The organism is Nocardiopsis sp. iso_237 (genome assembly GCF_056173345.1).
In genome coordinates this window covers 684207-741377 of sequence record NZ_CM149669.1, presented here as the reverse complement: position 1 = coordinate 741377, position 57171 = coordinate 684207, and the positions used below count along the sequence as shown (strand labels likewise).

Below are 57171 nucleotides of genomic sequence, written 5' to 3'. Positions count from 1 at the left end.
GAAGACGAACGAGCCGTCGGTGACGCCGACGCACTGGTCCCCCTTCCGTGTGATGCCCCTGGGCTGCCAGACCCCGTCCTGGACGCACGGGTTGCTGGCCTGCGCCAACGAGGGCAGGAAGACCACGCCGAACAGCACCAGCACGGCGGTGGCCCCGGCCACCCCGGAGGTCCACAGTCCGGCGAGGACCGGCCCGCTGAGGACCCACTCCGGTGCGCCGCGCCGCGTGAGCTCGCCACCGCCTTCGGGCAGCGGGGCGATGTGCCTGGTGATGACGCGTTCCACACCGAGCACCCCGGCCAGGTAGCGGCGACGCGTCCACGTCCGTACCGGTTCGAGCGCCCGCTTCTCCTCCTCCTCGCTCTCCTCCCCGCCCTCGATGAACTCGGGCATCGCCTCGTTGCGGGTGGAGTCGACGGTGCCCTCCACCAGGGGCCCGACCCCGGAGTCGCGCACCTGGACCAGCAGCAGGGGGTCGGGGAAGGCACGGCGCAGGCGCTCCTGCTCGATCAGCCACACGAAGTACCGGCCCACCCGGTCCAGACGCCGCTGGTCGTAGACGAGCACCGGCCTCGCTCCACCGCCGCGCCGCATGCGGTGGCGGCCCGCCCCGAAGTCCCGGTGGAGGTCGTCCAGGAGCGCGTTGACCGCGATCTGGTGGGTGCCCGGAGGGCGGATCGCACCGTTGATCCGGGCCCGGTCCATGGCGAGGTTGTTGAGCTGGTTGAGCAGGTGGACGCCGTGCGCGCGGTGACGGCCCCGGCCGCCCGGGGTCACGCCCTGCTCGGGGCCGTGCCCGTCCAGGTCCATGACGTAACGGTGCCGGTGGAGCCACAGGTAGGGGCGCCACGGGATCAGGAAGAAGAACACCGTGAGCACGTAGACGGTGGCCAGAAGCGCGCCGACCAGCAGGGAGACGAGTTCGTTGGCCTGCTGCGCGAGCAGGCCGAAGTAGGCGACGCCGAAGGGGGTCGCGGCGAGTACCAGCGAGACGACGAAGGACAGCGGTGTGAGGACCTTCTCGTCCGCGGCACCGAAGGTGATCACCCTGGAGGCCGCGTTGACGAACCGGGAGAACCCGGCCGCGCCCCGGGCGAGACCGCGCCAGTAGACCGTGCACCGGCTGCGCAGCAGTTCCCCACGGCTGGGAGGCGTCACGGCGCCCGGTTCCTCGGCCGCCCCCTCCGCGCGAGCGAGGAGTTCGTCCCGGCGCCTGCGGGCGCTGTCGAGCCGCGTCTCCCGCAGTGCCCTGATCACCTCGACCTGGATGGCGCTGGTGTTGAGCAGGGTGCCGTGCTCGGACACCCCCGTGCCCTCGGAGAACTTGCCCCTGATGACCTGGAAGTTGCAGCGCCGCAGCCACAGCAGGGACCGGACCTGGGCGAAGCGGGGAGGGGGAGGCGGCTTACGGCCGCGCGGCGGCGCGGGCGGATCGTCCTCCCAGGCGAACCCCCCGTCCACCAGGCGCTCCAGGAGTTCGTAGAGCTCCTGGGTGGTGACGTCGGTGTCCGCGTCCTCGGGACCGGGGGGCACGCCCTCGCTCGGTTCGCGGACGGGTTCGGCACCCGGGGGCGGGGCGTCGGAGTCCCCGGGCCACGGCCAGCGGCGGCTCCAACCGTTGGTGCGCCGCTGCCCCCGGGTGTCCGACGGCCGGGAGGCGTCCTCGACCTTCCGGTCCGCGGTCCGCGGGGCCTCTCGGCGGTCCTTGTCGGGAAGCCCTTCGGGGAGCAGCCACACGGTGCCGACCCCGCTCGCCCGCACCAGGGCCCGCAGGACGGCGGCACGGTCCTCGGGCCGATCGGTCACCAGGTCCAGAACGGGGGGCGGTTCGGCGATGTCACCGCGCTGGCGCCTGCCACGTCGTGCCGGGCGGCGCCGGGCCACCGAGTGCTCCAGGTTCCGGACGACGAAGTGTTCGGAGCGCGAGGGGCGTCGGCGCAGGCTCTCGAAGACCCGGATGAAGGGGGGTTTGCTCGGTGTGTCGTCCTGGGTGTCGGGTGTCTGATCGGACACTCGAAGTATCCCTCCGCGGTCGTGTCTGTGCAGTTCGGCCCCCGGCAGCTGCCTCATTAGACAGCAAAAGGCAGCTGGCCGACATCCCTTTTCTCCGAATTGGGACTGGCCCATACCGGCCAGTAGCTCCGACCTGTGATGATTCGTTGCACCTGTCACGTGATTTCACGACACCAATTGCCGACCTGACCGGCGCTCCCGCGACGTCCACCACTACGCTGGTCGGCGTGACCGAGATTCAGATTCCCGCGAACCTGCTGCCCGCCGACGGCCGTTTCGGAAGCGGCCCCTCCAAAGTCCGCGCCGCCCAGCTCGACGCCCTCGCCGCCTCCGGCTCCCGCTACCTGGGGACCTCCCACCGGCAGAAGCCGGTCAAGTCCCTGGTCGGCCGTGTCCGCGCCGGTGTGAGCGAGCTCCTGTCCCTGCCCGACGGCTACGAGGTGGTTCTCGGCAACGGCGGGACCACCGCCTTCTGGGACATCGCCGCCCACGGCCTGGTGCGCTCCAAGTCGCAGCACCTGGCGTTCGGTGAGTTCTCCAGCAAGTTCGCGAAGGTCGTCGGGGGCGCCCCCTGGCTGGACGACCCGACGGTCATCACCACCGACCCCGGCACCCACGGCGAGGCCGTCGCGGAGGCCGGTGTGGACGTGTACGCGCTCACCCACAACGAGACCTCCACCGGCGTGGCCGCGCCGATCCGCCGGGTCGCCGGGGCCGACGAGGACGCGCTCGTCCTGGTCGACGCCACCAGCGGCGCGGGCGGTCTGCACGTCGACATCACCGAGACCGACGTCTACTACTTCGCCCCGCAGAAGAGCTTCGCCGCCGACGGCGGCCTGTGGATCGCGGTCATGTCGCCCAAGGCGCTCGCCCGGGTCGAGGAGATCGCCGCGAGCGGTCGCTACGTCCCCGAGTTCTTCTCGCTGACCACGGCGGTCGCCAACTCCGCCAAGGACCAGACGTACAACACCCCGGCGGTGGCCACCCTCCTGCTCCTCGCCGAGCAGCTGGAGTGGATCAACGGCCAGGGCGGCCTCAAGTGGGCCGTGGCCCGCACGCACGAGTCCAGCTCGATCCTCTACAACTGGGCGGACCGCTCCCCCGTCGCGACGCCGTTCGTCACCGACCCGGCCCAGCGCTCCCAGGTGGTCGGCACCATCGACTTCTCCGACGAGGTCGACGCCGCCCGGATCGCCCAGGTGCTGCGCGCCAACGGCGTCGTGGACACCGAGCCCTACCGCAAGCTGGGCCGCAACCAGCTGCGGGTGGCGATGTTCCCGGCCGTGGAGCCCAGCGACGTGAACGCGCTCACCGAGTGCGTCGACCACGTCCTGACGCGCCTGTCCTGACGGGGATCACCAGGGGACCGTCCTGAATCGGTCCGCCGACACTGGAGAATGGAGGCCGACCCGCCGCGCGTGGGTCGGCCTCCTTCTCCTACTTCCGCTCATCGTTTCCCAGGACGGTCCCACTGTGCGCAGGAACAAGAAGACTGAACTCCCCATCAAGATCATCTCCCACCGGGGGGCCTCCGGTCACCGGCCCGAGCACACGCTGGCCTCGTACGAACTGGGTGCCCGGCACGGCGGCGACTTCATCGAGATGGACCTGGTCGCCACCAAGGACGGCCAGCTGATCTGCCGCCACGAGCAGGAGATCGGTGAGACCACCGATGTGGCCGACCGCCCCGAGTTCGCGGACCGGCGCACCAAGCGGACCATCGACGGCCGCACCGTCGAGGGGTTCTACGCTCAGGACTTCACCCTGGCCGAGATCAGGACGCTCCGGGCCCGCGAGCGCATGGCCGAGGTCCGCCCGGACAACGCGGTGATGGACGGGACCTACGGGATCCCGACCCTCCAGGAGGTCATCGAGCTCGCCCTCTCCCTGACCAAGGAACTGGGCCGCCCGATCGGCATCTACCCGGAGACCAAGCACCCCGCCCACCACGTGGAGCAGGGCCTGGACCTCGAACCGCCGCTGATCGCCGCCCTCCGCGAGGCCGAGCTGGTCGGTGAGGAGCCGAGGGTCCCGGTGTTCCTCCAGTCCTTCGAGGCCGAGAGCCTGCGCAAGCTCTCCGAAACGGGACTGCCGCTCGTGTACCTGATGGGTACCGAGGAGCACTGGACGCACTACACGACCCCGGACGGCCTGGCCGAGGTGGCGGCGTTCGCGCACGCCATCGGCCCGCACAAGAGCCTGGTGATCCCCACCAACGAGGACGGTTCCCTGGGCGAGCCCACCGACCTGGTGAAGGACGCCCACGAGGCCGGGCTGGTCGTGCACCCCTTCACGTTCCGCAGCGAGAACCACTTCCTCCCCACCGACCTGCGTTCCGACGGCGACCCGAAGGACTACGGCGGCTTCGCCGCCGAGTACGAGGCCTTCTTCGACGCGGGTGTGGACGGCGTGTTCACCGACTTCTCCCGGCACGCCTTCCTGTGCCGCGAGCACTACCTGGACCCGCAGCCCGAGAAGTAGGGGTCACCGGACCTCCGGGGCGAACACAGGTCGGGTGGACGCGGGAACCGGCGCCCTCAGGTGCGGCGGACCAGGAGGACGATGCCGCCGATCAGGACCACGGCCACGACGGCTCCGCCGAGGATGAGCGGGAGCGCGCCTCCGGCACCCGACTCCCGGGTCTCCTCGCCCTCGCCCTCGTCGGCGGCCGGGGAGGCCTCGACCTCGGCCTCGGCTTCGGCCACCGCGTCGGGCAGCAGCTCCCCTGACAGCGGGACACGCCAGACCGGGGAGTTCGCGCCCTCGGTCCCCGCCATCAGCGCGGTGCCGTCCGGGGTGAAGGCCACCGACTCGCCCTGCTCCATCTCGGGCAGGTCGAAGGAGCCCACCGACCTGCCCGGCACGCCGTCGGTCCCGTCGTAGACGCTCACCCCCCAGTAGGTGCGGATGGCGTAGCGGGTCCCGTCCGGGCTGAACGCGGCGTCGGTGGCGAAGAGCGGCGCGGAGTCCACCCTGGTCAGAACGTTCTCCCCGAAGGGGTCCAGGTTCTCCGGCGCGGCGTAGACGCTGCCCGCGAACTCCTTGGACACCACGTAGAGGCGGCCGTCCCGGGGGTCGATCATCATCCCCTCGGCGTCGCGCCCGCCGTCCTCGTAGGTGAAGGTGAACACCGACGGGTCCAGGACGGAGTCACCCAGGACCTCGGGTTCGGTGAAGTGGTAGACCCGGATGTTCGGCCAGCCGCCGCCGAAGTTGTCACCGATGTCGCCCACGAAGACCGTGGGCACCCCTTCGGGCCCCTGGGCGACGCTGATCGCCTCCCAGTCACGGCGCTCGATGTCGAGGGTGACGGTCGCGAGCGTCTCACCGTCCTCATTGACCGCGTAGACCTCGGAGGGGTGGTCGCCGCTGTCGTTGTGCGTCCACCACACACCCTCGTGCAGCAGGGAGGGGGCCAGCCCGCTGGACTCGGAGATGCGGTCGTCCTGGAACTCGAAGGCGATCTCCGAACCCTCGGGGCCCTCGCCCCCGCGCGGGTAGTCGACCCCGCCCGTCCCGTCCTCGGGGTCCACGGGGGCTGCCGCGGCGGAGGCCGTCGGGGCCAACGCGAACAGGGCAGCCGCGACGAGGGTCAGGGATCTTCTCATGCCCGCCATCCTGCCAGGGCGGACGGCCGGGGGCTTGCACCCGGGTGCGAGCGGGAACATTCGGCATAGAGAGCGCCGCAAGGAGAGACCTCATGAGGATCGTCGCCTGTCTCAACGGTGACCGCCGTCCGGGTGCGCACCCGGCGCTGCCCGTCTCCGTCGACCAGCTCGTCACCGACGCGCACGCCGTGGTGGCGGCGGGCGCCACCGCCGTCCACATCCACCCGCGCGACCCCCGAGGGGCGGAGTCGCTGGATCCGCAGGTGGTGGCGGACCTGATGGAGCGGATGCGCGCGGACGGACCCGACGTCCCGGTGTCGCTCACCACCGCGCTGTCGGCGGAGTCCGACCCCTGGCGCCGCTACGACCTGGTGCACCGCTGGGCCTCACCGGCGCTGCCCGACTCGGTCTCGGTGAACCTGCACGAGGCGGGTTCGGTGGACCTGATCCAGCTCCTGGGCGACCGACGGGTCGCCGTGGAGGCCGGTGTGTGGACGGTGGACGCGGCCCGCATCCTGGTCGCGACCGGGGTGGAGGTGGCGGCGGTGCTGGTGGAGCCGACCCAGGTGGCGGTGGAGGACGCCCGGCGCAACACGGAGGCGATCACCCGTGTGCTGGACCGCGGCCGGGTGCGCGTGCCCCGCCTGCTGCACGGCGTGGACGCGACGGCCTGGCCGGTCCTGGAACAGGCCGTGGAGGAGGGCCTGGACATCCGGATCGGCCTGGAGGACACGATGCGGCTCCCGAACGGCACGGAGGCCCACGACAACGCCGCCCTGGTGTCCCACGCGATCTCCCTCACCGCAGCCGCGACCTAGGTGAGACTCCTGGCACGGCCGTAGCTCCGGTTCACCGGGTCGGTCCGTCGTCCTTGCCTGAGGTGTCGCGTGTCCGCCGGGTGGGAATGGACAGCTGTCTGCTCCTGGTCTCCTTCTGCGACGCCGCGCCCTCCCTGGCCATGGACCGCAGCTGTGAACCAGGACCCCGCCCGGGACTCGCCTGCGATTCCTTTCTGGCTTTCAGACCCGTGGTGTGGAGCTTCTGTTCGTTCCTCTCCTTCTTCAGGGTCGCCATCGTCGGCCCCACCGACACCCCCAGATCCCGAGTGCCGACAGCAGGAAGAATCACCGCACCCGGCCCCTGCTTGCCGTGTTGACCGGGGAGAGCGTGCGCACCGTGAATGATGGCCTCGGCCAGGTGCCCCTCCGTGAACTTCCCGTCCAGGAGCCGGTCCCGGACCCCTCTGCTCAGGCTCAGGTACTGCGGGTACTCGTCCATCATCTTGCCCATGGACGCGCCCCAGCGCTTCTGTCGGCGCTTCTCGACCTGCCGGGGATCACCCTCCTTGTTGATGAGCGCACGGCAGAGATCCTCGTCTCGGACGACGAACCGTTCTCGCAGTTTCGGGGGCATGCGATCGGGATCCGAAAGAAACATGCCTGCGCCCGAACTCTCGGTCACGAGCACAGGGACACCCTCACTGAAGGACTCGCTGGCGACCAGCCCGAACCCTTCGCCCAACGAAGGCATGAGCACAACATCGCACCGGTCACGTTGTTCTTGGATTACCCGGTCGTCATCGGTGTAGGGCAGACACTCCACCACTCCCGGCCCGAGCAGACGATCCGCGGCAGCCTGTTCGTCAGAGAGCTCGTCGGGGGGTATTCCGAGTAGGGTGAGCCGAGCGTTCCGACGGCCCTGCTTGTGGATACTTTCCATCGCCCCCAGAGCGATTGACTTCCCCTTGGCCGAGTCACCCAGTCGCCCATACAGCAAAAACCTGACCGGCTTGTCCGGATCACGCATCCGCTCCGCAGCATGCTGGGCACGCTGGGCGTCTCCGTGCTTGGAGGTCATGGTCGGCGGAGCGGCCTCCAACACATGGGGCGTCCCCACCCGCAACAGGTCGGCGGACAGAGCTGGGCCCACCCCCACTCCCAGGTCGGTGCGCTGCATCGTGCTGGCGAACCCGCTCTGGTAATGGCGCTCGAACCATTTACCGTCCGCCATCGGATGCTCCGTGTAATAGGACAGATTGTGGTTCACCTGAACCAGACGCGCCTCAGGGAGAATGTCCTTCATCTGAGGACCGATGTGCCGGAACTTCCCGTTGATGACGATCATGGTGGGGTCCTGGTGATCGTTCTGCTTCCGGTATCTGTCGATCGCCGGTGTCATGTGCGACCACAGATGCCCCTCCAACTCAGAAAGGGTCTTTCCTTCGGGAGGGGCGTCGGGAAATCCCAGTTCCGTGACACCCTCGATCGCTTCGTACCCACCTACAGACAAAGCCGTGACCTGGTGCCCCCGGTCCAGGCATCCACTGATGAACGACCGGTTGAACCTGCTGATCCCGTCGTCGAGTTTGGTGGGGCCAAGAACCAGCAACCGTTCGCGGCCCTTTCTCCGCCCGCTCACAGCACCTCGATCCGAGATTCGAGGCGCCGCAGGAAGACGCACAGCGGGAACGCGTCGAACTGCATCTGCCCCACGCTCAGGCCAGGGGCGATCCGTGCCGCAAACTCGTCCAACACCTCCGCGATCACCAGCGCGTAGGTGGGGGTCAGCACGATGCGACGATCTCTCTTGACCGGCCACGAGGAGTACTGGTAGTCCTCCAGGGACTCCTTCTCGTCCGGCCCCGTGGGAGCGTCCTTCCTGGTGAACCTGTCACGGAAGGATCTACCGTCCTCTTCCAAGGACACGACCATGGCGGCTTCACGCACGCTGTCCACAGAGGGGTCTACCCCCTCCGTGGGTTCCACCCACGCGGGCTCCTGGCTTCCCTCCAGGATCCGCGACACCCTCCGAGCCGCGTCGACCACCGGCACCGAGACTCCGCTCTCCCAGTTGCCGATGACCTCCTCTCTGGAGGGAACCGCCTCGGCTGCCGCCTTGGCCAGAGCGCACAACCTCCCGTAGTCGGCTTCGGACACCTCCCTCTCCCGTACCGGGAAGCCGCCCCGCACGGGCTCGACGCGCGCCGGTACCTCAGGCACATCCCGCAAGGGGGCACGCAACTGGTCGGCGAGATCGCGATACACCTCGGCCAGCTCCCGACTCTGGGGACCGAAGGTCACCGCCGGTCGCCCGGGCGCCACCCGGGCGTCGAGCTCCCCTGCGAACAGGTAACTCAGCGAACTGTGCCACCCGGTCGAGAGGATCACCGCGCTGCCCGGGGCCAACCCCGCGTACCCCATCGGGCGCGGCTCCGGGGTGAGCTTCGGTCCGTTGACGATGCGTTCGTGCCAGTCCTCCGCCGCCTCCGTCAACGTGATCGGCTGTCCTCCTGGCCCCCGACGCGACAGTACGTGGTGCGCGGGATCGAAACCCTCCAGGGCCTCGACGTCCTCCCGCGCCAGCCGCGTCAACTCCGCCTCCAGCGCAGTCCACGCCGCACTGAGGTGCGGAGGCCATTCCTCACCCAACCAGGGATAGATATCGTCCTGAGTCCACATCATCTGCGAGGCAGCGGTACGGACACGGCGGAAATGCTCCGCGCGGCGCTCGTTCACGAAAGGCCCTTCAGAGGGGAGTCAAAGGATGGTCCCGCTATCCTAATCACGCCGAACAACAGCGACCAGTTCACCGGAACACGGTCGAATCAGGGGGATCGACCTTCGCGTAACGAGAAGCGCCTCGACCTCGGAATTCGTGGATCCACGATCCTGATTCGGCGACGGAACGATCTCCGCATTCACCCTCGCCAAGGGACGGGCCTAGGTCCCGGTCTCCTCCGAGAGCTGGCGTTCGATGCGGTGCCGGGTGGCGGTGAGTGCCTCGATGCGTTCCCTGACCGCCCGGAGCCGGTGCTCGTAGAGGGCCACGGCCTCGGCGCAGGCGGGTTCCCGGACCAGGTCCAGTTCCAGGCAGTCCTGGAGTTCCTGGACGTCCTCCGAGGTCAGCCCGGATTCGAGGAGGAGGCGGATGTTGCGCACCCGGTCCACGGCCTCGGGGCCGTACTCGCGGTAGCCGTTGGCCGTCCGCTCCGAGGCGAGCAGTCCGCGCTGCTCGTAGTACCGCAGGGAGCGCGGGCTGGCGCCCGTGCGTTCGGCGAGCTCTCCGATGCGCATGCCGTCTCCGACCTGGTGGGGCCGCGCGGGTGCGCGGCCCCACCAGCCTACGAAACCCGTGCGGTCGGCCTGCTGGCGGGGAACCAGCGGACGGAGAGCGCCATGAACCCGAGCGCGGCCAGGCCCACGGCGGTGGCGGCCACCGGGACACCCGCTCCCCCGTGTCCGGCGACGACCGCACCGCCCAGGGCCCCGGCCACCGCCGTGCCCACGTACAGCCCGCCGGTGTTGAGCGCCAGGGCCTCGGTGCCCGCGTTCCCGGCCAGGAACAGGAGCCGGGCGCTCATCGGTGCCGCGAACCCCCAGGCCGCGAAGCCCCACAGGCCGAGGACGCAGGCCAGGGCCCAGACCGGGACGCTGGCGGGGAGCCCGAGCACGGCCAGGAGCAGGCTGGTCCCGACCATCCCGGCGAAGGTGCCGAGCAGGACCCGGTCCGCCCCCCAGCGGTCGGTGGCCCGCCCGCACAGGAAGGTGCCGACCGCCCCGGCGACGCCCACCACCGCGATCAGCGGGGCGAGGGCCGCGCCGCCCGTTCCGGTGAGGTCACGGGTGAGCGGAGCGACGTAGGTGTAGGTCATGAACCCGCAGGTGGCACCGGCGACGGTCCCGGCCACGCAGGTCAGGATCGCGGGACGGCCCAGGTGGCGCAGCTGATCGCGGAGCCCCGCCTCGGGCGCCCCCGGGAGCGGGGGCAGGTACCGGAGGGAGGCGAGCAGGACCGCGACGGTGAGCAGGGCGACGGCGACGAAGGCCCAGCGCCAGCCGAACACGGAGCCCAGCAGCGCGCCGATCGGCACCCCCAGGAAGAGGGCGACCGTCAGCCCGGCGGCGACCGCGCCCACCGCGCGTCCGGTGTGCCCAGGCGGGGCGAGCCGGGCCGCCGTGGAGAAGGCCGCCGGGGTGAGGGCGGCGGCCACGAGGGCGGCGAGCACCCGCAGGGCCAGGAGGGCGGTGTACGTGGGCGCGAGGGCGGTGACCAGGTTGACGAGGGCGAACACCGCGAGTCCGCCGAGGAGGAGGGTACGGCGGGGCATCCGGGCGGTGGCCACCGCCAGCGGCGGCGCGGCCACGGCGTAGGTGAGGGAGAAGACGGTCACGAGCTGCCCCGCGGCGGCGACGCCGACGTCGAGGTCCAGGGCGATGACCGGCAGGAGTCCGGCGATGACGAGGTCGTCGGTCCCGACCGCGAAGGCGGTCAGGGCCAGGCACGCCAGCCAGCCGGAACGGAGCGTGGGAGTGGACATGGCCGCACGCTAGGACCCTGACACCTGTGTCAGGGTCAAGCCCGCTCAGCCGAAGAGGGCTCCCAGGACCACGATGAGCATGATCGAACCGAGCACCACTGGCAGGAGCCAGCGCTGCTTGCGGTTGTTGGTGAGCATGCTCATGACGTGCCCCGCTCCGGTGCTCGTTGGGATTCGCTACCCCAGGGTAGTCCCCAGCTCCGGACGGTCCGGTAGCGGTCCGGCCCTGACGGGCTGCTCTCGACCCGCGTCCGTGAAGTCGCCAACAACCGCAAGAGAGCGGGACTTCATGGCATCCCTGGAATCGCTGATTGCCGATTATCTCGACAGTCTGTCCCTGCGCGACGTGAGCGAACACACGGTACGCGCGTACCGGCAAACACTCCGGAAGCTCTCCCGCTTCATCGGGGACACGGACGCTTCCGAACTCACCCACAGGCACATGTCACGCTTCCTCGCGGCCGAACGCGCGGCCGGAGCGGCGTTGTCCAGCGTGCAGCGGCGGTACGTCGATCTCGGCTCGTTCTGTAAGTGGCTACTCGCGGAAGAAGAGATCACGTGCAACCCCATGGACAAGGTGGACCGTCCCCGCGCCGAAGAGACGCCGGTCCCCCTGATCGACCACGCGACCATTCGCGGGCTTCTGCGTCACGAGTGGACCACCCGATTCCTGACGACGCGAAACCGCGCGATGATCACGGTTCTTCTGGACACGGGGGTTCGCGTGTCCGAGCTTCTCGGCATGAACCTGGCTGACTTCTCCCCCACGCACAACCGCATCACGGTTCGCGGTGCGAAGCGCTCCGGGGAACGGGTGGTGTCGTTGGGCAAGCACGCAAGCGCGGCTCTACGCCGGTACCTGCGTGCACGGGTCCGGTACCCGCAGGCAGAGAACCCCGCATTGTGGCTCGGCTCCAACGGACGCTTGTCAGCGCAGGCGGTCCGGCTGATGCTCTCCGAAGCATGCAAGCGTGTTGGGGTCCCCCACGTGTTCCCCCATCAGCTGCGCCACCAGTTCGCCCATGAGTTCCGCTACGCGGGCGGCAACGACGGAGACCTTATGTACCTCGCTGGCTGGACTTCTACCGCCATGCTTCGGCGGTACGGCGCGTCCGGTGCGGCTGTACGGGCCGCACAGGCTCACGCGAAGTACTCCCCTGGGGACCAACTCCTCTAGCCCCTACAGGCAGCGCAAGGGCCCGGAACCTATCCCCAAGGTTCCGGGCCCTACTGCGTTCCGCTACCGCGTCGCATGTGAGGAAGGACTACGCGGTCATGCCGACATCTCCGCACGGTTGGCGGTAGCGATCTCGCGGAGTACGGCGACCCCCAGACGCGAAGTGTCCGCGCGACGAAGGGCTTCCTGCCGCTCGTGAGCCACATAGTGCCCCCGGACGAGAGCCGCCGGAGGGTGAACAGCGCTCACTTCGACAACAGGCACGTAGTCCACCGGGACCGGCCGAAAGGTCACGGGCGGGGCAGCGGAGGCGTACCCGGGACCCGTCGGACGGGCGGGAAGCGGATTCGCGTACGGGCGAACACGGTTCGCGCGGCGTGTCCGTGCTTCGGCTTGGAGTGCGCGGAGGTAGTCCCCGGGTCCCGCGTGGAGTCCCCGGGACGGGCGGAGCAACCGGATAAGGGTTGCGAGCATGGCAAGTAGGGTGTTCATGTCGTCCTGCTTCCATCAGGTCGGCCGGGCCCCGGACGTTCGCCGCGTCGCGGGGTCACTTCAATACGGGAGAGACAATATCCCAGCTCAGCTGTAGCACGCTAGGTGTACCAGACTTGCTTGCTGTGCGAGGTAGCCCTAGCGTCCCCGGAATGGAGTGGCAAGAAGGTGTACCCCGTTGGGTTCAGATCACGGATGACCTGGAACGACGCATACGAGGGGGCGAGTTCCGCCCTGGTGACCGTGTGCCCTCTGTCCTAGGCATCACGGAGACGTACGGCGTAGCCTCTGCCACCGCTCAAAAGGCGTTGGCGGGACTACGTGACCGGGGGTTGACGCGCACAGACCCCGGTATCGGTTCCACGGTCCGTCATTCGTGAGAACGACCCCCGGAGTACGCTCCCGGGGGTCTCTTCCTGCGCGATTGGGGAAGTGCGCAGGAGTCTGTGTCAGTTGCAACCCTTCGGGCAGCTTCCTGAACGGTCAAGCAGCCTCTTACATTCAGTGCACATACGGTCGGCTTTCTAAGGTGATGGGCTGATGCTGTCCGGTTCGTCCTTCTAGGGCACCCGTTGGATCGCTCCGCAGTTTTTGCATTGCTGCACACGTGATCCAGGCGGACGCGACCAGTCATGCGGCGGACACGTACGAGCGACCGTGTATGCCTGCCCCCGACGAGGGAGCGGGGGGCGTTCCGCGAGACGCGGCGTGGGAATCGTCGGGCGACGCGGACGGGTCAGCCGCGCAAGGTCCGCGAGCGTGCGGACGGGCGGCTTCACATCGACCCCAGAAGTTGGCCCACCAGGAACCGGGCAAGGAATTCTTCTTCGCCCTGGCGAGCGATCACCGTGTTCCTGCCCGTGCCAGGAACGGGGATCAGCCATTCCGCGTCCACGTAGCGCACGACGTACTGTCGTCCGTCATGTGTCGCGCGAACCTCGCCCGTCTGGTCTCCGTCCATCGCGGCCACACCACGCCTACGGATGGCGGAGTGAAGCGCGAGGACGGCCGCGTCTACCGCGCCGTCTGCGGGGGTTTGAGTGGTCATGACGCTATCCGTCCGTGGTGCGGGTGGACGCTTCGCGGGAAGTTGTGCCCCTTGGAGCCTTAGAGGAGAAACTACGGTCTGCCGCATTTCAACTCGTTCCCCGTCCACATTGCTCATGGCATAGATCATGAGAGCGTTAGTCCAGGTAGCACAGGGTTCAGCAAAAGGTGCAGAGGAAGTTTCAGGGCAAGAGAAGGTCTGGGAATCTGTTTCACTGCGAGACAGGATGTGGTGTGCTAGGGAGCATGGACAATCCCCCCTTGGGAACGCCTCTGGAGGCGTTCGGGCATGAGGTGCGCAAGCAGCGCGTGAACTCCGGGTTCACTCTCGAAAGGCTCGCTGGCCTGGTAGACAGCAACAAGAGCCAGCTATCCAGGCTGGAGCGGGGCCAGCACATGCCTTCCTCTGAGCTGCGGGAAGCCTTGGACACAAAGCTGAACGCATGCGGTGAGCTGAACCAGGCATGGGCGCAAGCCATGGGAGATGGGCGACCAGACTGGTTAGGAGAAGTCACCACGGCGACGCGTGATGCTCGGAGCGTCTACGACTTCCAGGCGCTGGCATTCCCTAGCTACCTCCAGGTGCAGCCCTACGCTTCCGCTCTCATTCGAGCCGCACACCCCGGTATCCCAGAGGCGGAGCTTGAGGAGCGGGTACGGGAACGCGCGGAACGCGCTGAGAGCATGCGGGTAGCCCGTAGGCCACTGCTGTACCTGGTTCTTGACGCCAGTGTGCTACGTAGGCGCTACGGTGGAACCGAGGCTACAGCGGCGCAGCTGGACTACGTTGTGAGCCTTGCCGACGCGGGGCGGATCACGGTTCAGGTTGTCCCAGAGACCTTGTGCAACCACCCGGGGAATTCTGGTTCGTTCCGTGTGTTGGCCATGCCGGACGGGCGGGACTTCGCCTATGTGGAGTCAGCGGAGCAAGGGCAACTACTCACCCGACCACACCGAGTCGCGCGTCATCGCGAGCTGTACTCTCAGCTTCAAGCCGTTGCGAGCGCTCCAGAGGACTCAGTAGCGGTGCTACGGGCCGAGCTAGATAAGGTGCGAGTATGAAGAATCTTGCTGCTGACCAGATAATTACAGACTTCCGAAAGTCCACTCACTCCGGGGGCGCGAACGACTGCGTGGAGGTACAGACACGCACCAATAGCGTGCTCGTGCGCGACACGCAGAACCGCGCGCTTGGACACTTGGGGTTTTCCCACGCACAGTTTGCTGAAATGCTGGCTGTAGGTGACCAGCTGCTCTAGCGGTCTGCGTGCCAACACCACGAGCCCCGGGGCCCCGTCCTCCCGGGGCTTTTGCGTGCCTAGTCCCTGTCAAGGTCACTAGACGGGCCGAGCACCGGGGATGTCGCTTGCCCCCCGTTTGATCAGCGCTGCACAAGTAGCAGACACAAAAACAGCCCGGCCACCGGAGACAGGGACCGGTGACCGGGCGTTGGGCGGAGAGCAACCGACCCAGCTCGTACGCGGCCGGTACTCGCGGTCGCGGAAGCTCATCACGGCCACCTCGTTAACCGGGCCGTCGCCGTCAACGACAGTGGCCACGGTGTACGGGTAGCCCGAACGAGGCAGACACGTGCACGCTCGCGGGAAGTGCTCGCCGGAGCACTCCCCAACGGCCGTCTCACACGCGAACACGTGCACCGTCACCGTTGGCGAGTCGGCAAGCTCTCCCAGCTCCGGGAACATGGGGCCGCGTGCGCTGCCCTCTGCGAAGCCGGAGAACGCACGGCGTGACCGGAATCGGCTTGACCCATGCTCGCCGCCCTGCGCGTCGCAGCCCGGGGCACGCCCCCGAACGCAGAAAGACCCCGGTCGCGGAGAGCGACCGGGGTCTGTGCGTTGCAAGGGGGTCATACCTACGGCGCTAGCGCGTGCCCACGGTTGTACCGGGAGCGACACGTGCGATAGACGAGGGACAGAGATTCGCGGCTCTCGTAGAGAATCCCGCTGTCGACACGGGCAGCTTCCCCCAGCAATTCGAGTGGGGCTGCGAGCCCCTGCGGGCCAACCGCTGCTGTGTCGGCAGGGTCGCCCACGAACTCCAGGGGGATACCGGCCTCGCCCGCGACGCGTGCGATCCGTTCGCCCGCCGTCTCGCCCGCGTACCCCGCGAGGGCGGAAAGCATGTCCGCCGGAGGCGGAGCGGTCGCACCGTCCCACACGACCACGTGCCCCAGGGCGACCGTGGTCGCCAGCTGGTCATCTGGAACCCAGTAGTCGTAGCCCCACCTGACCGGGCCTCGCGGAGGTAGGGCGAGCGTGCCGATGCCTATCTCGCGACCGTCCATGATCACGCGCCACCGCGCGGTTGAGGCGCTCACCCTATCGACCGCGAGGCGGAACATGTGGGGTTCGTCGGTGTACGCGGCTGGCAGCGCGAAAGGCCCACCCAATATCACGGTGGAGCCTGTTTCTGCTGTGATCGTCTTTAACGAAACGATCAGGTCCTTTTGGGTGTGATCGAAACCCAGGTACAGGAAGCGGTCCGGATCGGTTCCTGCGGCTTCCAATTCGATGCCGAACGAATCGAAACCTCCCATCCCTGCGCGCAGGAAATCCACTGCGAAAGACGTAGGCTTGTTGTTGCCTCGCACGTACCCGCGAAGGAACCCCCGCGTCACATTTTCCGGGGTTTGAGCTATCGGCTCCATGTGTGCGGCGAGGTCGAAAGACGCCCATTGTGGTTGGGCGTTCGAGTCGCCTTCAAGCACTGTGGCGTACACGATGTTGCCCCCAACTTCGGAACGTGCGTTCTGAGTCTGTGGTCCATCGGTCAGCGGCCAGTACGCACGCGGAGCGGACGCCATGATGCGCCTGTGCAGGGCAGACGTCTGTGGCGTACTCGCGGCACGCCAGCGGCGAAGCGGACCGAAAGCCTTGATGGGTGCCCACTGCATATTCTGTGAGAGGTCCCAGCGGGACGGCCACGCGGACACCTCGCCATGAAAACGCCATAGCGTGGCGGAGCCGTAGCGGACACCCACGCGAATCGGGGTGTTCCTGGTAAGACGACCGAAGTATTCACTTCGCGGATTGCGGGGCGAGAAGCGCCCGCCCCGGTTATCCAGGATGAACCCGCATTCCCCGGGGTCGACGTCCGATGCCCAATCGGCGCGACCCCGGGAAATGGTGATGTCTTCCTCAGTCAGTACGTAGCCGGTGATGTCTTCCCATTCGCCTGACAAATGAATTTCGACGCGGAGTGCGAGCGGGGACGCGGGAAAAGACATCGGATTGGCTTTCTAGGCGTAAATCAGGAGGGAATCGGGAGACCGGAACGCGGGTGCGAGTTCCTCGCCGCACGCCGCGCACACTCCGGCGACCGCGAGGGCTGACACGCGGGCAACGGCGGGGCGGAGTACCGCGCGGTGACCCTGGCCTCTGTGGTCGTGGTGCACCTCGCGGAAGACGGGCGGAGCGTGCAGCATGAGAACCCGCTCCGCGCACTCGCGGTCGCACGCGGGAAACCTCGCAGCGAGCGGCAGAGGCCCCGGGCGCGACACGTTGACGGCGAACGGGCCGGAGCGCGGCGTGTGTCGCCACGGGTCAACCATCACGGCCGGACCAGGTGCGGGCACAGGGGCGACGTTGACCGGTTCGGAGGACGCGAGCGGAGCGGCTTCGCGGGCAGTGCGCAAACGCGGCACCGCGCGATTCTGTGCGTGCGCCATACACGCCCTGCACGTCTTCCGGAGACCGTCCGCAGCGGGACGGTACCGGCCGTACACGGCGAGGGGTTTCGCGGTCTGGCAGCGGGCGCAGGTGCGGAGTGTCTCGGACATGGGTCTCTCTCCTGTGGAACGACAGTCGGCAACGGCAGAGCGGCTCAGCGGCGGCACGCTCCGGCAGAGCAGCAAACGGCTTGCCGGAGAACGGCAGAGAGCGGCAGGACGGGCGGCACATCTGCCGGGAAACGGCATACTCCAGCGGCACAGCGGCACGGATGTTCGGCAGGCAGCGGCACTCCGCTGGTCAGAGGCCTGCCGCTAACGGCACGGTCTCCGCCTGGTAGACCGCGACCCATCCATCGCGGACCGTCGCCACGACTCGCGGCCAACCGTCCGGACACGAACACTCGCCGGGGTCCGCGTCAATCGCCCGCGCGACCGGACACCCGGCGGCGTGCTCAACAACGGTCGGGGTGTCGGGCGAGTCGCCCAGCTCGGGGAACATGGCGCGGTACAGCGCAAGCGGGGTCGCTACCGCGACCGGCGGGGCGACTTCCAGCCGGACAACCCGTTTCCGTCGACCGCTCCGGCGACCCATCACGCAGCCCCGGAACGGGCACGAGCACGGTCCCAGCGAGCGAGTGCGGCACGCTGCTTCGCAGGATCTTTCTGATTCGTCGATGCAGCGGCCACCGCGTCGTCACCCGCATCGTCTGGCATAACCTCGCGAATGATGGCGAACGCAGCCACCCGCGAGTGGCGGGCCTCCGACAGCGCAGGATTTGAAACCCAGGTTCCGCGCGTCCCTTCGATCAACGGCCCGTGTTCGTCCACGACCGCGTCACACACGGCCGCACGGTCAAGGTGCTGCCCTGCGAGACGGAGGGTCTCCTCCAGTAGCGGGTCTGGTTCGTAGACCTCGCGAAAGACGGCAACCAATCGGTCGCCGTGATCGGTTTTCATATGCACCCTTATGCACAATCGGGGGCGCGCACGAAAACGCACCCGTAATGACGTGGGAAAACGCACGGGAATGTGCACGCGAGCCGTTTCGGCTTTATGCAGAGCCGGTTAGAGTCGCTATAACCCCCCGCTGGTCTCCCCCTGGTCGCGGGGGGCATCCCCCACCCCCTCGCAGTCAGAGCGAGCCGCGCGGGTGCGGTTCGGGGTCGCGAGCACGGCGGACGCGGCGCGTGACCGAACACGCAACGATCACAAGCGACCTCGCAGCGACCAACCACACGCGAGGCCACGCAGCGCGAGACGCGCAGGCGGAGCACAGACCCGCCAGCCGAGAGGCGACGCCCACGCGAGCGACACTCGCGCCCTGGTCACGAACATGATTGAGCACCAGGCCGTGAACCATCCTCGCGAGCAGCGGACACGCACCCACAACGCACACGTGAGGGTGCACCCACCCACCACCCCCGGGGGGCGAGGCGGTAGCTAGGGGGGTACCCGTGAAAAGGGGGGTACCGCTTTCGCAGCACCCCCACCAGAACTCCGGGGTTACTCCGCCAAGGGGCGGGGCCGGAACGGACGGGCGCTCGTGCCGCGCTCGCGCTCTTCGCGCTCCCGCCACTCCCTGCGGTCGCGGGCAATGGCAGCGTCCGCCGCGTCCGCTGTGTCGTTCTCCACTGCATACCGGACCGCAGCGCCTAGGGCAGAACCCAAGTCGATAGGCGACATGGCACCTCGGAAATCCAGCCGATCGCGGAAGCCGCGCAGTTCCAGAAGAGCGCCCTCGAACGTGTTTCCCCCGCTACCCCGCCTGCGAGACACGTAGTCAAAGTGGGGGTCACTGGCGAGCACGGCAAGCTCACGGTCCCCCGCTTCCTTCGCGAGGGCACGCACTCCCAGTACCCGGCTCACGACGCCGGACAGCTTCCGTTCAGCGTCCGTGACCGCCGCTAGAGCTTCCTCGCGGGCAGTGGCCAGAGCACGCAGGCTCTCGCGCAGCGTCTCCGGAGCGGCTTCCCTGTGCAGCGCGTCAAGGCGACGTTTCCCCTTCGCGGCCTCGCTCCCTGCGAGGTTGGCCGTGTCGCGGAAGTAGCGCGCGAAGCGCTCCGCGTCGTCCTGCACGGCTGTCAGAGCCTCGCTCGCGGCCTGTTCCGCTTCCTGCGGGTCCTCGCCCTTCCGGATGGCCACCCGCGCGGCAGTGTCCCGCTCACGGCGTCGCAGCACCACGGCCGCACGGGCGTTCTCTTCCTGGATTTCGTAATCATCCGCGCGTTCCACGAGAGGTTCCACGGCGTCCGCGAACGCGGCAAGCTCGGGCCACTTGCCGGACGCACCCCGGAACGCCTGCGCGAGTCCGCGCGCGATTTCAACCTGTCCCTCTGCGCGTTCCATGACGGTTTCGGGAACAGCGTCCATGTTGGCGAGGTCGCCGGGGCGGATAGCCTGCCCGATAGCGTTGTAGTGCACCATTTCCATATCAGGCCCCCGTATGCATCTGCTCGCGGATGACCACGGCCAGCTTGGCTGGGTCGATCTTCATGTTTCGCGGAGCATCGTTCGGAACGGGGCGAATCATGTCGCGCAGCTTCACCGCGTTAGACCGAACCTCTTCATAACTGCTCCCCCGAATGTGGGGAATCGCTTCCTTTCCTACGCCGGAGACGCTCGCGATAGCCGATACTTCCGCGCTGGTGAGTTCAAATGGTGTGTTGTCAGATTTCGGGGCGGAATTTACGGTCATGCAGGGTTTCCTCTCGGGGTGTGGATACGAAAAAAAGCCCCATGGGGCGTTACCGGTCCCGCAACCGATAACGCCCCATGGGGCTAAAGGATGCCGCGCGCCCTTAAGAGATATGCGCGGCGTAAAGTCTGTGTGCGACCGTGCGGGCAGTCGCGGCAAGGGGGCTTGTGGCTCTGGCCGGGTCTGGCCGGAGTCACCGCCACACCCCTTAGGAGAAGGTTGCCTTCTCCCTTCGGTTATCCGGAAAGGTGCTCGCGCACCCCATACCATCACCCCGGACACTAAGCGCCTCTAGAATCCTCACAGGACCACGCGGGGGGCGAATTCAGCCACTCCCTAGGGCAAGTCCATTTAGGCCCCACAGGGGGCACTACGGCGCTTCTCGGGTGGGCATGGCTGGGGTGCCCTGCGTCGCGGTTCGCGGACGGGCAGCGCTTGGCCTCGCGGAGCGGATCCGGCAGGGCGGGCGAGTGTAGAAGTGTCGATTTGAAGGAGACTTCTGTTTTCCCTTAGAAGTTTCTATAGGATTACGAGATCCTCATGCAAAACTACACTTCTACACTGTTCCAGCATCATCCCAGTTCAGAGAGTCGCCCGCTCCGCCGCGTGGGGCTCACATGACTGCGACCCCCACGAACCACGTGCCATCCTTCCGCCTGCGCTGCGCGACCCCGGGAGCCATCCGGGCGATGCGATAGAAGTCATTGCGCCCAACGGGCGGTGGAGTCCCTGCGGGCTGCGCGGCGACGTATGCGACCCAGAGGCAACCCCGCCTTGTGCGGTATGTGGGGTCGCGAGGGAGGGTGGCCAGGAACGCAAGGGGTTCAATGGGGGATACGGGGGTGTCGCAGTGAAAGCACATGGTGGTTTCTCCGGAGAGTGATGTCTCAGAAGAGACTTTCACCCGCGAGGCATTCACGGGTGAAGGTTCTTCTTGTTCTTGCACTCTGGTTATCCGGATCGGTGCTCGCAGCATCTAAAGAGACACCCCCACCAGACGTGATGGTGTGCCTTTAGGGGAAGGTTGCGCCCGTCGTATTTGAAGCAGCTAACACTTTCGGACTAGATGCACCCTCAGATACTGCCAACCTGAGCGGCTCCGTCCACCAGGTGCGAACGTCGGCCCGCTACATAGAGGCCGAAACGGGAGCCAACAGAGTCCACGTGCGCAGCGAAACCGTTGGGCGGTAAGCTTGGCTTGATAATCGCGACTTGGGACCGGCCGATGCGGTCCCGGACGCGCACTAGAGAGCCGTTATCCCAGGTCAGAGCACCACTGGCAGGAGCCAGCGCTGCTTGCGGTTGTTGGTGAGCATGCTCATGACGTGCCCCGCTCCGGTGCTCGTTGGGATTCGCTACCCCAGGGTAGTCCCCAGCTCCGGACGGTCCGGTAGCGGTCCGGCCCTGACGGGCGGCTCTCCACGAGGGCGATCCGGTCGGCCCGCCAGCCGGTGTCCGGCGCCGGGCCCAGGGCACGCAGGGTCCGGGTGACGTCGCGGGGCCTCCGGGCGCGGGCGAGGGTGACGTGCGGCACGAAGGGGCGTGACGAGACGGGCACGCCCGCGCCTCGGGCCGCCTCGGCCAGGGCCCCGGCGAGCTCCGGGAGTCCGTCGCCCCGCACCCCGGCCCATACGACGGACGCGTGGTGTCCCGGCCCGCCCGCCCTGGGGAAGACGCCCCAGCCGTCGAGGAACAGGTCCGGGGGCGGGTGCCCCTCCAGGGCGCGTTCCAGCGCCGCGGAGAGTTCGGGGACGCGCACGGCGAGCTCCCCCAGGAAGACCAGGGTGAGGTGCCATCGCTCCGGCGGGGTCCAGCGCAGCTCCGGCGCGGTGGGCCGGGCGGCGCGCACCGCCCGTTCCAGACGCTTCCGGACCTGGTCGGGCGGCCACAGCGCGACGAACAGGGTCATGACATCATCATCCCTTCGACACCCGCCGCCCGCCACCTCGTCCTGTGAGCCGCCCCCGTGTACGTCCTCGCCTGTGTGTTCGTGGTCCTGACACTGGCCGCCCTGATCCGCATCACCGCGGGCTTCGGGTTCGCCTTGGCCGCCGTGCCGCCGCTGGCCCTGCTCCTGGACCCGGTCACGGCGGTGGTGGTCTCCGCGACCCTGGCGGTACCGCTGAACCTGTGGGTCGCGCTGCGGGACCGGGCCCACGTGGACCGGCGGGCCGCCCTGCTGCTGCTCGTGTGCGCCCTGGCGGGGGTGCCGTTCGGGCTGTGGGCGCTCAACGTGCTCTCCGAGCAGGTCCTGCTGGTGCTGATCGCGGCGACGGTCGTCCTCGGCACCGTCCTGGTGTGGCGCCGGGTACGCATCCCGGGCGGTATGGGGGCGGTGGCCGGGATGAGCGCGCTCTCGGGCGCCGCGTTCGCCTCCACGGCGATCGACGGCCCCCTCATGGTGGCCGGGCTCCAGGGCTCGCGGCTGGCCGAACTGGAGCCCCGGGTCCAGCGGGCCACACTCGCCGTGACGTTCTCCGCGACGAGCGTGGCGACGCTGGTGGGCTTCGGGTTCGGCGGCCAGCTAACTCCGCAGGTCAGCAGCCTGCTGCTGGTCGGTGCCCCCGCGCTGCTGATCGGTACCCTCGCGGGTGAGCGGCTCTTCCGCAGGCTGGACGCCGAGCTCTTCCGCCGCACCGTGCTGGTGCTGCTCGCGGTCAGCTCCGTCTCCATGGTCACCCGGGTGGTCACCGCCTGAGCCCACGGGTTCCGGTCCGCGCCACCTCCGGGGCAGCAGGTCGCGGACGGCCACGCCCCTGGTGCGCATCAGCAGCACGGTGAGCACGCCGACCACGACTGTGGTCACCGCGCCGCCGGTGAGCAGGCTGGCCTGCGGGCCGAAGGCGTCCGCGATCAGGCCCACCACGGGCGCGCCGATCGGGGCCACACCCATGAACACCAGCAGGAACATACTCATGACCCGGCCGCGCATCTGGGGGTCGACGCTCAGTTGGAAGGTGGCGTTGAGCGTGGTCACGAAGGTCATGAAGAGCACGCCCATCGGGACCAGGACCAGCACGAAGGCCACGTAGCCGGGCATCAGGCCCGCCACGAGCTGGGTGGCGCCGAACCCCATCGCGCCGATCAGCACCAGCTTCAGGCGCGGGTGCTCGCGGCGCGCGGCCAGCAGGGCCCCGGCCAGCGCGCCCACCGCGAGCGCGGCGGCGGCCACACCGAAGGCGGTCGCGCCGGTCTCGAACACGTTGTTGACCATGAGGGCGATCTGGTTCTGCGCGTTGGCGCCGAAGAACTGCACGGAGCCGGCGAGGACCAGCAGAAGGACCAGGTCGCGTCTGCCGCCGATGTAGCGCAGACCCTCGCGGATCTGCCCCTTGCCGCGCGGGACGCGTTCGGTGGGGTTGAGGTCGGCGGTGCGGATCAGCAGCAGCGCCACGATCGTGAAGGCGAACGAGAGCCCGTTGACCATGAACACCGGACCGCTGCCGACCAGGCCGATCAGCACACCGGCGACGGCGGGGCCGGTGACGCGGCCGAGCTGGAAGCTGGCGCTGTTCAGGGCGATCGCGTTGGGCAGCAGCTCCCGGTCGACCATCTCCGGGACGAAGGCCTGACGCCCCGGGTTGTCGAGCACGGTGATCAAGCCGAGGCCGAAGGCGAACAGGTAGACGTGCCAGACCTCGGCCGCGCCGAGCGTGGCCAGGACGCCCAGGCCGACGGCGAGGACGCCCATGCTGGCCTGGGTGATGATCAGGAGCTTGCGCTTGTCGAAGCGGTCGACCATCGCGCCGCCCCAGAGCCCGAGGAAGAGCATCGGCAGGAACTGGAGCGCGGTGGTCATCCCCAGCGCGATCCCGCTGCCTCCGCTGAGTTGGAGGACCAGCCAGTCCTGGGCGATGCGCTGCATCCAGGTGCCGGGGTTGGAGACCAGCTGGCCGAGCGCGTAGATGCGGTAGTTGCGCACGGCCAGGGAACGGAACATCGCGATGCGGCGCATCAGTCCCTCCCCGTCGGACACCGGGGAGGGACGGACGCGACCACCGGAACGTGGTTTCGGGGGCAGAGAAGTAAACGGCGTTGACTCATCAATGGACGCAACGCCGTCCACCCCGCCGCGCATTCCCCGCCCCTGGTACACGGCGCGGGCCGACGCCCCCGCCAGGGGACGTCGGCCCGGGTCCGACACGGCTCAGTGGATCAGGAGGTCACCCGATCAGCGCGTAGATCGGCGCCTCCGCGAAGTGGATCAGGAAGACCACGGAGATCAGCCACAGGAGCGGGTGCACCCGGCGGCCGCGGCCCGTGACCAGCATGACGAACGCGTAGGCGAGCAGGCCGAACCCGATCCCGTTGGCGATCGAGTAGGTGAACGGCATCATGATGATCGCCAGGAAGGAACCGATGCCGATGGCCGGGTCCTTGAAGTCGATGTTGGTCACCTGGGTCATCATCATGAAGCCGACGATCACCAGGACCGGGGTGGCCGCCTCGAAGGGCACCAGGGTGACCAGCGGCGTGAACAGGGTCGCGACCAGGAACATCGCGCCGGTGACGATCGGGGCGATACCCGTCCGGGCGCCCTCACCGACTCCCGCCGCGGACTCCGCGTAGAGCGTGGCGACCGACGCGGAGCCGACGCCTCCCAGGATCGTGCCGAGGGAGTCCGCGACCAGCACCTCACGGGTGCCCTCGATGTTGCCGTCCTCGTCGGCCATGCCGCCCTGGTGGGCGACGCCGACCATGGTCCCCATGGTGTCGAAGAAGTCGGCCAGCAGCAGGGTGAAGACCAGCATGACGACGGTGGCCACGCCGATGTCGGAGAAGCGGCCGGACAGACCACCGTCGAGGAACATGCCCAGGAGGGAGACGTCCGGAAGCGCGACCAGGTCGCCCGGGCTGGTGGGCAGGCTCGGCACGGTCAGGCCCCACCCGAGGGCGTCGGCGCCGTCACCGAACAGCGTCTCCACCGCGATGGCGACGAACGTGGTGGCCACGATGCCGATGAGCAGCGCGCCGCGCACGTTGCGCACGTAGAGGGCGATGCTCAGGAGCAGGCCGATGACGAAGATGAGGATCGGCCAGCCGTTGAGGCCGCCGTCTCCGAGCTGGACCGGGGTGCCCTCGCCCGCCTGCACGAAACCGGCGTTGACCAGGCCGATGAGCGCCAGGAAGAGGCCCACGCCGACCGCGATGGCCACCTTGAGACCGGGCGGGATCGCGGCGAAGACCGCGGTGCGGAAGCCGGTCAGCACGAGGATGAGCAGGACGACGCCCTCGATGATGATCAGCAGGAAGACGTCGGCCCAGGTCATGAGCGGCGCGATGCCGTAGGCGACCACGGCGTTCAGGCCCATGCCCGCCGCGATGGCGAAGGGGTAGCGGCTGACCACGCCCATCAGCACGCAGGAGAGGGCGGCGACCAGGGCCGTCATCGCGGCGACGCCGGGGATGCCCAGGGTGTCGCCGTTGACGTCCTCGGCGGTGCCGATGATCAGCGGGTTGAGGACGACGATGTACGCCATGGCGAAGAAGGTCGCCATGCCACCGCGGATCTCGGTGCCGATGGTGGAGCCGCGTTCGGACACGCGGAAGTAGCGGTCCACCGCGCCTTTGGGCCGTCGGTGCTCGTCAGTGGAGGAGGGAGTCGGTGCGTTCACGTCGTCAGCCTGACCTGGTCGTGTTACTGGACAACAAGGATTCTGCGCCAGATTAGTTGCATCTTCGTACAACACCAGACACCCGTTTCACATCAATTTCAGAGAAATCGCCATATGAAGGGGAGATCGGATCATCGGGTGTGACCAAGGCATCTCCCCGTCGACCTCGACCCGTCGCACCGCTACCGCACCCGCCGGACACCAGCGGATAGCCTGGATCCGTGCCCAAACCTCGTCAGCCCGACCCCGAAGTCCACGAGAGCGACTACCGCGTCCCGGCCGCCATCGGCACGGTCGCGTGGACCATCGCCCTCGTGGTGCTCCTCGCCATGGGAGACGGCCTGCCGTCCTCCGAGAAGTGGTGGATCGGCGTCTGTGTGACCGGGATCGCCCTGGGAGTCTTCGGGTTCCTCTACATCCCGCGCCTGTTCCGCAAACGCGACGAGGCGGCGGATCGGGTGGCCGAACGGCTGACGGAGGAGGACCCGAGCGCACCCGGAACCCCCTGAACGGCACCGCCAGCGCACCGGGGCACCTCGTCACCTGACCGATAATGGGCGGGTGTCTGAGACAGAATTCCCGCGAGGACTCGCCGACCGGCTCCGTGGCACCCTGATCGACGCCGACTACACGGTGTCCGGGGTCCGCGACCGCCTCGGTGACGCCGCCGCCAAGGCCCTGGCCCGCGAGCAGCTCGTGCCCGCACTCCGCGCCACGGGCGGGGAGGAACGCCTCGGACTGCTCCTGCGCCTGTGGTGGCTCCAGTCCCCCATCCCGGCGCGCGCGGCCCGTGCCATCCTCCCCGTCGACGAGCTCGCTGACGCGGGACTGGTCACCGTCGAGGAGGGGGCCGACGGCGCGGCCGTCCGCGCCCTCGTCCACCTGGGCCCCTGGGAGCTGGAGGACGGCAGACCCGGCTTCGTCGTGTCCGACCCCAAGGTCCGCCCGGGCAGCGGGCAGGTGCCGGGCGCCGACCACGTGGTCGGCGCGGGCGGCGCGTCCGCCAACCTCTCCCGCCTGATCGTCGACGGCCCCTACGACCGCGCCCTCGACCTGGGCACCGGCTGCGGCGTGCAGGCCCTCCACCTGGCCTCCCGCGCCCGCGAGGTGGTGGCCACCGACCTCAACCCGCGCGCGGTGCGCCTGGCCGGGATCAGCCTCGCCCTGTCCGGGATCACGGGCGCCCGCCTGGCCCAGGGTTCGCTCTTCGAACCGGTCCGGGACGAGCGCTTCGACCTCATCGTGTCCAACCCGCCGTTCGTGATCACCCCCGAGGCGGCCCGGTACACCTACCGCGAGTCCGACCTGCCCGGCGACACCGTCTGCGCCGAACTGGTCCGGCAGGCCCCCGCGCACCTCACCGAGGGCGGTTGGGGGCAGTTCCTCGCCAACTGGACGCACACCGACTCCGACGACTGGCAGGACCGGGTGGGCGGCTGGATCACCGGCACCGGATGCTCGGGCTGGGTCGTGCAGCGCGACGTCCAGGACCCCGCCGAGTACGTGGAGCTGTGGCTGCGCGACTCCTGCGAGCACGGCACCCCCGAGTACACGCGCCGCTACGACGCCTGGCTGGACTACTTCGACCGCGAGGGCATCAAGGGGATCGGCTTCGGCTGGATCAGCCTGCGCAACGACGTCGCCCAGGACGCCACCGTGCGGGTGGAGGAACTGCGGCACGACGTCCAGCAGCCGGTGGGCCCCTACCTTCCGGACGTGGTGGACGGCGCGATGACCGCCCACCGCCTGACCGACGCCGCCCTCCTGGCCGCGCACGTGGCACTGGCCCCGAACGTGGTCGAGGAGCGCGTGGCCGTGCCGGGTGCTCCCGACCCGGAGAAGATCCTGCTGCGCCAGCGCGACGGGCTGCGCCGTGTGGCGCGGATCGGCACGGTGGAGGCGGCGCTGGCCAGTGTCTGCGACGGCACCATGCCGGTCGGTCCGCTGCTGGACGCCATCGCGGACCTCATGGGCGAGGACCCGGTGATGATCCGGGAACGCACCCCGGAGGCGCTGCGCACGCTGATCTCCGAGGGGTTCTTCCGCGTCGCCCGCTGACGGACCGCCGGGGGGGCGGTCCCCCACGACCGCTGACGAACCGCCGGGGCGGGCCCCGTCGATAGGAGACAGGGAACGGCCCCCGGCGGGGGCCGGAGACGTCCCGTCACCCACGCCCCGAGGACCCCACCATGACCACGCGCAGCACCGACAGCGACCAGTCCCCTCCCGAAACCGAGGCGCGGCCCGCGCCCGCCCGGGACCGGTCTCCGTGGTTCTCCCTGGCGGTCGCCGTCGGAGCGGGGCTGCTGGTGGGGGTCCTCACCTCGTACGCGCAGGGAATGCTCCCTGAGGTCCTGTCGCCTCTGGCCAACTCGTCGGGGTCCTGGAGCGTGGCCGCCTTCCTCCTCGCGTACCCGTCCCGTCGGCGGGGGTTCGCGATCGCGACCGGCGTGCTCACCCTGTTCGCCATGGTCGCCGGGTACGACCTGGCCTCGGTCCTGAGGGGCTTCTCCCCCTCCCTGGGCTCGTCACTCTTCTGGTGCACGACCGCGGTCGTCGTCGGCCCCTTCCTCGGGTGGGGCGCCCACGCCCTCAGGACGCGCTCCCGGTACACGCCCCTCGCGGTGGGCGCGGTGAGCGGCCTTCTCGTCGGAGAGGGCCTGTACGGCCTCACGGTCATCGCCGCCACCACGCCCGCCGCGTACTGGTGGGGGTCGATCACGGTCGGCGCGGCCCTGCTCGTCTGGGCCGTGGTCCGCCGCTTCCCCCGCCTTCTCCCCGCACTGGGCGCGGTGGCGGTCGCCGCCCTGGTCTCCGCCGTCTTCCCGCTGGTCTACTCCGTCGACCTGAGCTTGCTGTTCACCTCGCCCCTCCCCTTCTGACCGGAGGCCCGGCCAGCGGTCTCGCCGTTCCAGCCGCGCTTGTGGAAGAAGGCGAACGCGGCGGAGGCGAGCAGGACGACGGCGGCGATGACCAGGGTGACCAGGAAGCCGTTGTCGAAGGCCCGGGCGGCCGCGGACACCAGCTCGGCGGCGTTCGCGGCGTCCAGGTCCCGGGCCGCGGCGAGGGCCTCGTCCATGCCCTCGGCCGCCGAGGCGGGTGCCCCGTCGGGCAGGCTGACGGTCCGCGCGAACACGGCGGCCATCATGCTGCCCAGGATCGCGACCCCGGTCAGGCTGCCCAGCTCGTAGGAGACCTCCTCCACGGAGGCGGCCATGCCCGCCCGGTGCGCGGGGGCGTTGCCGACGATCGCGGCGGACGCGGCGGTCATCGCGGCACCGGTGCCCGCGCCGAGCACCAGCAGTCCGGCGACGGTCCAGGGCAGCGGAGCGGAGGCCGACAGCAGCACCACCACGGTTCCCACCGCGGAGGTCAGCAGCCCGGCGACGATCATCGGCCGGGTGCCCACCCGGTACAGCAGGGCTCCGACGGCCACGCCCACGGGCAGGGCGCCGAGCGCCATGGCGGCGACGGTCGTGCCCGCCTGCAACGGACTGAACCCCAGCACCAGCTGGAGGCGCTGGGTGAGGACCAGCTGCACCCCGGCCAGCGCGAACATCGCCATCCCGGCCGCGAGCACACCGACGAGGATGCGCGGGTCGCGGAAGAGCGCGAAGTCGATCAGCGGGTAGGTCTGGCCGCGCTGGCGGCGTACGAAGCTCCAGAACCCCGCCACGGCGGCGCCCAGCGCCACCACCACCGCCAGGAGCGACGGCTCGGGCCCGGTGAGCTCCTTGATCGTGTAGACCAGGCCCACCAGGCCCACCATGACCTGTACGGACGCCAGCAGGTCCCAGGGGCGGTCGGAGCTGCCCGAACCGCCCGGCGCGACCACGGCGGCCAGAACCAGCGCCACCAGCACGATCGGCACGTTCACCAGGAAGACCGAGCCCCACCAGAAGAACTCCAGCAGCGCCCCGCCGACGATGGGCCCGACCGCCGCGCCGACCATGGCCATGGTGCCCCAGACCCCGATCGCGATCCCGCGTTCGCGCTCGTCCACGAAGGTGACGCGGATCAGCGACAGCGTGGCGGGCATCATCGCGGCGGCTCCCACCGCCAGGAAGGCGCGCCCGGAGATCAGCATGGCGGGGCTGACCGCGTAGGCGGCCACGAGTGAGGCCGCGCCGAACAGCACGAGCCCCACCAGGTACATCCGCTTGTGCCCGACCCGGTCCCCGAGGGTCCCGGCGCCCAGCAGCAGGCCCGCCATCACCAGCGGGTAGGCGTTGATGATCCAGAGCCGTTCCGAGGCGCTGGCCCGGAGGTCGGAGCTGAGGGTGGGCAGGGCCGTGTAGAGCACGGTCATGTCCACGGAGATGAGCAGCAGTCCGGCGGAGACGGCGGCCAGTACGAGCCAGCGTCTGGCCCTGGAGACGGGTGCGGTCCCGACCTCGTGCGCGTCACTCATGAGACCTCCTCGGTTCCGGGAGCCTGCGGCTCCGCTCCGGTCAGTTCGGCCACGCGAGCCCGCAGGGCCCGCGCCACCCCGTCCGGGAGCGCGTTCCCCGGGGTGGCGTTGAACAGCCAGAGCCCGTCGGCGGCCAGGCGGGCGAGGAACAGGTCCAGCCCGCGCTGGTCGACCGCGCGTGGGGTGGGTGCCCAGCGCTCCATCAGCTCGCCCCAGATCCGGGCCAGCTCGGGGTTGGACTCGGCCTCGACCATGAAGGCGAGGTCGGCGTGGTTCACCTCGCCGCGCATCATGACGCGCACGTAGGCGGCGCCGCGTTCCTCGGGGGTGGCCTCCGTTCGGGGCCCACCGAGCTCGGCGAGGAACCGGTCCTCCCAGCCCTGGACGAGGTGGCGCTGGATCGCCAGGAGCAGGTCCTCCCGGGTCCGGAAGTGGTAGAGGAGGCCGCCCTTGGTCAGCCCGGCCTCCTCGGCGGTGGCTTCGAGGGTCAGCGCGGTGATGCCCTGCCGTTCGGTCACCCGGACGGCGGCATCGAGGATGAGGGTTCTCGAACTGGGTCGCATAGGAGTAACTGTACCTTCCAGAAGGTACAGTTACTACCTGTGAGACGAACCACAGTCCAGGACGCCAAGGGATTCCGCGAGGGTTCGTCCGCCGTCTTCTGAGGGGGCCGGTAGCGTCGTCGTCATGAGTGCCACTCCGACCGTCCGCGTGTCCTCCCTCGCCGTCTACCCCGTCAAGGGATGCGCGGGACTCCCCCTCAGCACCGCCGAGTTCACCTCCGCCGGGATCACCCACGACCGCTCGTTCATGGTGGTCGACGACTCGGGCGACTTCCGCAGCCAGCGCAGGGACCCCCGCATGGCGCGGATCCTCCCCGACCTCACCCCGGACGGCTCCCGGCTGGTCCTGAGCACCGAGGGGTTCTCACCGGTCAAGGTGGACGTGGACCCCGAGGGCCCCCGTCTCGACGTGACGGTGCACCACAACCCCCTCGTGGGCGTGGACCAGGGCGACGAGGTCGCCGGATGGCTCACCGAGCTGTTCGGCCGCCCCAGCCGCCTGGTGCGGGTCCCGGACGACAACCGGCGCGTGACCACCGGAGTCACCCCCGGCACCGCCGGGTTCGCGGACGGCCACGCCGCCGTGGTCGGGTCGATGACCTCCCTGGACCTGCTCAACGAGCGCATCGTCGCCGACGGCGGGCAGCCCGTGCCGATGGCGCGGTTCCGCCCGAACGTCATCGTCACCGGCTGGACCGAACCGCACACCGAGGACCTGATCCGCCGGGTGCGGATCGGCACCACCGAGCTGGGCTACGCGAAGATGTGCACCCGCTGCGCGGTCACCACGGTCGACCAGGAGACCGGGGAGAAGCGCGGCCCCGAGCCGCTGCGCGCCCTGGCCGCCTACCGCCGCGTCGCGGACGGCGGCGTGGCCTTCTGCACGAAGTTCGCGGTGACCGCTCCGGGCACGGTGTCCGTGGGAGACGCCCTGGACGTCACGGAGTGGGCCGACGCCCCCGAGGCGTAGGCCGCTGGTGGGGCGTCGGCGGCGGGGACACGTTCCCGCCCCCGGAGTCCGAGGGGGTGTGCGACGTGCGCCCCACAACGGCACGTCGTCGCCGCGACGCGGCTATTCCAGGTCGGCTTCGGCCAGCAGGTGTGCGGCGGAGGACGGGTCCCGCAGGACGGCCGCGAGCAGGTGGCGGCGGGACCACTGACCGGCCCGCCAGCACAGGGCCCGGGCCAGCCCCTCGGAACCGGAGGCGTGCACCGAGCCGTCCCCGACGTACCACTCCACCTCCACACCGTCCACGGTGAGCTTCTGGTGGTGCAGGTACGTGCGGTCCGCCTCACCGGCGAGGAACAGGGCGGCCTCGTCGGGGACCGCGCGGACACGACCGGCCGAGTTCACCTTCCCCGTGACGCTCTCCGACGCCAGGTCCAGGTCGAGCACGTCGGCCAGCCGCTCGGCGGCCGCCGCCCCGGCCAGCACCAGCGGTCGGTCCGCCACCAGGGGAAGCAGGTCCGGAGAGTCCACCACCACGGCGTCCTCGGCGTCAGCGACCACGATCGCCCCCTCGCTGACCGCGCGCACCAGTGACGGCGGGGAGACGAGGTCGGCGTCGACCTCGGCCAGCGCGGTCCACAGGCGGCGCAGGGCGCCGCGGCTCACGTGCCGGGCGGGGTCGGCCAGGCGGTTGAGCAGGTCGTCCGGGCCGTCCGGGTCCGCGAGCAGGTCGGAGAGGGTCGTGCGGACCCCCAGCGCCCGGGCGAACTCGGGGTCCACGTCGGCGGGCACCTCGTCGTAGAGCCCGGCCAGCGCGGGTTCGGCGTCCGCGGTGCGCAGCTCCACCGGGGCGCGACCGCCCAGGAGCGCCCGGGTCCGCAGCCACCAGGCGGTGTAGGACGGGACGTCGACCACCCGGCCGTCCGGCATGAGCAGGCGGGCGGGCTCGACCACCGCCTCGCGCAGCGGCTCCCGGGAGAGCATCGCCAGGGCCTGCGGCCAGGCGTCGTCCGCGACGTAGTCGAGGTCCGCGACGCACACCAGCTCGGGGACGACCGGTGGGAGCTCGGGGTCGCCCACGCGTTCCAGGACGTCGTCGGCCCAGTCGTCCAGGCCCTCCGGGCCCTCGTCACCGGCTCCCTCGAAGGTCAGCGGGGCCTCACCCAGAGCGGCCTCCTCGGCACGCACCACGGTGAGCTCCCACAGGGCGCCCACGGCCCGCAGGGCGTCGACGCCGTGCCGCTGGACGAGGTCGTCGTGGACCGTGCCGAACGGGGCGTCGTCCACCAGCAGGTCGGCCAGGGGCGCGCCGGGCACGAGGAGTTCGGCGGCGATCGAGTAGCCGTCCTCGTCGTCGCGCAGGGCCAGTTCGGACAGCCAGGGAGCGTCCCGGACCGTCGTGCCGGAGGCGGCCACCAGGTCCAGGACGGCCTCGGAGACGGGTTCGGGGTCCTCGGCGTCCAGGGAGTCCCGGACCGCCGCCTCGGTGCGGGGGTCGGCCAGCACGGTGGCGGCCCCGGCCTCGACCGCGCCCAGGCGCAGCAGCAGCGGGTGGGCCGCCTCGGGGTGCACGACGCGCACGCCCAGGGTGGCGAGGGCGGCGGGGTCGAGCCGGTTGCCGTCGGCGTCCGCGACCCTCGCCCAGTCGTCCGTGGGCACCAGCAGCGAACGCGGCCCCCGGACCAGGCGGTCGTCGGCCAGGGGGACCGGCAGGGAACCGAGTTCGTCGAGGTCGGCGCCGCCGCTCCCCGCGGCGCCCAGGGCCGTGTAGAGGCCGCGCCACCACTCGGGCGCACGCTGGGTGTCCCCGAGCAGGTCAGCGAGGTCGGCCAGGCCCAGACGGCGCACCCGCAGGGAGGCCAGGGCCGGATGGCGCGGGCTCCAGGAACCGGGCAGCAACGGAGGCACGAGGTCGACCAGCAGGTCGACGAGGTCGGCGGCGCCGCTCGCTCCCCCGGTGTCCAGGAGAACGGCGTCGCGCGGGGCGACCGGATGGCCGGCGGCGGTGACCAGGAACGGGGTGTCCCGGAGCGGTTCGGCGACCCGGGTGCGGAAGACCGCGTCCACGGCGCCGCCGCCCACCCGGGTGGCGGGCACGAGGTCGAGGGCGGCGGCGGGGGCGAAGCGGCGCAGCAGCGCGCAGTAGGCGTCGGCCGCCTCCATGAGCAGGAGGTCCGTGGCGGCGCCCGGCTGCACGGAGCGCCGGTCCGCGCCCAGCGGGAACGTGCCGATGAGCACGGCGGGCAGGTCGAGTTCGGTGTCCGTGGGGGTGGGCGCGTGCACGACGTGCTCGACGTCGGCGGGCAGCGTGGCCACACTGCCGTCGGGGGTCACGGGCGCGGCCCAGGTCAGCGACCACGTGGAGCGTTCGCGTTCCTCGGTGGGGCGGTCCGCGAGCAGGTGCGCGGCGAACTCGCCGGAACGGCGCAGCACGCGCCAGGGCGTGACCCGGGTGCCACCGGCGTCGGTGTGGGTGGTGACCAGGTCGGTCCCGTCGTCGCCGGGCGCGCGGGTGAGCGTCCGCTCCTCGCCGTCGACGACGACACGCACCTCGGAGAGCCCCTCCAGGGCGAGGAGCAGCGCCTCCCCCGTGCGGTCCAGGAGTTCCAGGACCCGTTCGCGGGCCCGCTCGTCACGAAGGACCAGCGTGACGACGGTGTCGTAGTCGCCCCCGGGCCGTTCCGGCACGACGTCGGCGCAGAAGGGCAGGCGCAGCATGGGCACGTGCCCGGAGCGGCGGCCCACCTCGTCCGCGAGGTCGGCGTGGGTGCCGTCGGCGTCGAGCAGGTCGGTGACCACGGCGCGGGCCCGCTCGGCGGAGAAGTGCACGGCGGTGCCGCCGGAGTCCACGGTGACGTCGTCGCTGAGGGACACCACGGCGGAGAAGCCGACGCCGAACCGGCCCGCCGAACCGTGGTCGTCGCGTTTGCTGGAGGCCCGCAACGTGGCCAGGGACTCCACGCCCTCCGAGGTCAGCGGGGCGCCGGTGTTGGCGGCGGTGAGGCGGTCGCCGTCCAGGGCGAGGAGGAGTCGGCCGGGAACCCCCGCCCGGCGGGCGGCGTCGGCGGCGTTCTGCGCGAGCTCGACCACCACCCGGTCGCGGTAGCCGCCGAGCGCGAAGTCCTCCTCGGCGTTGGCGTCCTCACGGAAGCGGGCGGGCGCGTCGGCCCACGCCGACAGCACGCGGCGGCGCAGTTCGGCCGTGTCGAAGGTGTCGTCCACCGAAGCGGTCACCGGATCGGCCATGGTGGTCTCCTCCTGCGCTGGGCGCGCGGTCCGATCAGCCCGACACGAGTGTGCCGGGAGCGACAGGGCGAGCTTGGTGGTAGCTCGACCCTAGCCCACGACCGCGGCGGTTCGGGTCCGGGCGGAGCGCGTGGCGTGCGCGCCGGGGCGCGTACGGGAACGGGCCCCGCCGCGTGTGCGACGGGGCCCGTTGTTCGGGTGGATCGGCCCGTGTGGTCGGCTCGTCAGGAGTCGCTGGAGACCAGTTCCAGTTCCGTGGTGTCGTCGAAGACGATGTGGTCGTACCCCATCTCGTCGACGACCGGTGCGACCGGCTCGTTCTGCGGGCCGGGGCGGCGGACCTCGGAGTGGGCTCCGCAGCCGTGGTCGAGGGACACGACCCTGCCGTCGTCCGGGGCGTACTCGTTGGTGCACACGCCGAACATCTGGCGCAGCTCACCGGCGAGCGGGGTCAGGAACCCACAGGTGGCGCAGGCCGCCGGGGCGGCCGTGGCGATGGGGCTGCGTGGTCCGGGATCGCCGTTGTACCAGCGCTCCGCGGCCTGCTCGCGGCCGACCTCGGAGAGGACCTGGCGTCGGCCCAGTCCCAGCTCCCACACCATCTGCTTGTCCATGCCCTCGGCGTCGAGTTCGCTGTCGGGCACCTGCGCGTAGCCGGGGACGAGACGTTCGTCGTCCTCCTCGGTGGGAAGCAGGTCCCCCACACCGACGTCGCCCGGGCGCAGCCGTTCCTTCCAGGGCACCCAGTTCGGAGCGACCAGGGCACCCTCGCCGGGCAGCAGGACGACCTCGTTGACCGTGACGTCCTTGGCGCGCGAGGCGCGGACGACGGTGACCGAGTAGGTCCATCCCGGGTAGGAGGGGTCCAGGCACTGGAAGTAGTGGGTGACCAGGCGTGTGTCCTCGACCTGGGCGGTGAGGTGCTCACCGACCCATTCGGGTCGCCCGACCTCCGCCGCAACCGAGCGGGCCAGATCCACCGCGTCGACACATGCTTTGTCCGGTACAGGAGAACGTCGAGAAGGGCTCACGTTCACCATTCTCACTGATCGCGGGCACCGATTTGACCATAACGCGGGTCAAGGTTCGGCCGATACGCCCTCTTGACGGAGTCTTGTGCCACCAGAGACGGCGGATACGGGCGATCTGGCCGCTCACCGACCGTGATTCCGGGGGTTCAGGACAGGAAGTCACACGTTTTTTCGGCCAGCAAGCCCCCGGAGCGATCGAAGAGCCCCCGAGACGGCGAAAAGGCCGTGGCGGACGCCGAACACGTCCGCCACGGCCCCTGACCAGGTGCCTCGGGGGCCGTCAGGCCTCCAGGTCGTCGGCGACCACGCGCAGCACGGCGGCGACCCTGGCCGCCTCGCGCTTGTCGGGGTGGTGGCCGCGCCGGTAGCCGTTGGAGACGTTCTCCAGGAGTTTGATGAGGTCCTCGGTGATGAGCACCATCTCGTCGGGCTTCTTGCGCCGCGCCCTGGCCACCGAGTGCTGCGTGTCCAGGAGTCGGACCTGGAGCGCCTGGGCGCCCTTGCGTCCGTCGGCCACGCCGAACTCGACCCGTTGGCCGGGCTTCAGGGTGGTGGTTCCGGTCGGGAGCGAGGTGGAGTGCACGAAGACCTCACCACCGTCGTCCTGGGTGAGAAAGCCGAAACCCTTGTCGCCGTCGTACCACTTGACCTTGCCGGTGGGCACGTAGTGACCTCATGCTTTCACTGACGGGCGCGCGCGACGTCGGAAACGGTGCCGTCCACCTGTTCCCCCGCCCCGGGCGGCCCCTGGTTTCCACGGGTGGTCCCAGATTAGTGCCCGAGGGTCGAACAAGGCGAGGGATTATGGGCGGGGCCGATTCGACGGCGCTCCGCGCTGGTGGAACACGGAACGAGGCCCGGATACGGCTCACCCGGGCCTCGTGGCGTCGACGTCGCCCCCGTCACCGCTGGGTGCGGAGTGTGGGACGGGACTCGGCGGGGTCAGGGACGTCGTCGACGGGCCGGTGCCCGAGCTGGAGGCCGGACCACCTGTCGTGCACCGCCTCGAAGCGACAGCGGCGGTGTACCGACATGACTACCCGACCCACCCCACGGGGATACGCGCCAACGGGCCGACCGGAAAAGGTTATTCCCCAGGGTTTGCCAACCAATGACGGAACGGACCGGTTCGGGGCGTTCGGGCTCCCGACGGGTCAGCTCCTCAGGGACCGGTCCGCGACCCGGGCCGCGCGGGCGGCCTTCGGGAAGAGGTAGAGCACGCACACCAGCGAGGCGACGCCGAGGGCGGGGACCCCGGTGGCGGGCAGGGCCTGCTGGATGTACTGGTCGACGAACTTCGCCTCACCCGTCCACAGGGCCGTGCCGACCACGCAGGCCAGCAGGGGGAGACCCACGCCGACCCACTTGTCCCGGGTGTTCCACACCTGGCTGAGCACGATGAGGGCGGCGCCGAGCACCCACAGGAAGGCCACGTCCCACCACACTCCGGCGAGGACGAGCATGACCAGGGCCACGGCCTCGGGCGGGTGGTGCCGGAGCAGCATGAGGGCGTTGCGGGTCACCCCGGGCTTGCGGGCGACCCGGCCGTCCATGCGCAGGTCGGTCTGGCTGGGCCCCTCCAACAGGGACATGAACCCCTGGTTGGGGCCGCCTCGCCAGGGCGGCGGCGGACGGTCGGCGTGCCGCGGCTTGGGCGGGATCATCTCGTCGTCCTCGAGGTCGACCGCCTGGCCGGTGAGCTCCTCCCGCACGATGTGTTCGGGGGATCCGAAGCCGCGGAGGATGCGCCGCACGGTGTCGACGTCGTCGGCCTCGGCCGCCTCGCGTCGCTCGTCGATGCGCGCCCGCAGGCTGGCGAGATAGGCGGTCCGTTCCCTGGGCGTCACACGACCGTACAGCGCGAGTCCGACCTCGGAGAGATAGTCGAGTACCAATTGTTCCGAGCGCTGGGTCATGGCCCCATATTGGCCCACATTGACCTGCCTTTTAACCCCTCCCCCTCCTTTTCGGTCCGAGAATTCCGCCCACATACGGTTCGACCCGCCGTGATGGGGGAGGCGGGCGGGTGCGGGTGTGCTCCGCCCCGCCCCATCACTTAGCGTTGATCCGATGACCGACTACGCGCCACCCGGGTCCGACCGGGGCACGGGCGGCCCCGACGGCGATCCGCCGGGGCGGCCCCCCACGTTCACTGCCTGGCTGCGCTCACGCTCCGACGACGAGCTGACCGCCCTCCTGGACGCGCGTCCGGACCTGGTGCAGCCGGTCCCGGCCGACATCGGCGCCCTGGCCCACCGCGCGACCTCGCGCAACGCGGCACTGCGCGCACTGGAACGGCTCGACCGGTTCACACTCCAGGTCCTGGAGTCCGTCGTCGCGCTCGGGGACGACCGGCTCTCCGAGCCCGTGGGCGCCCAGCCCGCGGAGCTCGCCCACGGGCTGGGGCTGTCCCCCTCCGGCGGCCGGGGCACCGAACCGCTGGACGCGGCCCTGGACACCCTGCTCTCCCTCGCCCTGATCTGGCCGGACCACGGGCGGCTGCGCCCGGTCCAGGTGCTGCGCGAGCTCCTGACCCACCCGGCGCAGCTGGGACCGCCCGCGCGGGCCCTCCTGGCGGCGCTTCCGCACGAGGCCGTCCGCCGGTTGGCCCGGGACCTCGTCCCGCACAGCACCGCCAGCAGCCCCGTGGAGACGGTCGCCACCGCGTTGTCGGACCCCGCACGGCTCGCCGCCCTGATCGGCCAGGTCGAGGCCCCCGCGCGGCGCCTGCTGGACAACCTCGCCTGGGGACCGCCCAACGGCACCGTCACCGACGCCCGCCGGGAGGTCAGCCTGGCCACGGCGGCCTCGCCGGTCGAGGCCCTCATCGCCCGGGGCCTGCTGGTGGCCACCGGTGACGACACCCTGACCCTGCCCCGCGAGGTCGGCCTGCACCTGCGCTCCGGAGTGCTGTTCCGCGAGGTCGAGACCGCTCCGCCCGCCTTCGAGGGGCGCCCGGTCTCCCCCGAGGCCGTCGCCCGCGCCGCCGCCGGACAGGCCTTCACCGTGCTGCGCGCCGTGGAGGAGCTGCTGGAGCGGTGGACCGAGGAGCCCGCCGCCGTCCTGCGCAACGGCGGGCTGGGCGTGCGCGACCTGCGCCGGGCCGCGCAGGCCATGGACACCGACGAGGACACGGCCGCCCTGTACCTGGAGGTGGTCCGCGCCGCCGGGCTGATCGGCACCGACCACCGGGTCGCGGGCGAGTGGCTGCCGACCCGCGAGTACGACCTGTGGCGGGAGCGCGCCCCGGAGCGCCGGTGGCTGCTCCTGGCCCGGGCGTGGCTGGGTTCGGACCGGGTGGCCTCCCTGACGGGCTCCCGCGACGCGGGCGGTCGCGTGCGCAACGTGCTCGGCCCCGGGCTGGTCAGACCCGCGGCCCCGCAGGCCCGACGGGACCTCCTCACCGAACTGGGCGAGGCCGAACCGGGCCTGGCTCCGAGCGGGGACTCACTCCGGGAGCGGTTGGCCTGGCACCGCCCCCGCCGCCAGTCCCCCGTGTACGCCGACCTGGTGGGGGCCGCCCTGACCGAGGCGGCGGCGCTCGGCCTCACCGGCCTGGGGGCGCTGGCCGAGCACACCCGTCCCCTGCTCGGCCTCGACGAGGACGCCGAGGAGACCGCCGCACGCCTGCTCTCCGCCGAGCTGCCGGAGCCGCTGGACTACGTCCTCGTGCAGGGCGACCTCACCGCCGTGGCGCCGGGGCCGCTCGTCACCGAGCTCGCCCGGGAGCTGGCGCTGGTCGCGGACGTGGAGTCCACCGGGGGCGCCACCGTGTACCGCTTCACCGAGGACTCCGTGCGCCGTGCCCTGGACGCCGGGCGCGGCGTCTCCGACATCACCGAACTGCTGGAACGCCACTCGCGCACCCCGCTGCCGCAGGCCCTGCGCTACCTGGTCTCGGACGCCGGCCGCAGGCACGGCAGACTGCGGACCGGCACGGCCGCGAGCTACCTGCGCTGTGACGAGCCCGCGCTGCTGACCGAACTGGTCTCCGACCGCCGGGCCGCCGACCTCGAACTACTCCTCCTGGCGCCGACCGTGGTGGTGAGCGGCCTGAACCGCGCCGCGCTCACCGAGCGCCTGCGCCAGCTGGGCTACCATCCGGTTCCCGAGAGCGGCGACGGCACGATGCGTCTGAGCCGCCCCGAGGTACGCCGCGCCGAGCCCGACCCCTCGTCCACCGTGGAGGGCGCGCCGACCCCCGAGCTCACCCGGGCCGCCGTGCGCGCGGTGCGGGCCGGGGACGAGGCCGCCACCGTCGCCCGCGTGCCGGTGTCCCTGCCGGAGGGGGGCACCGCCGGGTCCCGGGCCTCGGCGGTCATGGAGGTCCTCTCTGAGGCCGCCGTGGCCGAGCGCCGCGTGTGGATCGGCTACACCGACACCGACGGCCGCCAGGTCAGCCGGATCGTGGAGCCCACCCGCGTGGACGGCGGCTTCCTCACCGCCTACGACACCACCCGCGACGCCGTGCACCGCTTCGCCATCCACCGCATCACCGGAGTGGCCGAGCTCGCCCCCTCCGACTGACGGGTCCGGAACCGCGGGCGATTGGCCGCCATCGGCCACACCTGAGGCAGATCCGCAGCCCCGAAGCGGGGAAGAAGGGATGATCGAAGCGTACGGACGTCCAGCCGCCGGAAGGGGTGCGGAGTGCGAACCGTCGGTCCGAACGACCCCCGGCAGATCGGACCGTACCGACTCACGCACCTCCTCGGTCAGGGCGGCATGGGACAGGTCTTCCTCGGCCGGACCAGGGGCGGCTGGGACGTGGTCGTCAAGATCATCCGACCCGACCGGCTGCACGAGAGCGACTCCAGGAGCCCCGAGTACCGCGCCCGGTTCGCCCGTGAGGCGCAGGCGGCCCGCAGCGTCGGCGGCTTCTACACCGCCCACGTCCTGGACGCCGACCCGCACGCGGAACAGCCGTGGATCGCGAGCGCGTACATCCCGGGGCCCACGCTGTCACGTGCGGTGCGCGACCAGGGTCCGATGTCCCCGCCCTTCGCCCGGCGGTTGGCCGCACGCCTGGCCGAGGGCCTGTCCGCCATCCACGGCCGCGACCTGATCCACCGCGACCTCAAGCCGGGGAACATCATCCTGGCCGACGACGGCCCCAAGATCATCGACTTCGGCATCGCTCGTCCGCTGGACAACACGGCCATCAGCAGTACCGGACGCATCTTCGGCACCCTGTCCTGTATGTCTCCCGAGCAGGCCAGGGGCCAGGAACTCACCCCGGCTTCGGACGTGTTCAGCCTCGGCACGGTGCTCGCCTTCGCGTCCACCGGCGTCAACCCGTTCCAGACCAACAGTGCACCCGCGACCCTGCTGCGCGTGGTCGCCGCCCCGCCCCTGCACGCCCTGGAGGACCTGCCGTCGGACCTCAGGGACACCGTCACCGCCTGTTGGAGCCACGCACCCGAGGAACGTCCCGCCCCGGACGACATCATCACCCTGCTCTACGCGGTGGATCCCGAAACCGGGGACGCTGAGCCCGAGCCGACGATGCCGCAGGTTCCCCCCTCACCAGCAACGAGCAACACGCTGGAGGGGACGACCGCACCAGTACCGGAGGCGGAGTCGGAGCCGGTAACGGAGGCCACTCCCGAGGCGGAGCCCGAAGCGAAGCCCGAAGCGGAGCCCGAGCCGCAAGCGGAGCCCGAGTCCACAGCAATGCGGCACTCGATGGTCCCGCAGGTCTCGCCACCACCGGAAACGCTGGAACGGAGTAGCGAACCGGCCTCCGAAACCGGACCGCGGTCACCGGAACCGACCACCGAACCAGTACCGAAACCGGAGCCGGAGCCCGAGGTCGGGCAGGGGACAGTGCCGGAGGCACGGTCAGAGACGGGACCCGAGCCCGAAGCGGAGGCACAGCCCCACCCAGCGGTGCCGCAGGTCTCGTCTCCACCGGAGATGGTCAACACGCGAGGGCTGGCGGCCGAACCGGACCCCGAACCGGACCCGTCGTACGACCCCGGTCCGGCGCAACGACCCGAGCTCGCGCTCCGACGAGTCGCGCGGGTCCCCCGGACCGATCCCACCGTTGACCCCTCCGCGCTACGGCTCCTGATCGTCTGCGTGGCGGCTTTCATCGTGATCGTGGCGATCTCGCTGATCGCGTCCTGAACATCCTCACCCCGGGGGACCGCGAGTCCGACTCACGGCCGCTGTGCTTCGAAGGGCACCCGCACCGGGTGGAGCCCGTGGTCTTCGCTCCCGATGCGGCCACTCCGGTGACCGCCATCCTCGTCTGGCCGATCGGTTGACGCCTGGCGCGGAGCGTCGAGGGGCGGGCGGGCTAGAGTGGCGTAGGTCGATCAACGACGGCGAGAGACACCCCATGAGCAACGCACCGCTGCCCCCCGGAGCCTCCTCCCCCCGCGACCGGGCGCGCGAGGACCGCGTCCCCGAGGGCCGGGACCGGGCGCCCGAGCGGGAGCGCGACGACGACCGGCGCGAACCGGTCCCCTCGGGTTCGACGGGTGGCGCCAACAGCTCCACCATGGCGCTCATCCTGCACGCGGCGACCGCGCTGTGCTGCATGAACTGGATCTTCGGGATCGCCGGGATCACCTTCGCGGTGCGGGCCGCGCACGCCCGCGACCGGGGCCGCCCGGACCAGGCCGAGGTCCTCACTCGGTACTCCTGGTACTGCCTGGGCGCGGCGGGGGTGATGTTCTTCGTGATGCTGGTGCTGACCTTCGTGATGTTCACCCAGGCGGGGGACTGGATCCAGCAGATCGTCCCCGTGGTCAACTTCTGACCCCGGTTTGGGGCAACGAGTACGGGATCGTCCGCGTCCCACCCGTGTGGGGCGGGTATGCGACCCACAGACACGGTGAACTGCGTGAGGGGGCACGGACCAGCGGTGAACGGTGACCGGAGCGACCCCAGGGCCTTCTGGGAGCGGGGACGGACCTCCGTCCCCGGTTCGGGGCTGCCCGCGAGCACCCCCGCCGCGCGTCCGTCGGCGCCCCCGGGACGGGCGGCCGCGCCGCCCCCGCCCGGACCGCCCGCGTACCAGGCCGTCGCGTCGGCGCCCCGGCCACCGACGGGACCCCCGCCGCCCTCCGGGCCGCCTCCCCGTGTGGGCGGCGCGGTCGCGGCCCTGTTCGTGGCGGTCAGCACGCTGATCGTCCAGGTCCTCGGTGTCTCCCTGGGCCTGTGGTTCTTCGTCCTCTTCGCCAACGTCCCCGGGATCGTCCTGGGTGTGATGGCGCTGACGAAGGTCCCCGACACGGACGCGGTGGAGCGGTACATCCGCTACACGTGGACGTGCACCTTCGCCTACACCGCGTTCTCGGTGGTGTTCCTGCTGCCGGTGATGGTGATCGCGTCGATGCTCCTGTTCCTGGGGGCCTGACCCGCGTCGGCCGGGCGCGCCGTAACGAACCCCACCCCGGCACGGGCATGATCGGAGGGGTTCCCGTGTTGCACCTGGGGCCACCCTCGTCCCCGTGACCGTGCCCGTTCCCGCCGGAAGGCCCCGTGTGTCCTGCCTGATCGTCCAGTCCGACAAGACGCTCCTGCTAGAGATCGACCACGAACTCGCCCCGGAGTGCCGCCGATCCATCGCGCCGTTCGCCGAACTCGAACGCGCCCCCGAACACGTGCACACCTACCGGATCACGCCGCTGGCCCTGTGGAACGCGCGCGCCGCCGGGCACGACGCCGAGCAGGTCGTCGACTCGCTCATCCGCTTCTCCAAGTTCCCGGTGCCGCACTCGCTGCTCGTGGACATCGCGGAGACCATGGACCGCTACGGGCGGCTCCGGCTGGTCGGCGACCCCCGGCACGGCCTGGTCCTGGAGTCCTCGGACCGCGCCGTCCTGGAGGAGGTCGTGCGGGCCAAGAAGGTCAAGGGCATGCTGGGCGAGCGGATCAGTGAGGACTCGGTCTCCGTCCACCCCAGCGAGCGCGGCAACCTCAAGCAGGCCCTGCTGAAGATCGGCTGGCCCGCCGAGGACCTGGCCGGGTACGTGGACGGGGAGGCGCACGACATCGACCTCGCGGACGGCGACTGGGAACTGCGCGGGTACCAGCGCGAGGCCGCCGAGAGCTTCCACGCGGGCGGCTCCGGCGTGGTCGTGCTGCCCTGCGGCGCGGGCAAGACCATCGTCGGCGCGGCCGCGATGGCCATGACCGGCGCGACGACGCTGATCCTGGTGACCAACACCGTGTCGGTGCACCAGTGGAAGACCGAGCTGCTGAAGCGGACGTCCCTGACCGAGGACGAGATCGGTGAGTACTCGGGGACCCGCAAGGAGATCCGACCGGTCACCATCGCCACCTACCAGGTGATGGCGGCGCGCCGGAAGGGCGTGTACACGCACCTGGAGCTGTTCGACGCGAAGGACTGGGGCCTGGTCGTCTACGACGAGGTCCACCTGCTGCCCGCGCCGATCTTCCGGATGACCGCCGACCTCCAGGCCCGGCGCCGCCTCGGCCTGACCGCCACCCTGGTCCGCGAGGACGGCCGGGAGGGCGACGTGTTCTCGCTGATCGGGCCGAAGCGCTACGACGCCCCGTGGAAGGACATGGAGAACCAGGGGTGGATCGCCCCGGCGGACTGTGTGGAGGTCCGGGTGGACCTGACCGAGTCCGAGCGGCTGGCGTACGCGACCGCCGAGCCGGAGGACCGGTACCGGTTCTGCGCCTCCTCGGAGACCAAGACCACCGTGGTGCGCCGGATCGTGGAGCGCCACCCGGAGGAGCAGGTCCTGGTGATCGGCTCCTACATCGACCAGCTCGACGAGCTCGGTGAGCGGCTGGGCGCCCCGGTGATCAAGGGCGAGACCCGCAACAAGGAGCGCGAGCGCCTGTTCGACGCCTTCCGCTCCGGCGAGCTGCGCACCCTGGTGGTCTCCAAGGTCGCCAACTTCTCGATCGACCTCCCCGAGGCGGGGGTGGCGGTCCAGGTGTCGGGGTCCTTCGGTTCCCGGCAGGAGGAGGCGCAGCGGCTGGGCCGTGTGCTGCGTCCGAAGGCGGACGGCCGGACCGCGCGGTTCTACGCGGTGGTCGCCCGGGACACCCTGGACCAGGACTACGCCGCGCACCGGCAGCGGTTCCTGGCCGAGCAGGGCTACGCCTACCGGATCGCGGACGCGGGCGACCTGCTCGCGGAGGAGGAGAGCTGACCCGGTGACCCCGGGTCAGAGCGAGGGCAGGACGCCGATCACGTACGTACCGGCGGCGATGCCCCAGGCGATCAGGGAGTAGGTGAGGGTCCGGGTGCGCAGCAGGCGGTCGCCCCGGACCGAGGGCGCGGTGAAGGCGGCCAACAGCAGGGCCAGGCCGAGCAGCGCGGGGATCACCGAGGCCAGCGCGAACAGCTGGGACTGGGCGGCGCACGCGGCGTAGCCGGAACTGCCGGGATCACCACAGAACACGTCGTCCCCCGATCGGATCGTTCATGCGGTCGTACTCCCCCGACCGTACCGTTTCGGCGGGGCCGGATCGCCGTGTGCAGCGACCGGATCGGATCCGAACCGGGTTCTGAATGCGAGTGACCCAGGACACCTTCAGGGCTTTACACGAACCCCGCCCGTGTCCAATCATGAGGGGCAGTACACCCGACGGAGGTACCCCCATGACCGACGCACCGGCCACCGAGCGCCGCGACGGCTTCCACTCCCTCCGCGGCGGCGGACTCAACTGGGACTCGCTCCCCCTCAGGCTGTTCGCCAAGGGCAACGCGAGGTTCTGGAACCCGGCCGACATCGACCTCTCCCAGGACGCCGAGGACTGGCGGAAGCTCGACGACGAGGCGCGCTCCCGCGTCCTGCGGCTGTGCGCGCTCTTCGCCGCGGGCGAGGAGGCGGTCACCGAGGACCTCCAGCCGTTCCTGCGCGCCATGGCCGCCGAGGGCCGCCTGGGCGACGAGATGTACCTGACCCAGTTCGCCTTCGAGGAGGCCAGGCACGTCCAGGCCTTCCGGCTCTGGCTGGACGCGATCGGCGTCCGGGACGACCTCCACGAGTACGTGGACACCAACCCCGGCTACCGCGTCCTGTTCTACGACGAACTCCCCCGTTCGCTGGACGCCCTCCTGGACGACCCCAGCCCCCGCAACCAGGTGCGCGCCTCGGTCACCTACAACCACGTCATCGAGGGCTCACTGGCGCTGACCGGCTACTACGCCTGGAACCACGTGTGCACCGTCCACGACATCTTCCCGGGCATGCGCCGGATCATCAGGCGGATCGGTGACGACGAGCGCCGCCACATGGCCTGGGGCACCTTCACCTGCCGACGCCACGTCGCCGCCGACGACCGCAACTGGGACGTGGTGAGCGAGCGCCTCGACGAACTGCTCCCCCACGTCATGGGCACCGTCCGGGACGGCGACGTCCCCTCGAAGGACCCGGCCGTCCAGCGCTACGAGCTCCCCCCGGGCGAACTCCTGGAGTACGCGAGCGACCGCGCCCTGCGGCGGTTGGGCGCCATCGAGTCCGCGCGCGGGGTGCCGCTCTCCCGGATCGACCTGGACGCCTCGCCCGAGGAGCTGGAGGAGCGCTTCGGGGAGGAGGACCGCGCCGCCATGGCCCGCCTGGAGAACTGAGCTCCCGGGGTCACCTGCCCTCGCGCAGGACCAGGTCGATCGCGATCGCGGACGCCACCACCAGGGTGCGCAGGGGTTCCGGAAGGGAGGGGTAGCGGTGGTGCAGCGCGTAGCTGTCCGCCGCGGTGAGGATCTCCCCGAGGTCGGGCAGGCTGCGGTCGACCCGGGCCACCTCGTGCGCGTTGTGGTCGTTGATCCGGAAGTCCCGGCTGACGAAGTCGCCCTCGATCGTGCCGATCTGCCGCTTCCACGGGTCCATCAGGGTGAACTTGGCCCCGAAGAACTTCAGGTCCTGCTCGATGCTTCCCACCGGGCGACCGTCGGGCAGGCTCACGCTGGTGGTCGCGGTCATCCAGGACCAGTGCTTCCGGATGACGAGCCGGACCGCGCCGTTGAGGTCGGTGACGTGCACCAGCCTCTCGAAGCCGCCGGTGTTGCGGGAGAGCTGCCGCAGCACCTGCACGCCGCCGCCCGCACCCTGTTCACGCGCCCACGCGATCTGCCGTCCGAACTGGTCGAGGATCTCGTAGTCCGAGACGTCGGCCATGAGGCGTCCGGGCTGGCGGACCAGGAGGGGGCTCGCGGAGAAGATGTCCATGGGGAGCGATCCTAGAGCGCGTCCTCGGCACGCCAGAGTTCGCGTCTGCCCCTCTCGGCCTCCAACGCGATCCGGCCGAAGGGCTCCGACCGCCACCCGCCCTCGCGCCGGTGGTTGGCGTACAACACCTCACCCTCACGGGAGAGCACGTACACCGAGTCCGCGAGGTGGTGGGTCTCCAGGAACTCGACGGTGTTGGGGACGCCCAGGTAGAAGCGGTCGTGGTGGATCTCCGGCAGCCAGCGGCCGAACCCCTGGTCGCGGGTGGCCCGCTCGTGCCGGTCGAAGACCGAGAACCGGCTGTTGGAGGCGTGCGTGGCCACGAAGGCGACCTCCACCCGGTACCCGGCCTCCCGGAAGCCGAGCACCCACCGGGCGGCCCAGTCCGCGCGCCCCAGCGGGTGGCTGCACACGACGTCGTGGCGGCCCCGCCGCACGTACTCCATGGCCCGGTCGTGCACCCCGCCGACCTGCGCTGACACCGACGTGGAGGCGGCCCGGTCGTCGGCGGTCATCGCCCACTCGTAGTCGGGCGAGAGCCGCAGCAGGTCGTCGCCGTCGTAGCTGACCGTCCCCGGAGGCAGCACCGGCAGGAGGAGGCGCTGGAGGGTGGACTTCCCGGAACCGGGCTGGCCCCCGAGGAGCAGCAGCCGGGGGCGTTCGCGCGGGGTCCCGGTGAGCCGGTCGCGCAGCGCGAGGTCGAAGAGGGCGTCCTGCTCGGCGTCGGTGAGCTCGCGGCCCAGGTCGTCCGGGGTGGCGCCCGAGGGGCGCGGCGCGGGGTCGGCGCGGAGCTCACGGAGGGTGCGGGAGAGCACGGCGTTGGCGTGGGCGACCTCGTCGGGTGTCATGAAGGGCAGCCGCGCCTCCTCGGAGAGCAGGAGCCGCGCGCGTTCGACCAGCGACGGGTCCTTCTCCGTACGCGCGAGGCAGGCGCCGATCGCCGCGCTGTGGAGATTGTAGGCGCGTTCGCGTTCCTCGCGGTGTTCCGTGGTCTGGGGCGGCACACCGCCGCTGGAGCTCTCCGCGAGGAGGGGGAGGACGTCCGCCCCGGGCCGCGCGGCCGAGGGGTCGGGGCCCGATCCGGGACCGGTTCCGGAGGGGGAGGGTGCCATGTTCGTCCGCTCTCGCCGTGGCCCGGCCGGTGCGGGCCGTGGGTGTACGGAAGACGAGATTAGTGGCTCAGGTCACCACAGGGCGGCGGTTCTCGCCCGCGCACCGCGACCTAAAGTGGCCACATGTCAGCGAACTCGCTCCCCTCCCCGTCTCCCGCCGTCATCGAGGCCCTGGCCTGGGTCCACGTACGCGACGGCCGCCTGCTGTGCGTGCGCCCCGAGGACAGGGACCTCCTGTACGTCCCCGGCGGAAAGCGCGAGCCGGGCGAGAGCGACGAGGAGGCGGTGGCCCGCGAGACCCTGGAGGAGGTCAGCGTGGTCCTGCGCCCCGGCACCTTCGACCTGGTCGCGGAGATCGACCAGGAGGCGCACGCCCAGGCGCCCGGGACCCGTGTGCGGTTGGTCTGCTACTCGGCGGAACACGACGGCGAGATCGTTCCGGACAACGAGATCCTGGAAGCGGTGTGGATCTCCCACGCCGAACGCGACCGGTGCGCCCCGGCCGTACGCGACCTGGTCGAGATCCTGCACCGGCGCGGCGAGCTCCCCTAACGCGAGGCCCGCCCCGGTGCGGACGGCGCCGGGTCGGGGGCCCTCCGCGACCAGGTGCCGGTGTCGCGCAGGAACAGCATGGCGACGGTGACCCCGAGCGCGAACGGCAGCAGGAAGACGGTTCCCATGACCGTCTCCAGGCCGTCGACCTCGAACAGGCCCCAGTTCAACAGCCCCTGGGCCGCGACCTGGAAGGCCAGGTGGAAGCCCACGCAGGCCCAGACGTTCCCGGTGACCACACGCAGGCAGCCGAGCACCACGCTCATGCCGAGGAACAGCGGCAGCCTCTCGGCGAGGACCTCCCACCCTCCGGTGAGGACCCACAGACCCGTCCCCCACAGGGTGAACAGCGCCGCCTGCCCGAACACCGCCAACCAGGCGGCCATCGCGGTGTTGAGGTTGCGGAACAGGTATCCCCGGAAGATCAGTTCCTCCGGGAGCGCCTCGTAGAGCAGCACCAGGACGGTGAGGGCCGCCAGGGAGAGCACGACCTCCGTCAGGGGCACGGCCGGGGTGACCGACGCGCCGAGGGCGAGGGCCACCCCCAGGCCCACCGCCGCCGGAAGCAGCCAGGAGAGCGCGCCCACAAGGAACGGCCACCAGGCGTCCCGCGGACCGGTCAGCCCCAGGCCGGACCACGGGCGGCGGTCCAGGTACCGGCGGGCCGCCCAGACCAGCGCGGTCCCGAGGACGCCGATGACCACGGCGTTGATCCAGTGCGCGAGGTTGCCCTGACCCCCCGGTTCGTCCGACAGCAGGTCGTTGGCCAGGAGCAGCGCGGACCAGAGCAGGACGGCACCGGCGGTGACGGCCGCGATCCGCAGGGGGAGGCCGGGCCGGTCAGGAAAGCTGTCGTTCATGGGTCCAGGGTTCCGTCCCGGCCCGCACCAACACCATCCGGGAACACCCGGAGAATCCCCTGAACCGCCACTGCGCGGGACGCGAGAAAACCAGTGGCCTCCTCCGGTCTCCGCTGGTTAGGTTCGGTAACCGTGCGCGTACTTCCCCAGCCTCCGGGCGACCCGGACCACCGATCCGCCAACCGCTTCCTGCTCTGGCTCACCCGCATGGAGTGGCGTTCACTGCTGTACGCGTCGCTGATCGCCTCCGCGTACTACCTGAGCACGATCCTGGTGTCGTTCGTGCTCGGCGCGGCGCTCGACTCCGGGCTGGCCGAGGGCGGGTACGGCACCCTGCTGTACTGGTTCGCGCTCATCGGACTGTGCGCCGTGGCGGGCGCGGCCCTGACCCCCCTGTACGAACGGGCCAGCTGCTTCAACTGGTACGCGTCCGCCTACCGCACGGTGCAGCTGATCACCCGCCGCTCCTCACGCCTGGGACCGACGCTCACCCGGCGGCTGCCCACCGGCGAGGTGGTGGCGGTCGGCACCGACGACATCGACCAGATCGGTGAGCTCTACGAGCGCTCCAACCTGTTCGTCTCCTCGGTGGTCGCGGTCCTGGTGGTCGCCTTCCTCATGCTCACGTCGCACGTCACCTTCGGGCTGATCGTCCTGGTGGCGGTACCGCTGATCGTCGTCGGCATGGTCCCGCTGCTGCGCCCGCTCAACCACCGCACGCACGCCCACCGCGACCGCCAGGCCGAACTCACCACGCGGGCCACCGACCTCGTGGCCGGGCTGCGGGTCCTGCGCGGGGTGGGCGGTGAACGGTCGACCGGCGAACGGTACCGCGCCGAGTCGCAGCGGGTCCGGGCCGCCGGGGTCCGGGTCGGATGGATGGACGCCGCACTGGAGGCCGTCCGCACCCTGTATCCGGGACTGCTCCTCGTGGGGATCGTCTGGTACGGCGCCCGGCTGGCGCTGGTCGGTGAGCTCACGGTGGGGCAGCTGGTCTCCTTCTACGGCTACACGGGCGCACTGGCCAGCGCCGTCCGCTACTTCATGCTCTTCTCCTCCGACCTGGTGACCGCCAGGGTCGCCGCCACCCGCGTGGTGCGGGTCCTGGGCATGGAGCACGACCTCACCGAACCCGCGATCCCGGCGGAGGCCCCCGCCGGACCGCGGGACCTGCACGACCCGGGCAGCGGCGTGCTCCTCGCACACGGGAGGGTCACCGGCGTGGTCTGCGCCGACCAGACCGACGTGGGGCCCGTGATCGAACGGCTGGGCCGCTACCGGGACGGCGGCGGTGCCGAGCTGTCCGGTGTCCGCCTGGACGCCCTGCCGCTGCGGGAGGTCCGCCGTCGCGTGCTGGTCGCCGCCAACGACGCGCACCTGTTCTCCGGCCGGTTGCGCGACGAACTCGACCCGGACGGCACCGGCTCCGACGAACACGTCACCGCGACGCTCCGCGCCGCGTCGGCCGAGGACGTGCTGGCCCAGTCGCCGCTGGGACTGGACGTCGAGCTCACCGAGCGCGGCCGCGAGTACTCCGGCGGCCAACAGCAGCGCCTGCGGCTGGCCCGTGCCCTGCTCAGGGACCCCGAGGTACTGATCCTCGTCGAACCCACCTCTGCGGTGGACGCCCACTCGGAGGCGGCCGTCGCTGAACGGCTCCGCGGGGTCCGCGCCGACCGCACCACCGGGGTGGTCACCACCAGCCCGCTCCTGCTGGACCGCACCGACCACGTCCAGTTCGTCGTGGAGGGCCGGGTGGCCGCCGAGGGCGCCCACCGGGACCTGCTCCGCACCCACGACGCCTACGCCGCCACCGTCCTGCGCACGACGCTGGAGGAGGAGAGGGTATGACCCAGACCGCCGACCCCCGTCCCTCAGGCGACCGACCCGGGTCGCCCTCCCCCGGCGGGCCGCCCACCGCCGCGGTGGACCCGGCCGCCCTGCCTGTGGCGCCCACTCCCGAGGTGTGGCGCCGGCTGCGGCGCGCGGGCCGCGACCACGGGCCGCTCCTGCTCCAGGTGGTGGTGCTGTACGCCCTGGCCACGGGGGCCGCGCTGGTCGCCCCGTGGGTGCTCGGAATGATCATCGACGCCGTCCGCGACGGGGCCGGCCCGGAGCGCGTGGACGTCCTGGCCCTGGTCATCGTGGCGTCCCTGCTGGTGAACGCGGGCCTCCTGCTGGCGGCCGTGGCCCAGTCCATTCGCTTCGGAGAGGGGCTGCTGGCCGAGCTGCGTGAGGAGTTCGTCCGGTCGGTGCTGCGATTGCCCCTGGGCACCGTGGAACGGGCGGGCACCGGCGACCTGGTCTCGCGCACCGGCCGCGACGTCAACTCCCTCAGCGTGATGGTCCGCGAGTCACTGCCCGTGTTCGCCACGGGCGGGGCGACGGTGCTGGTCATCCTGGTCGCCCAGGCCTTCCTGCACCCGGCGCTCATGCTCGCGTGGCTGCCGTCGGCGCTGATCATCTGGGTGAGCACGCGTTGGTACGCGCGGCGGGCACCGGACGGGTACCTGGCCGAGATGGGCACGTACTCCCGGCTCACCCAGGGCGTGTCCGACACCGTGGAGGGGGCGCACACCCTGGAGGCGCTGGACCGCCAGGAGTGGCAGGACCTGCGCACCGACGCCGACGTGCGCCGCGCGTACCTGGCGGAGCGGTACACGCTCTGGTTGCGGACCGTGTGGTACCCGCCGCTGGAGTTCTCGTACATGGTCGCCTCGGCGACGACCTTCCTGGTCGCGGGGGCGCTGTACGTCCAGGGCGGGCTGTCCCTGGGGCAGATCGCCACCGCGGTGTTCCTGACCGTGCAGATGTCCAAGCCGTTGGAGCGCATGATCGACCAGATCGACAACGTGATGGTGGGCTTCACCGGGATGCGGCGCCTGTTGGGGGTCCGGACCCCCGAAGAGGCCACGCGCCCCGAGGCCGGGACCGGGAACGGTGAGCCCGGTGGCGTGGCCGTCGACGGCGTGCGGTTCGGGTACACCCCCGGCACCGAGGTGCTGCACGGGGTCGACCTGGACCTGCGCCCCGGGGAGCGGCTGGCCATGGTCGGCCCGAGCGGTGCCGGGAAGTCCACCCTCGGAAAGCTCATGGCCGGGGTGTACCTGCCCGGTGCCGGTACCGTCCGCGTCGGCGGCGCGGACCTGGCCGCGCTCTCCCCCGAGGAGCGCCGGGAGCGGGTGATCCTGCTCAGCCAGGAGAGCCACGTGTTCCGGGGGACTCTCGCGGAGAACCTGGCCCTGGCGCTGGAGGACGACGGCGCGGACCGGGACCGGCTGTGGCGGGCGCTGGAGGCGGTGGACGCCGACACCTGGGTGCGGTCGCTGCCGGAGGGCCTGGACACCCGGGTGGGCTCGGGGCAGGACGCCCTGGACCCGGCCCACGTGCAGCAGCTGGCCCTGGCGCGGGTCGTGCTGGCCGACCCGCAGGTCCTGGTGCTGGACGAGGCGACCTCGATGATCGATCCGCGTTCGGCCCGGCGCCTGGAGGGTTCGCTCGCCGGGGTCCTGGCGGGCCGTACCGTCGTGGCGATCGCCCACCGGCTGTACACCGCGCACGACGCGGACCGGGTGGCCGTGGTGGACGGCGGCGAGATCGTCGAGCTCGGCACCCACGACGAACTCCTCGCCCGGGGCGGTTCCTACGCGAGGCTGTGGAACGCCTGGCACGGGGAGGGCTGACCGTCCGGGGCACCGGAAAACCAGTGGACGGTCCGGCCCCTCCCGGGTGATCCTCCTCGGATGACCACCCCCGGAATTCCCCCCCTGTACCGCGACGTCGACTTCAACGGCCCGCTCAACGACGAGCGGGCCGTTCGGCTGATCCGCTCGCTCGGGCCCCTGGCCGGACGCCACATCGTGGACGTCGGCTGCGGCTGGGCGGAGCTCCTGCTCCGCGCGCTGGCCACCGAGCCCACCGCGACGGGGTTCGGCATCGACCTCAGCGAGGACTACGTCCGGCTCGGCCGGGCCAACGCCGAGGAGCGCGGGCTGGCCGACCGGGTCGAGCTCGTGGCCGGGGACGTCGGCACGTGGCGGGGCGAGCCTGCGGACCTGGTGCTCAACATCGGTGCCAGCCACGCCTGGGGCGGCGAACCGGTGGTGCACACCGCCAACGCCCTGGCGGCGCTGGCGGACCTGACCCGGCCCGGGGGGCGGGCGGCGTTCGCGGAGTGCTACTGGAGGCGGCCACCGACCGACTCCGAGTTGGCCGCCATGCCGTTCATCCCGCGCGAGCAGTACCGCTCCCTGCCCGAGCTGGTGGACTTCGCCCTCGCGCACGGCTTCCGGCTGATCGCGCTGACCGAGACCACCGTGGACGAGTGGGACGAGTTCGAGAACCTGCACTGCCTGGGCTGGGAGGACTGGCTCCTGGAGAACCCGGACTCACCCGACTTCGAGGAGGTCCGCGACCGCGCCGACCGGCACCGTCACGCGCGCGTGCACGGCCAGCGGGAGACCCTGGGCTTCGCCTACCTCACCCTGCTACGGGTCTGAGGCGGGGCGGCGACGCGCGGGCGTCGGAACGTCCTTCCTCCCTCGACGGTCGTGCGCCCGACCGGGCCGCGGTGGTGTGGACACTCGGTGCTCGCGGTCGGGGCACTGGCACGGCACCCGGGATCTCCGGGCATGACGAAGGGGAGGGTTCAGAAGAAGCGCAGGCGCTCCCGCTCCTGGCTCTCGGCGTTCTCGACGTAGACGCGGTCGCCCTCGGCCATGACGGACTCGAGGTAGGCGTACACCTGAAGGGCGCGGTTGATGACGTCGGTCTGGGTGTCACCCGTGGCCGCGACGGCCTCCTCCATCGCCTTCGTGGAGCGCGCGGTGAGGTTGACGGTGACTCGCGCGGGGGACCCGGCGACCCTTCTCCCGGCGGGTCGGCCCCGTCCCTGGGAGGCGTCGGTCAGTTCGGTTCCTGTGCCCTTGGGTGACATGGCGCGACCTCGTTCTCTGGCTTGACTGCGGTGGTCTCGATCCGCGAGGAGCCGCGGGAAACACGAGCTCGGGGAGTGCCGGAGACACCGCGCGCGGGACGGCGCGGTCGGCACGGGGAAACGACGGGGCTCGCACGGAGGATCGAACGCCTCGACGCGGTGATCCCTCCGGCAGCGGCACGGGCCGGGGCACATCCATGAGCTGTTCCCGGCCATCGGCATATCCCCCCAGCACTTCCGCGTCTTTGGTAAGGCTATCAATATCCTGACAGCTGTAGTTAGTCAGAGTCAAATGCATCAATCGTCCGCACGTTTGATGCATGGTATCCGCCATGGTGATAGGCTACGGAGCGTGGACACTCGGCGCTCCGGCGTCACAGGTGCCGACCTGGCCCCCATCGCACCAGGGAGCAGCACCACCCCCCTGTACGCCAACGGCTGGAGGTTCGTTCATGGGAGATCCCCCGGGGCAGCCCCCGCAGCAGCGGGAGACTCGGGAAGAACCACAGGTGACGGAGCTCCGTCTGGACGACGAGACCCCGCGCTCGCGGGCGGACGTCGACATCGACAGAACCCCCTTCACCTACGGGATGGAGGCGAGCCTCAACTCGGAGGGGCTCTCGGCCCGCTTCAAGGGGCGGGCCCGCGCGGGTTCCCCGGCGGAGCGGGCGTCGGCCTCCCTGCTCGCCCTGAGCGGAACCGTCCTTCCCCCTCTCGCGCTCGGCGGCCTGGCCCACGTCGTCGGAGCCCCCGCGACCGTCACGCTGATCGTGGCCGGGGTCGCGTGGGTGCTCGCCACCCTGGTGGCCCTGCGCATCACCGGCACCCGGTAGACCGTCGGTGACCGGCTCCGGTCCCCACCGGAGACGGTCACCGACGGCCCTGCCCCCGCCGCTCGGTACGGTCGCCTCATGGACTTCACGGAACACCCGGTCTTCGGTGACCTGGCCGCACGGGCCCGCGCGCACGGGATCGGGCGGTACGCGGCGGGGGCGATCGTGCACCGGGGCCGCGGGCGGGAGATCCTGCTGCTGCGCCGCCGCGACGACGACACCTCCCACCCCGGAGCGGAGAGCCTTCCCTCGGGCGGGGTGGACCCCGGCGAGGCGATCCTGGACGGGCTCGCCCGAGAACTGCGGGAGGAGATCGGGCGCGCACCCGGGCCACTCCCCCTGGAACCCTTCGTGACCTGGTTCGACTACGTGTCCCGGCACGGGGTCCGCAAGCGCCAGTTCACCTTCGCCCTCCCCCACGACGGGGCGGACGTGGTGCTCTCCGACGAGCACACGGACCTCCGCTGGGTTCCGGCCGAGGAGTACGCGGACAGCGACCTCACCCCGCAGGTCAAGGCGGCGGTGCGCGCGTGGCTCGACTCCCGGGGCACGTGACCCTCCCCCGCCCGTGATCCCCGGCGCCCTCGGCCGACGTCCCGGAGCTCCCGGTCGACGTCCCTGCGCGGCACCCTCCCGGCCACCGACCGACGACCGCTCCCACCCCTGACGGCCGCGTACCGGCGCACGCACCCGGCTCCGTCCGGTCACCCATTCTTGGCCCGCCCTTGGGCACGTCACCTCCCCGAACCGGGTACCTCCGCCAACGTGCGCGGCCCGCGCACCGTCCGGCCGACGAGGGGACAGCATGACCACGGGACCCAACGCCGACACCCTGGTGATCTTCGGGGTGACCGGTGACCTCGCCAGGAAGTACCTCCTCCCCTCCCTCTACCACCTGGTGGAACGGGGAGAGCTACGCGCCCGGATCGTGGGGGTGGCCCTCTCCGACTGGGACACCGAGGCGCTGCGGCGCCGGACCCGCGAGGCCGTCACCGATCACCTGGCCGAGACCGACGGGTCCGCCCCCGTGGACGAGTCCGCCCTGCGGTCCCTGACCGACCGGATGACCATGGTCACCGGCGACCTCAACGACCCCCGCACCTACGCGGACCTGGCCGGGGCCCTGCCCGACGGCACCCACACCGCCCACTACCTGGCGGTCCCTCCGGCGCTGTTCACCATGGTGGCCCGCGCCCTGGCGGACGCCGGGCTCAACCGGGACGCCCGCCTGGTGGTGGAGAAGCCCTTCGGCCACGACCTCGCCTCGGCCCGCGAACTCCACCGGGCGCTCCTGGACTGCTTCCCCTCGGAGAGCCTGTACCTGGTCGACCACTTCCTCGGCGAGGAACCCGTCCGGGGGCTGCCGGTGACCCGGTTCGGCAACACCCTGCTGGAGCCCGTGTGGAACCGGGCGTTCGTGGACAACGTGCAGATCACCATGGCCGAGGACTTCGGGGTGGACGACCGGGGCTCCTTCTACGACGCGGCGGGCGCGGTCCGGGACGTGTTCCAGAACCACCTGCTCCAGCTGTTCGCCCTGCTCACCATGGACGCGCCGGTCTCCACCGACCCCTCGGTGGTCAAGGACGAGAAGCTGCGCCTGCTGCGCGCGGTGCGCACCCTCGAACCGGCCGACGCCGTCCGGGGCCGCTACCAGGGCTACCTCGGCACGGAGGGGGTGCGGCCCGGCTCCACCACGGAGACCTTCTTCGCGCTGCGCATGTGGGTGGACAACCACCGCTGGGCGGGCGTGCCGTTCTACGTGCGGTCGGGCAAGCACCTGCCCCTCACGTCGTGGGAGGTGGTGGCCGAGCTCAGACGCCCCGCCGCCGACCTCTACCCGGGACCGGCCAACCTGGTC

The 57171-nt window shown here is 70.8% G+C and carries 49 protein-coding genes and 1 pseudogene (2 of these 50 running past the window's edge); 25 read left to right on the top strand and 25 right to left on the bottom strand.

Annotated elements, in window-relative coordinates:
- On the bottom strand, positions 1-2013 hold the 5' portion of the coding sequence (locus tag AC0VYM_RS03485) for an ABC transporter substrate-binding protein (protein ID WP_475458861.1). Its footprint begins 1611 nt before the window's first position; 2013 of the gene's 3624 nt are visible here — the first part of the coding sequence; it begins with the start codon at positions 2011-2013; its stop codon lies off the left edge, out of view.
- Between the two features lie 227 nt (positions 2014-2240).
- Here AC0VYM_RS03485 and serC point away from each other — a divergent pair, with 227 nt between their 5' ends.
- A complete protein-coding gene (gene serC, locus AC0VYM_RS03480; RefSeq protein ID WP_475458859.1) occupies positions 2241-3362 on the top strand; it encodes a phosphoserine transaminase in 1122 nt (373 codons plus the stop codon).
- Positions 3363-3486: 124 nt separating this feature from the next.
- Positions 3487-4494: a glycerophosphodiester phosphodiesterase family protein gene (locus AC0VYM_RS03475; protein WP_475458856.1), complete on the top strand. Its 1008-nt coding sequence runs from the start codon at positions 3487-3489 to the stop codon at positions 4492-4494.
- Positions 4495-4550: 56 nt separating this feature from the next.
- Here the strand turns inward: AC0VYM_RS03475 and AC0VYM_RS03470 are convergent, their stop codons facing one another.
- Positions 4551-5621: a hypothetical protein gene (locus tag AC0VYM_RS03470; RefSeq protein ID WP_475458854.1), complete on the bottom strand. Its 1071-nt coding sequence runs from the start codon at positions 5619-5621 to the stop codon at positions 4551-4553.
- A 92-nt stretch (positions 5622-5713) separates the two neighbouring features.
- Here AC0VYM_RS03470 and AC0VYM_RS03465 point away from each other — a divergent pair, with 92 nt between their 5' ends.
- Positions 5714-6439 (top strand): 3-keto-5-aminohexanoate cleavage protein, encoded by a 726-nt coding sequence (locus AC0VYM_RS03465; protein ID WP_475458852.1) that lies wholly within the window; start codon positions 5714-5716, stop codon positions 6437-6439.
- Positions 6440-6470: 31 nt separating this feature from the next.
- Here AC0VYM_RS03465 and AC0VYM_RS03460 read toward each other — a convergent pair whose 3' ends face one another.
- The 4 genes from AC0VYM_RS03460 to AC0VYM_RS03445 form a co-directional block, all read right to left on the bottom strand.
- The gene (locus AC0VYM_RS03460) at positions 6471-8039 is read right to left on the bottom strand and encodes a glycosyltransferase family 4 protein (RefSeq protein WP_475458850.1); all 1569 of its coding nucleotides are present in this window, start codon (positions 8037-8039) and stop codon (positions 6471-6473) included.
- Positions 8036-9136 (bottom strand): hypothetical protein, encoded by a 1101-nt coding sequence (locus AC0VYM_RS03455; protein WP_475458848.1) that lies wholly within the window; start codon positions 9134-9136, stop codon positions 8036-8038. Before AC0VYM_RS03455 ends, AC0VYM_RS03460 begins: the two co-directional genes overlap by 4 nt.
- 204 nt (positions 9137-9340) lie before the next feature.
- On the bottom strand, positions 9341-9694 hold the full coding sequence (locus AC0VYM_RS03450; RefSeq protein ID WP_475458845.1) for a MerR family transcriptional regulator: 354 nt from the start codon (positions 9692-9694) through the stop codon (positions 9341-9343).
- Between the two features lie 47 nt (positions 9695-9741).
- On the bottom strand, positions 9742-10938 hold the full coding sequence (locus AC0VYM_RS03445; RefSeq protein ID WP_475458842.1) for an MFS transporter: 1197 nt from the start codon (positions 10936-10938) through the stop codon (positions 9742-9744).
- 289 nt (positions 10939-11227) lie between these two features.
- Between AC0VYM_RS03445 and AC0VYM_RS03440 the strand changes: the two genes are divergently transcribed.
- Both AC0VYM_RS03440 and AC0VYM_RS03435 read left to right on the top strand, forming a co-directional pair.
- The gene (locus AC0VYM_RS03440; RefSeq protein ID WP_475458840.1) at positions 11228-12115 is read left to right on the top strand and encodes a tyrosine-type recombinase/integrase; all 888 of its coding nucleotides are present in this window, start codon (positions 11228-11230) and stop codon (positions 12113-12115) included.
- 644 nt (positions 12116-12759) lie between these two features.
- Positions 12760-12987 (top strand): GntR family transcriptional regulator, encoded by a 228-nt coding sequence (locus AC0VYM_RS03435; protein WP_475458838.1) that lies wholly within the window; start codon positions 12760-12762, stop codon positions 12985-12987.
- A gap of 395 nt (positions 12988-13382) precedes the next feature.
- Here AC0VYM_RS03435 and AC0VYM_RS03430 read toward each other — a convergent pair whose 3' ends face one another.
- On the bottom strand, positions 13383-13655 hold the full coding sequence (locus AC0VYM_RS03430) for a hypothetical protein (RefSeq protein WP_475458836.1): 273 nt from the start codon (positions 13653-13655) through the stop codon (positions 13383-13385).
- Positions 13656-13900: 245 nt separating this feature from the next.
- Between AC0VYM_RS03430 and AC0VYM_RS03425 the strand changes: the two genes are divergently transcribed.
- Both AC0VYM_RS03425 and AC0VYM_RS03420 read left to right on the top strand, forming a co-directional pair.
- Positions 13901-14716: a helix-turn-helix domain-containing protein gene (locus AC0VYM_RS03425; RefSeq protein WP_475458833.1), complete on the top strand. Its 816-nt coding sequence runs from the start codon at positions 13901-13903 to the stop codon at positions 14714-14716.
- Entirely contained in the window at positions 14713-14913 is a 201-nt protein-coding gene (locus tag AC0VYM_RS03420) for a DUF397 domain-containing protein (RefSeq protein ID WP_475458831.1), read from the top strand. Before AC0VYM_RS03425 ends, AC0VYM_RS03420 begins: the two co-directional genes overlap by 4 nt.
- A gap of 614 nt (positions 14914-15527) precedes the next feature.
- Here AC0VYM_RS03420 and AC0VYM_RS03415 read toward each other — a convergent pair.
- From AC0VYM_RS03415 to thpR, 5 genes are all read right to left on the bottom strand, one after another.
- Positions 15528-16901, bottom strand: a complete 1374-nt coding sequence (locus tag AC0VYM_RS03415) for a hypothetical protein (protein ID WP_475458829.1) — start codon at positions 16899-16901, stop codon at positions 15528-15530.
- Positions 16902-17936: 1035 nt separating this feature from the next.
- The gene (locus AC0VYM_RS03410; protein WP_475458827.1) at positions 17937-18302 is read right to left on the bottom strand and encodes a hypothetical protein; all 366 of its coding nucleotides are present in this window, start codon (positions 18300-18302) and stop codon (positions 17937-17939) included.
- 546 nt (positions 18303-18848) lie between these two features.
- Positions 18849-19769, bottom strand: a complete 921-nt coding sequence (locus tag AC0VYM_RS03405) for a hypothetical protein (RefSeq protein ID WP_475458825.1) — start codon at positions 19767-19769, stop codon at positions 18849-18851.
- 7 nt (positions 19770-19776) lie between these two features.
- Positions 19777-20040: a hypothetical protein gene (locus tag AC0VYM_RS03400; protein ID WP_475458823.1), complete on the bottom strand. Its 264-nt coding sequence runs from the start codon at positions 20038-20040 to the stop codon at positions 19777-19779.
- Between the two features lie 1318 nt (positions 20041-21358).
- Positions 21359-21949: an RNA 2',3'-cyclic phosphodiesterase gene (thpR, locus tag AC0VYM_RS03395; protein ID WP_475458821.1), complete on the bottom strand. Its 591-nt coding sequence runs from the start codon at positions 21947-21949 to the stop codon at positions 21359-21361.
- Positions 21950-22006: 57 nt separating this feature from the next.
- Between thpR and AC0VYM_RS03390 the strand changes: the two are divergent.
- Positions 22007-22654: pseudogene (locus tag AC0VYM_RS03390) on the top strand (TSUP family transporter); the annotation flags it as partial.
- Here the strand turns inward: AC0VYM_RS03390 and AC0VYM_RS03385 are convergent.
- Together AC0VYM_RS03385 and AC0VYM_RS03380 are read right to left on the bottom strand one after the other, a co-directional pair.
- Complete coding sequence (locus AC0VYM_RS03385) at positions 22565-23995, bottom strand: MFS transporter (RefSeq protein WP_475458819.1); 1431 nt, start codon at positions 23993-23995, stop codon at positions 22565-22567. The pseudogene AC0VYM_RS03390 and the gene AC0VYM_RS03385 sit on opposite strands and share 90 nt — an antisense overlap.
- A 208-nt stretch (positions 23996-24203) precedes the next feature.
- Positions 24204-25655, bottom strand: coding sequence for an NCS2 family permease (locus AC0VYM_RS03380; protein WP_475458817.1), 1452 nt, complete (start codon positions 25653-25655; stop codon positions 24204-24206).
- Between the two features lie 221 nt (positions 25656-25876).
- Here AC0VYM_RS03380 and AC0VYM_RS03375 point away from each other — a divergent pair, with 221 nt between their 5' ends.
- From AC0VYM_RS03375 to AC0VYM_RS03365, 3 genes are all read left to right on the top strand, one after another.
- Positions 25877-26164, top strand: a complete 288-nt coding sequence (locus AC0VYM_RS03375; RefSeq protein ID WP_475458814.1) for a DUF2530 domain-containing protein — start codon at positions 25877-25879, stop codon at positions 26162-26164.
- A gap of 52 nt (positions 26165-26216) precedes the next feature.
- Positions 26217-27713, top strand: a complete 1497-nt coding sequence (locus AC0VYM_RS03370) for a DUF7059 domain-containing protein (protein WP_475458811.1) — start codon at positions 26217-26219, stop codon at positions 27711-27713.
- 131 nt (positions 27714-27844) lie between these two features.
- Positions 27845-28537, top strand: coding sequence for a DUF6518 family protein (locus tag AC0VYM_RS03365; protein ID WP_475458809.1), 693 nt, complete (start codon positions 27845-27847; stop codon positions 28535-28537).
- On the opposite strand, the gene AC0VYM_RS03360 is transcribed toward AC0VYM_RS03365, so the two are convergent.
- Together AC0VYM_RS03360 and AC0VYM_RS03355 are read right to left on the bottom strand one after the other, a co-directional pair.
- Positions 28489-30066, bottom strand: coding sequence for an MFS transporter (locus tag AC0VYM_RS03360; RefSeq protein ID WP_475458807.1), 1578 nt, complete (start codon positions 30064-30066; stop codon positions 28489-28491). The genes AC0VYM_RS03365 and AC0VYM_RS03360 overlap by 49 nt on opposite strands.
- Positions 30063-30629, bottom strand: a complete 567-nt coding sequence (locus tag AC0VYM_RS03355; RefSeq protein ID WP_475458805.1) for a TetR/AcrR family transcriptional regulator — start codon at positions 30627-30629, stop codon at positions 30063-30065. The genes AC0VYM_RS03360 and AC0VYM_RS03355 overlap by 4 nt, the downstream gene beginning before the upstream one ends.
- 124 nt (positions 30630-30753) lie before the next feature.
- On the opposite strand from AC0VYM_RS03355, the gene AC0VYM_RS03350 reads away from it, so the two are divergent.
- Positions 30754-31599 (top strand): MOSC domain-containing protein, encoded by an 846-nt coding sequence (locus tag AC0VYM_RS03350; RefSeq protein WP_475458803.1) that lies wholly within the window; start codon positions 30754-30756, stop codon positions 31597-31599.
- 102 nt (positions 31600-31701) lie between these two features.
- Here the strand turns inward: AC0VYM_RS03350 and AC0VYM_RS03345 are convergent, their stop codons facing one another.
- From AC0VYM_RS03345 to AC0VYM_RS03330, 4 genes are all read right to left on the bottom strand, one after another.
- Complete coding sequence (locus tag AC0VYM_RS03345; protein WP_475458801.1) at positions 31702-34824, bottom strand: sacsin N-terminal ATP-binding-like domain-containing protein; 3123 nt, start codon at positions 34822-34824, stop codon at positions 31702-31704.
- Between the two features lie 224 nt (positions 34825-35048).
- Positions 35049-35804 (bottom strand): DUF3027 domain-containing protein, encoded by a 756-nt coding sequence (locus AC0VYM_RS03340; RefSeq protein ID WP_017544058.1) that lies wholly within the window; start codon positions 35802-35804, stop codon positions 35049-35051.
- Between the two features lie 331 nt (positions 35805-36135).
- The gene (locus AC0VYM_RS03335) at positions 36136-36519 is read right to left on the bottom strand and encodes a cold-shock protein (protein ID WP_017544059.1); all 384 of its coding nucleotides are present in this window, start codon (positions 36517-36519) and stop codon (positions 36136-36138) included.
- A gap of 490 nt (positions 36520-37009) precedes the next feature.
- On the bottom strand, positions 37010-37771 hold the full coding sequence (locus AC0VYM_RS03330) for an HAAS signaling domain-containing protein (protein ID WP_475458798.1): 762 nt from the start codon (positions 37769-37771) through the stop codon (positions 37010-37012).
- A gap of 154 nt (positions 37772-37925) precedes the next feature.
- Here AC0VYM_RS03330 and AC0VYM_RS03325 point away from each other — a divergent pair, with 154 nt between their 5' ends.
- The 5 genes from AC0VYM_RS03325 to AC0VYM_RS03305 all read left to right on the top strand — a co-directional run bounded on the left by AC0VYM_RS03325 (position 37926) and on the right by AC0VYM_RS03305 (position 44995).
- Positions 37926-40382: a helicase-associated domain-containing protein gene (locus tag AC0VYM_RS03325; RefSeq protein WP_475458796.1), complete on the top strand. Its 2457-nt coding sequence runs from the start codon at positions 37926-37928 to the stop codon at positions 40380-40382.
- A 123-nt stretch (positions 40383-40505) separates the two neighbouring features.
- Positions 40506-41984: a serine/threonine-protein kinase gene (locus AC0VYM_RS03320; protein ID WP_475458794.1), complete on the top strand. Its 1479-nt coding sequence runs from the start codon at positions 40506-40508 to the stop codon at positions 41982-41984.
- A gap of 214 nt (positions 41985-42198) precedes the next feature.
- Complete coding sequence (locus tag AC0VYM_RS03315; protein ID WP_475458792.1) at positions 42199-42621, top strand: hypothetical protein; 423 nt, start codon at positions 42199-42201, stop codon at positions 42619-42621.
- A gap of 57 nt (positions 42622-42678) precedes the next feature.
- Complete coding sequence (locus AC0VYM_RS03310; protein WP_475458790.1) at positions 42679-43221, top strand: hypothetical protein; 543 nt, start codon at positions 42679-42681, stop codon at positions 43219-43221.
- A gap of 127 nt (positions 43222-43348) precedes the next feature.
- The gene (locus AC0VYM_RS03305) at positions 43349-44995 is read left to right on the top strand and encodes a DNA repair helicase XPB (protein ID WP_475462918.1); all 1647 of its coding nucleotides are present in this window, start codon (positions 43349-43351) and stop codon (positions 44993-44995) included.
- A gap of 15 nt (positions 44996-45010) precedes the next feature.
- Here AC0VYM_RS03305 and AC0VYM_RS03300 read toward each other — a convergent pair whose 3' ends face one another.
- A complete protein-coding gene (locus AC0VYM_RS03300) occupies positions 45011-45247 on the bottom strand; it encodes a hypothetical protein (RefSeq protein WP_378737755.1) in 237 nt (78 codons plus the stop codon).
- Between the two features lie 200 nt (positions 45248-45447).
- Here AC0VYM_RS03300 and AC0VYM_RS03295 point away from each other — a divergent pair, with 200 nt between their 5' ends.
- Positions 45448-46419, top strand: a complete 972-nt coding sequence (locus AC0VYM_RS03295) for a R2-like ligand-binding oxidase (RefSeq protein WP_475458787.1) — start codon at positions 45448-45450, stop codon at positions 46417-46419.
- Between the two features lie 10 nt (positions 46420-46429).
- Here AC0VYM_RS03295 and AC0VYM_RS03290 read toward each other — a convergent pair whose 3' ends face one another.
- Both AC0VYM_RS03290 and AC0VYM_RS03285 read right to left on the bottom strand, forming a co-directional pair.
- Entirely contained in the window at positions 46430-47017 is a 588-nt protein-coding gene (locus AC0VYM_RS03290) for an LURP-one-related/scramblase family protein (protein WP_475458785.1), read from the bottom strand.
- 11 nt (positions 47018-47028) lie between these two features.
- The gene (locus tag AC0VYM_RS03285) at positions 47029-48129 is read right to left on the bottom strand and encodes a zeta toxin family protein (protein WP_475458783.1); all 1101 of its coding nucleotides are present in this window, start codon (positions 48127-48129) and stop codon (positions 47029-47031) included.
- Between the two features lie 123 nt (positions 48130-48252).
- Between AC0VYM_RS03285 and AC0VYM_RS03280 the strand changes: the two genes are divergently transcribed.
- Complete coding sequence (locus AC0VYM_RS03280) at positions 48253-48681, top strand: NUDIX hydrolase (protein WP_475458781.1); 429 nt, start codon at positions 48253-48255, stop codon at positions 48679-48681.
- Here AC0VYM_RS03280 and AC0VYM_RS03275 read toward each other — a convergent pair.
- Entirely contained in the window at positions 48678-49541 is an 864-nt protein-coding gene (locus tag AC0VYM_RS03275; RefSeq protein WP_475458778.1) for a lysostaphin resistance A-like protein, read from the bottom strand. The genes AC0VYM_RS03280 and AC0VYM_RS03275 overlap by 4 nt on opposite strands.
- A 132-nt stretch (positions 49542-49673) precedes the next feature.
- Between AC0VYM_RS03275 and AC0VYM_RS03270 the strand changes: the two genes are divergently transcribed.
- The 3 genes from AC0VYM_RS03270 to AC0VYM_RS03260 are packed head-to-tail and all read left to right on the top strand — an operon-like array spanning position 49674 to position 54040.
- Entirely contained in the window at positions 49674-51392 is a 1719-nt protein-coding gene (locus tag AC0VYM_RS03270) for an ABC transporter transmembrane domain-containing protein (RefSeq protein WP_475458776.1), read from the top strand.
- The gene (locus tag AC0VYM_RS03265; RefSeq protein WP_475458774.1) at positions 51389-53224 is read left to right on the top strand and encodes an ABC transporter ATP-binding protein; all 1836 of its coding nucleotides are present in this window, start codon (positions 51389-51391) and stop codon (positions 53222-53224) included. The genes AC0VYM_RS03270 and AC0VYM_RS03265 overlap by 4 nt, the downstream gene beginning before the upstream one ends.
- Positions 53225-53284: 60 nt before the next feature.
- Positions 53285-54040, top strand: coding sequence for a class I SAM-dependent methyltransferase (locus tag AC0VYM_RS03260; protein ID WP_475458772.1), 756 nt, complete (start codon positions 53285-53287; stop codon positions 54038-54040).
- A 149-nt stretch (positions 54041-54189) separates the two neighbouring features.
- Here AC0VYM_RS03260 and AC0VYM_RS03255 read toward each other — a convergent pair whose 3' ends face one another.
- The gene (locus AC0VYM_RS03255; protein WP_475458770.1) at positions 54190-54477 is read right to left on the bottom strand and encodes a ribbon-helix-helix domain-containing protein; all 288 of its coding nucleotides are present in this window, start codon (positions 54475-54477) and stop codon (positions 54190-54192) included.
- 509 nt (positions 54478-54986) lie between these two features.
- Between AC0VYM_RS03255 and AC0VYM_RS03250 the strand changes: the two genes are divergently transcribed.
- The 3 genes from AC0VYM_RS03250 to zwf all read left to right on the top strand — a co-directional run.
- The gene (locus AC0VYM_RS03250; RefSeq protein WP_475458767.1) at positions 54987-55310 is read left to right on the top strand and encodes a hypothetical protein; all 324 of its coding nucleotides are present in this window, start codon (positions 54987-54989) and stop codon (positions 55308-55310) included.
- Positions 55311-55388: 78 nt separating this feature from the next.
- Complete coding sequence (locus AC0VYM_RS03245) at positions 55389-55865, top strand: NUDIX domain-containing protein (protein WP_475458765.1); 477 nt, start codon at positions 55389-55391, stop codon at positions 55863-55865.
- A 250-nt stretch (positions 55866-56115) separates the two neighbouring features.
- Positions 56116-57171 carry the 5' portion of a glucose-6-phosphate dehydrogenase gene (gene zwf / locus AC0VYM_RS03240; protein WP_475458763.1) on the top strand. 366 nt of this gene lie beyond the right edge of the window, so 1056 of the gene's 1422 nt are visible here — the first part of the coding sequence; its start codon is at positions 56116-56118; its stop codon lies off the right edge, out of view.

Bases quoted from the DNA above. Each gene is read 5' to 3' on its own strand.
- AC0VYM_RS03385 (WP_475458819.1), bottom strand. From the start codon at position 23,995: ATGCGCCGCATCGCGATGTTCCGTTCCCTGGCCGTGCGCAACTACCGC.
- AC0VYM_RS03400 (WP_475458823.1), bottom strand. From the start codon at position 20,040: ATGACCGTAAATTCCGCCCCGAAATCTGACAACACACCATTTGAACTC.
- AC0VYM_RS03285 (WP_475458783.1), bottom strand. From the start codon at position 48,129: ATGGCACCCTCCCCCTCCGGAACCGGTCCCGGATCGGGCCCCGACCCC.
- AC0VYM_RS03420 (WP_475458831.1), top strand. From the start codon at position 14,713: ATGAAGAATCTTGCTGCTGACCAGATAATTACAGACTTCCGAAAGTCC.
- AC0VYM_RS03295 (WP_475458787.1), top strand. From the start codon at position 45,448: ATGACCGACGCACCGGCCACCGAGCGCCGCGACGGCTTCCACTCCCTC.
- AC0VYM_RS03255 (WP_475458770.1), bottom strand. From the start codon at position 54,477: ATGTCACCCAAGGGCACAGGAACCGAACTGACCGACGCCTCCCAGGGA.
- AC0VYM_RS03445 (WP_475458842.1), bottom strand. From the start codon at position 10,938: ATGTCCACTCCCACGCTCCGTTCCGGCTGGCTGGCGTGCCTGGCCCTG.
- AC0VYM_RS03325 (WP_475458796.1), top strand. From the start codon at position 37,926: ATGACCGACTACGCGCCACCCGGGTCCGACCGGGGCACGGGCGGCCCC.
- AC0VYM_RS03280 (WP_475458781.1), top strand. From the start codon at position 48,253: ATGTCAGCGAACTCGCTCCCCTCCCCGTCTCCCGCCGTCATCGAGGCC.
- AC0VYM_RS03405 (WP_475458825.1), bottom strand. From the start codon at position 19,769: ATGGTGCACTACAACGCTATCGGGCAGGCTATCCGCCCCGGCGACCTC.
- AC0VYM_RS03435 (WP_475458838.1), top strand. From the start codon at position 12,760: ATGGAGTGGCAAGAAGGTGTACCCCGTTGGGTTCAGATCACGGATGAC.
- AC0VYM_RS03360 (WP_475458807.1), bottom strand. From the start codon at position 30,066: ATGAGTGACGCGCACGAGGTCGGGACCGCACCCGTCTCCAGGGCCAGA.
- AC0VYM_RS03470 (WP_475458854.1), bottom strand. From the start codon at position 5,621: ATGAGAAGATCCCTGACCCTCGTCGCGGCTGCCCTGTTCGCGTTGGCC.
- thpR (WP_475458821.1), bottom strand. From the start codon at position 21,949: ATGACCCTGTTCGTCGCGCTGTGGCCGCCCGACCAGGTCCGGAAGCGT.
- AC0VYM_RS03345 (WP_475458801.1), bottom strand. From the start codon at position 34,824: ATGGCCGATCCGGTGACCGCTTCGGTGGACGACACCTTCGACACGGCC.
- AC0VYM_RS03365 (WP_475458809.1), top strand. From the start codon at position 27,845: ATGACCACGCGCAGCACCGACAGCGACCAGTCCCCTCCCGAAACCGAG.
- AC0VYM_RS03425 (WP_475458833.1), top strand. From the start codon at position 13,901: ATGGACAATCCCCCCTTGGGAACGCCTCTGGAGGCGTTCGGGCATGAG.
- AC0VYM_RS03275 (WP_475458778.1), bottom strand. From the start codon at position 49,541: ATGAACGACAGCTTTCCTGACCGGCCCGGCCTCCCCCTGCGGATCGCG.
- AC0VYM_RS03315 (WP_475458792.1), top strand. From the start codon at position 42,199: ATGAGCAACGCACCGCTGCCCCCCGGAGCCTCCTCCCCCCGCGACCGG.
- AC0VYM_RS03245 (WP_475458765.1), top strand. From the start codon at position 55,389: ATGGACTTCACGGAACACCCGGTCTTCGGTGACCTGGCCGCACGGGCC.
- AC0VYM_RS03410 (WP_475458827.1), bottom strand. From the start codon at position 18,302: ATGAAAACCGATCACGGCGACCGATTGGTTGCCGTCTTTCGCGAGGTC.
- AC0VYM_RS03310 (WP_475458790.1), top strand. From the start codon at position 42,679: ATGCGACCCACAGACACGGTGAACTGCGTGAGGGGGCACGGACCAGCG.
- AC0VYM_RS03290 (WP_475458785.1), bottom strand. From the start codon at position 47,017: ATGGACATCTTCTCCGCGAGCCCCCTCCTGGTCCGCCAGCCCGGACGC.
- AC0VYM_RS03265 (WP_475458774.1), top strand. From the start codon at position 51,389: ATGACCCAGACCGCCGACCCCCGTCCCTCAGGCGACCGACCCGGGTCG.
- AC0VYM_RS03430 (WP_475458836.1), bottom strand. From the start codon at position 13,655: ATGACCACTCAAACCCCCGCAGACGGCGCGGTAGACGCGGCCGTCCTC.
- AC0VYM_RS03415 (WP_475458829.1), bottom strand. From the start codon at position 16,901: ATGTCTTTTCCCGCGTCCCCGCTCGCACTCCGCGTCGAAATTCATTTG.
- AC0VYM_RS03330 (WP_475458798.1), bottom strand. From the start codon at position 37,771: ATGACCCAGCGCTCGGAACAATTGGTACTCGACTATCTCTCCGAGGTC.
- AC0VYM_RS03355 (WP_475458805.1), bottom strand. From the start codon at position 30,629: ATGCGACCCAGTTCGAGAACCCTCATCCTCGATGCCGCCGTCCGGGTG.
- AC0VYM_RS03440 (WP_475458840.1), top strand. From the start codon at position 11,228: ATGGCATCCCTGGAATCGCTGATTGCCGATTATCTCGACAGTCTGTCC.
- AC0VYM_RS03450 (WP_475458845.1), bottom strand. From the start codon at position 9,694: ATGCGCATCGGAGAGCTCGCCGAACGCACGGGCGCCAGCCCGCGCTCC.
- AC0VYM_RS03465 (WP_475458852.1), top strand. From the start codon at position 5,714: ATGAGGATCGTCGCCTGTCTCAACGGTGACCGCCGTCCGGGTGCGCAC.
- AC0VYM_RS03260 (WP_475458772.1), top strand. From the start codon at position 53,285: ATGACCACCCCCGGAATTCCCCCCCTGTACCGCGACGTCGACTTCAAC.
- AC0VYM_RS03350 (WP_475458803.1), top strand. From the start codon at position 30,754: ATGAGTGCCACTCCGACCGTCCGCGTGTCCTCCCTCGCCGTCTACCCC.